The following is a 57,671-nucleotide window of genomic DNA, read 5'->3' as shown; positions in this document are numbered from 1 at the left end:
GTGACGGTCCCCAAAGAAATCGTTACAGGCTCTTTTAGCTCAACTGCTTTTTTTGTCACCTTTATTTCTGTGATTTTCATCTAAGGCACTCCTTTTATTATCTAATAGTTAAAATTGAACCGTTTTTTGAATTTACAGTTACAATTCTAATCTTTTTTTAACAAAAGTCAATACGAATATTAGAATATTCTGTAAATTCACTCATCATTTTTTTATTTCTTGTCTTTTTGAATGATATTAGAGATAATATTCTTGCGAAGAAATTGAAGTTTAGGAGTGGAAACGACTCATGGAATTTAGAAAGATAAAAGATTTGCGGAAATCAAAAAAGATTACTTTAACTGAACTGGGTGATAAAACCGGCTACTCTGCCAGCTTTCTTTCACAGATTGAACGAGGGGTGAATCGTCCTTCTTTGGAGGCACTGCGAAAAATAGCAGAGGCGCTGGATGTATCTGTTGCCTCCCTAATGGCAAACGAAGCACCAACAGTGAATCAATCGATGGAAAAAATGAAGTATGAATATAGAATTATTCGTAATTCCAGTGAAACTCTTTACTCTCCCTGGCAGTCAAACTCAACGTATTATGATACGCTGTTTAATCTGCCGGTACATACTGAAAATATGGTCATTTCAAAAATTTACATTGATGCCCACTCTTCTTCCAGCGGGCAGATGATTTCTCATAATCTGAGTGAAATTAACCATGTGATAAAAGGAAAGGCGACAATTTTTCTTGAAGGTGAACAGCATCAATTAAATGTGGGAGATACAATTTTTCTGGGTGCATTTACAAAGCATAACATCATGAATGAAACGGAAGATGAGCTGCTTCTCTTTACTTTGCAGTTTTAATGACGTCTCAAAAAGCTCTTGAAGATTCTCCATTTACAAAATGAGTAAAAAAAGGTATTATATACGATAGCTGATAATAAAGGAGTCGAAAAAACAATGAGCGAAGCAAAAGAATGGTCTGAAGCAGAAATTGAAGAGATCAAAGAAGAAATTTTAACAGCGCTTGAAACAGTGATTGACCCTGAATTAGGTATTGATATTGTAAATTTAGGTTTAATTTATGAGATAGATTTTAATCCAGAAGGCAATACAGTCGTAAAGATGACATTAACAACAATGGGCTGTCCGTTGGCTGATATCTTAACTGAACAGATTCATCAGGCGGTAGCTGACATTCCCGAAGTTAAGAACGTTGAAGTAAAACTTGTGTGGTATCCTGCCTGGACAACAGATAAGATGTCCCGTTATGCACGAATTGCATTGGGGATTAGATAGTTTCTGCTTTTCCAAGAGTTGCTGAGTTTTTCTGCAACTCTTTTTTTGACTTCACAGCAATCAGATATAAAAATAAAGCAGCTTAGTTGATATTCCAACAAGCTATTCCCCAGCTTTTACTTACATGAAATGTCTGTAAACATCAATAGTAAAGTACTTTGAATTTACCTATTTCCCACTAAAACCCCTGTTATATCAGTAGTTATAGAAGCTATTTTCTAAACAAATAAAATACATTTCGAATTACTGTTAATTCAATAATTTTCTAAAATTTGGGGTAAATTCAAATAAAGTACTTCTTAAGCAACTCCTTGCCTACTTATTTATAAGTCAACTGGGTATTTGAAAATATATTAATTTAAAAACCAATAAACGAGGTTGTGACATTAGTATGTCCAGAACCCTTAAAACCAAGCAAGCGGTGTTCCAAGACCCCTCCATGCTTCGAGAATCGGAACAATATTCTTCAATTCTTACACGAAGAGCTTTATTCCTGCGCTTACTCGTCGTATGAAGTGTTTTGTCACGACCTCGTTTATTCCCAGCAACTTTTGCTGCACAATAATCATTACGTTTTTTACTCTTTGACAAGAGCTGATCACGCAAAAACATTTCCAGCTTATTCCAATTGATTCCCATTAGCTTTGTATTGACCGGCCAATTCTTTAACTAGAGCAACATTGTCGATAAAAAACAATTGAGCTGTTATAATTTTTTTCAGAAATCCAAATTAATCAATAGAATATATTTCTTAATTTTTCATAGGAAACATTCGAACTGTAAAATAGGTATGATTCTCCCTATCAATTAAAACAGACTGAGGAATAATTGGTTGTCTGATTTAGATAACTAGGGACCAACTATTATGCCTAAACCAATAATGGTTGATAAGCCTGCTAACACTGCTAAAGATACCATATACTTTTCTCCCTCCTTCCATCAAGTAACTTAAATATAACATATTATGACTTTAAAATAAAGGGAGCAATTAAAAAAATGAACATAATTGGTAATGATATAATAAACATTAAGATAAATATTTTCTATTTTCAATATTATTGCATACTATAATAAAAGAAGGAAAGTAGGGTTAATATGAAGCTGAACATTGGTGATACGCTAAGATTTTTTAGAACATCTCTGAATCTTATGCAAAAAGAGATGATGCCATCATCCAAAAATCCTTCCACTTATTCCAGAATAGAAAGTGACAGCAGGACTATAAAGATTGATGAGCTTGTGGAAATTCTTGATAATGCAGACATAAACATCTATGAATTTATCTCATATAGTAACTTAGATAAACTTCAGAAAGACTTCAGAGCTGATTATTATGCAGCCTCTGCAGATATAGAAAATCCAGTAAAAAAAAATAAAATATTGGATTATTACAATAAGTTGTCTGCAAGAAAAATGAAAAATGTGCTGGAATTATCAAATTACATATCAATCAAAGTGTACTTTCATCAGTTCTGGCCTGAAATAGAAACAATAACTGAAGAGGACAAACAGCAAGTATTCGCACTACTTTCAAATAAAACCTATTTTCTGCAATATGACTATACATTATTGTCCAATATGATTTATCTGCTTCCGCCAGTTCAGAGAGAAGCACTGATAGAGAAAGCCTATCCTATTAAAGATCAAGATAAGCGCGATCCAATAACATTGAAGTATGCCTATACTGCTATTCCTAACTTGATAACAATATATCTGCATGAGAATAACCTTAAAGCAGCACTCAAATATATAAAGATTGCTGATAATCTCATTAAAAATCAGGATAATATGAAAGCCCAGTTAGAGGTTAACTATCTGAAAAATCTGATCCTTTTCCTTGAAACAGGTGATATAGACTATGCAAATAAGCTGAATAATTATATCAACACATTAAAAGAAATTGGTAATATTGGTCAGGCGGAAAGAACAATACAGGAAATCAAGGATTTCACCTATAAAAAAAGACATCCTGATACCCCGCCTACACATATAAAATAAAAGAGGTTGTGACAAACACTCATGAGTGTTTGTTTCGATCTCACCAATTTCCAAACGGCAGAGCTGCTAAGAATTGAAGGACTTCGTTTTGATCCTCGAAGAATGGAGGGGCCTTCTTCGAATGCTCGAATCATACAAAGACTGGAACACTGTTTATTCGGCTTTAGGGGGCTCAGATATACTTATGTCACAGTCCTCTTTCTTCCATATAACCAAAAAACAATTATTAGGCAGTTTCTCTTCCCTTGTATTCCATAATGCAACATTTTCTTAGTTTTTCTGATTTCAGTAATCTCTAATCAATTTCTCTCTGTCAAAGAAATCCATTTCCAAATAGCTTAAGAATAACAGCAACTGCTGTTCCCTGCCAGATATGCTACGTGTAAAGCAATGTCTGAATAATCGTAAAATCCTCAACTTTTATGGATTTTCATCAATATTTATCAATTGAGATAACTTTGCCTTTCCATCCGCATAGATAATACCCATTATTCTCTCCCCAGAACTATATTTTTGCTCTTAGGGAGCATGAGTAAATGTTTTAACTTCTTCCCTGATATTTTCAGCTTGCTCTAAATAGCCACTATCTTCTAAAACCGCAATAAAGCTGTGTATCTTCTGCAAATAGTTGATGTTCCCTGTTTCAAGATACGCAAGTAAATTCTTAAGGTATTTTACTTCTAAATGGAACTGAAAATTGAAAATTGTTTTTTCTTGTTTGTCACAAGTCTCCAGATACCTCTTTGCATCTTCAAATTCTTTATTATATAAACAGCTGGTGACTACGTTTGTTAATGCATTACATGAAAAATTCAGCGTGATATAATCTCTTTTCTCATAATATTTAACAGGAAAAGCCCTTTCTACAATCAGCCGTTTTTGTTTCCCAGAAAATTTGAACATGAGATTGGACAGCAAAACATAGTCATATTGAAGAAGTATCTTTCGTTCCATTAAATAACGGAACATTTTGTCAACCTCTTCTTGGTCAACCGCATCAATCTCTTCCCAATGTTCTGAAAATGATAGTTTTATCAAAATTAGATTAGAAGTTTCACGTATATTTCGATAGCCTAAATTGGACAGCTTATTATAATAACTAATAAGACTCTCCTTCTTTTGTTTATGACTCAAATTCTGCGCAGCTTCTGAAAGCAGTTTTCGAAATAGCCGCTGCTCTTTATCCAAATGGCTAAAGGTTACGAATTCATGTGCATTTATTGATCCAACATCCAAAATATCCAATAATTCATCTAATTTTAAAGGTCTGGTATCAGTTTCAATTCTGGAATAAACGGAACCATCAGTATATTCTGAAAGCATTTCCTTTTGTTTTAAACCTAAGTGCGTTCTAAAAAAACGCAGTGTTTCTCCAATATTTATTGACATTTTTCAACTCCTCAAAAAATAGAATTATACAACATTCAGAAACACTTGGGATTACCATTTTATTCCAATCTACTAAAATTTATACACCGATCGTTATCAGTCTTTTTTTCTATCAAATAACACACCCAATTATTCCCTTTTCTCATATCTGTCAGCCTGAAGCCTAAACCATTCAGATAATCTTCTAATCTCTCTTTTTTTGCTATGTCCTTCAAAAAATATTGAATTTTCGAATACTCACAGGCAATCAGAAGAAGCCCGGCAGGAGTAAGTATTCTATGTATTTCTAATAAAGCCTGATCCAGATTTTCCCAGTGAAAATGCGTTTGAAAAGCTGAAACCAAGTCAAATTCTCCACATTGAAATGAAGTCTGTTCAATTGTTTGAATACTAAAATGAATACCTTTTGTATTTAGTTGATCAGCTGCCGCTGCAGCTTCTTCTGAAAGATCAATCCCATAAATCAAACTAGCTGGAAATCTTTTTTTCAGTAACTGACTAGACGCACCGTTTCCGACACCAACGTCCAAAATCCTATCATATGAACTATTTGGAAGAATATTAATCGCCCAATCAGTCATTGGAATATATACACGATTCCAAATACGCATCATCATTCTTCCGACAAAGCCAGTCGGTTTTTTTGATTGGCGAAGAAGGAAACGAAACAAAAAAACTACTACACCTGAAATAAACAATACCCCAACAATCATCATAGTAAATACATCCTTTTCTTTGACTGATAGAAACAAGATGCCGCCTTTATAAAACAGCAGCTCTTTTTATCTGGCGCTAAATTATTGTTGCTTACTCTTTTTTCATTCAAAAATATAAAGGCTTCTCAGGTTTCTGTCAGCTCTGACTAGGGCCTGTCTGAAAAGTTAGTGGAATTCAAATTTTTCAGTAATTTTTGTTAAAATCAAGGAAGAAAACACAGGTTATGTAGGTCATAAGCGAGTATTTATGACGGTAAGTTCTATAAAAATCATCAAAATATTCACCTCTTGAGTTTTCAGATGCCTCCTAGTTAGTCATGCTTTTAAAAACTGCTTTAAGCAGAAGAATACCTGGTATAATTGCCTTCAATAGCTGAATCTTGTCAATACTTTTGTGTTGTTTGTTCATTACTATCTTTACCTATAGTTGATATAATTTCATTTTATAATATTTCTATTAATACAAATTATAGATACATGGCTTTAACACAAATTAAATAGAAAGCAGGGGTAAATAATTTTTTCACAAACATGCTAAATGATAATTCTATGTTTTTTATAAGATACGTAAAATAAACTTATTTCCAGTAAAAAAGCAATCTAATTTTTCACTGAATAGTTCAGAACAGAACTGCTTTCATAAGCAAATCCATTCTTTCAATACCGCCTTTAAAAAATTTTATTCATTCCCTTACTCCTAAAACTTTACTCTTCACTATCCAAAAAAAACTGACAGATGTCATTAACATTCCTCCGAGCAGAAGAAACATCATTCATCCATCAGCAGCGGATCAGTTAGTTCTTAAATTTTGCTGAAGTATTTACATAAATTAGCAGAAAGCCTATTGGAACCAAAATCAGCCAGCCAAACAGATCAGCTAATGCAGGCAGCAAGGTGGTTGCAAGGATAACAACACCAAAATAAAGTAACAATATACCTATCGCTTTCCCCAAAGCCTGTCCATTGATACGCTTCCTTTTTTCACTGCTCATCGTATTATAACCGGCAATAAGCATCAGCCATTTTCCTCTTATTAGCTGCATACCTATTACAATAAAAATAAGACTGATAGAAAACTGTAGTGCTAAGTCTGAATTCATCTTTTTCTCACCTTATTTATGATTTTGATCTTTGCAAAAAATAATCTTTGCCGCTGAATCTCCGTATTTTTATTATATCATCTGTTGCACTCAAAAGTATTTACAAAATAAAGAAAAACAACCACGAGGATAAAAATCATATTCTCTGCAAATGTTTTATCGACTCAAAGCTCTTCAAAATCCATTGATATCACTCTTACTTTAAACAAAAAAATTCTATCTTATTTTTTGATTACTGCTAAACTTCGCAATCCAGTGAAATCAAATCTTCATAGGTTTCTCTGCGAACCACTAGTGTATCTTTGCCATCTTCAACAAATATTACTGCCGGTCGTGGATTACGATTATAATTATTAGCCATTGAATACCCATATGCTCCGGTACTGCTCATTGCAAGCAAATCTCCGGCAACAAGGTCAGGCAGCTCAATCGACTTAATGAGGACATCTCCAGATTCGCAGTATTTCCCAACTAGTGCCACTTCGCTTTTGTTTCCCTCGCTCACCCGATTGGCAAGCGCAGCTGTGTACACTGCATCATACAACGCCGGTCGGATATTATCGCCCATTCCACCGTCAACTGAAACATAATGACGAATATCAGGAATCACTTTCTGTGAACCCACTTTATACAGCGTTGTCCCTGCTTCTGCAACAATATTACGACCAGGCTCAATCCAAATTTCCGGTAAAGGATATTCAAGAATCACGCAGTGTCCCTTAACAGCTTCTACAATTGCCTGAACAAACTGTTCCGGTTTTAATGGTGTATCACTTTCTACATATTTAACACCAAAACCTCCGCCCATATTAAGGATATCCGCAATATAGCCATAATTTTCCTTATATTTTTGCAAAATCGCCATCATTTTCTCAACTGCAATAATAAATCCTTCAGAGGAAAATATCTGGGAACCTATATGACAATGAATTCCTTTTACATACAAGCCTTCAATCTCAAGTGCTGTTGCCAAGGCTTTTTCAGCTTGTCCGCTGTTTACGTCAAATCCAAATTTAGAATCCACCTGTCCTGTAAGAATAAATTCATGTGTTTCTGCATTGACTCCAGGAGTGATTCGAAGCATCACTGCTTGCTTAACCCCTTTCGAAGCCGTCAGTTCTTTCAATAATTCCAGCTCATAAAAATTATCTATGATAATCATACCTATTTTGCTGTCCAAGGCAAATTCAAGTTCTTCTTTTGTTTTATTATTACCATGAAATTCAATATTATCAGGATTCATACCGCCTTTTAAAGCAGTATACAGTTCTCCGCCTGAAACAACATCACACCCTAGATTTTCTTCTTCCAGCAACTTGTACACAGCTAGACAGCTGAATGCTTTGCTTGCATATACGACTTTATTTTTGACGCCCATTTCATCCAATGTTTTTTTGAACCCTCTGGCTTTTTCCCGAATTTGTGCAACATCATAAATAAATAAAGGGGTGCCATATTTTTCAGCCAGCTCTGTTGTATCACACCCGCCAATCGCTAAATGATTCTTTTCATTATACTCTGCAGTACCAAATAATAACGACATTCTTTCACCTACTTCATTTTAGTTACTAAAAATGATAGCATAAAAATGGGGAAGTTCCTATCAGTTTCTCATTTAAAATAATCCAAGACTTAATTATCATATCAATACTTTCTGGTAATAGAGCGAAACACATAGCCTCTGCATCTGCCATAGATTATGGAGACAGCCAATCGTATATAGCCTGTGCCCAGTCGCTTAGGCATTTTTCTGCTGAAAAACAGATTGGGTGAATAGTAAAATAGCAAAAATAAGGATTTGTGAGACCAATTAAGTAACTGTTGAAGCTAAGATAAGAGTCTGAGCATAGCCAATTGAAGCTATTGAGTGAAATTTCAACAAATTCAATGGATTGTCGGAGCACTAGTAAGAAAGCGTATAAGTTCTATATATTATTATTTCAATATTATGCTAATTAATATCTACACCAAATCTCAAGTAACGATCTCCCTAAGATCGATACATTATTTAAAGTTCGCTTTTTATTGATAGCTTCCTCTAAACTTATAGGTCCTTGTTGAATACTAAATATACCTAAAGTCAACTCTTCTAAAGCACCAATTTCAGGTGTACGACTGCCGCAGATAGCAATCACAGGAAGTCCAATTTTTTTAGCAGCTTGTGCAACTCCCAGCGGAACTTTCCCTCCTCCAGTTTGACCATCAATTTTACCTTCACCAGTAATAACCAAATCAGCATCCAAAATAGTCTTTTCAAAACCAATTAATTGGCTGATCGTTGCAAAGCCTGGAACAAGCTCAGCTCCTAAAAGTGCCAACGCACCTCCCAATCCGCCTGCTGCACCCGCACCCGATAAAATGCTCAAATCGATACTCGATTTTTGCTTAAATAAAACTGAAAGGTCATGAGCTTTTTTATCAAACTCATCTAGAGTATTCATATCGCCGCCTTTTTGAGGTCCAAAAACTCTTGAAAAGCCTCGCTCACCACAATAAGGATTGTCTACATCAACTAACGTAGAAATTTTAATATTTTTTACTTTTGAGAGCGCAGGAGTTAAATTAACCTCTTTCGCCGTAATCAAAGGATTGCTTCCCCATTCGAAGTTCATCTCAGCACCTAGGCCTGCCAATAAGCCTAAACCCCCATCAGAAGTACCACTTCCACCCAAAGTCACATAAATATGTTTAATTCCTTTATCAATCAAAATAGACAGCAGCTTTCCTAGCCCATACGTAGAGCTTTGTCGAAGAGTTTCATTATTTTGTGAGACAAGATGAATTCCAATAACTTCTGCAGATTCTACCACTGCCGTAGGAACACCGTCTATATCTACAACCAAGAAATTGATTTTTCTAAGTTTACCTAAAGGGTCCTGAACTTTCGCTTGATGGTAGATTCCTCCGAGAGAACTATGTATAGCCTCCATAGTCCCCTCTCCGCCATCTGCGATAGGAAAATTGACCTTTTCAATAGTAGTATTCGTGATATTTTTAAAAAATGCAGTATTTAGTTCTTTTGAACTTGCACTCCCTTTAAAAGAATCAATTGCAGCAACAATTTTCATTTACTTCTCTTCCTTTAACCAAGCACAGCCATATGGTGGCAATAAAAAGCCTCCGTTTACCTCAGTACCTGTAATCAGATTTTTCCCCTTAACACCTTCGACCATGACTTCATGGTTACTTAAATTTGTTAAACAAGTGATGTCAGAAGTTTTACCAATTCGTTTTAGACAAAAAACCTGTTTACTTATATCCAAAACTTCTTGAGGATTATACGGATTAAATGCTTCTTCATCAGCTCTGATTCTAATGAGCTTTGTAATCCCCTCATAAATAGCTTTGCGATAAGCATCTTCTTTCAATTCTGCGAATAAAACATTTTTTTGTAACTTTTCACGATTAATTCGTCGATTAATACCCGATTTTTCCAATCCTTCCAGATCATTCTTTGAACCAAATATTGAATGGGAATAAATAGCAGGTACACCCACAACGGAAAGTAAAATATGATGTGCGGCAATCATTTTTTGAGGTGTCATTTCAGGTTCCGTTTCATCAGACAAAGCAGAACTATAATTAATATTCATCTCGTAAACAGACTGGGTACCATCAGCATTGCTTTTATAAGATACTTTTCCCTTGTTTTGCAACACTCGATTCACTAATTTTTGTCTTTCTTCATCGCTCAGAATTCCTTCAGTTGGACGCAGCCCTATACCATCATGCGAAGCAAGAAAATTAAAATATGTCGCAGTTTCGGATACTTTATCAATAGTTTTAGCCCATTCTGATAATTTGATAGAATTTCTATTTATAAAGCTATGAAGAACTAGTGGCGGTAAAGGGAATTGATACACTTGATTCGCTTCATTCTCAGTGTCTCCAAAATAACTAATATTATCCTTATGGGGTACATTCGTTTCCGTAATGATTTGAGTATTTGGTGTTAATTTTGATAGTAAGTAATTCCATAATTGGACAATCGTATGTGTCTGTGGTAAATGCATACAAACCGTTCCACTTTCTTTCCACAAAAAACCTATTGCATCCAGGCGAATTGAAGCTGCACCCTTTTGAGCATAATTCAGCAGAACTTTGGTCAGACGCACCAACATGATTGGGTCTTTTACATTAACATCGACTTGATCTTCACTAAAAGTTGTCCATGCAGAAACCAGCTCACCTTGAGTATTCTTATATTCATGAAACAGAGGTGATGTTCTAGGACGCACCACTTTTGTGGTATCGAAATCTGATTGGCAGGCTACAAAAGCTTCATCAAAACCTGGCTTGCGGTTAAGATAATTTTTAAACCACAGACTATCCTTTGACATGTGATTCGCTACAAAATCAAACATCAATCGCTTATTTTTTGCTAATTCCTCTATATCCGTCCAATCGCCTAAATCAGGATTAATTTGATCATAATCCACTACTGAAAACCCATCATCGGAAGTAAAAGGAAACATAGGCAGCAGGTGTACATCTGTAATAGTATCAGACAACGTTCTATCAATGACCTCTTTCAAGACCTGTAATGGTTTTTGATTTTCCGATAAAAATGAGTCTCCATATGTGATTAAATATACACTACGTTCAGATAGCGGCTCTCGTTCAACAAAGCTGCTAGTCGAAAATCCTTCTAACATTTTCCGGAATTCTTCTTCGGCAATTGCCAGTTTATTACCAGAATAAAGCTTTGATAAATAGCTTTGAATTTTATTCATATCAATCATCCTTATTTCTCTCCTTAATTAACGGATCTACAATAACTGAGGCAAAATCTTTTGCTCTTAATTCTTTGAATGTCCTATTCACTACTTTTTCTGCCAACGTTACCAACTGAACATTTTCTAAAGATTCATCGATTTTTACTAACTTCTCTTGTGGATTAAATACACGCAGAATGACCTTTTGAGAATCTTCAGCTCTTTTGAACGCTGATACAAAAACATCTTTTTGGACTGTCAGTAAGTTTTTCGTTGCAGGTAAGTTGCAAAAACCACTTGGTTGCGGCAATTCAAAGCGATCTATTCGTTCTTCAAAACTATTTAAATCTTGTATTTGGTAACTCAATTGACTATCCGTAAAAAGTTCAAATGCACGGTAAACATCCAACACATCTAGTTTAGCTTCTTTCCAACGATACCCATATGCAAAATTAAGTTCTCCCAACATTTGTGCTTCTGGAGTCTCCACTATTTTATTATTAATACCAGAAGCTCTACCTGGTCTCCAAGATAGATCATCTCTTCCTAAAAGCCCTACTGAACGGTACAATGTTAATGCAAAAAATGATTTGGTTGCTTCGTACTCTTTCAATCCTTTAGTCAGCAGCATAACATTTCCATCTTTTTCATTTACAGCAGCCAACCGTTCCAGAGGAAATATAGGCTGTGGAGCTTCAGCAAAGCCTTCTTCTCTCCATGTTTTCAAATGTGGATTGACAATGGACCGCTTTTGTAATGAAAACCCTTGATCTCCATAACTAAAACCATCTGCATTTTCACCTTCAAATAAAACTCGTACTCTATGATCTTTAACCTCATTTAAAATATGATGTTTAATCAGAATCGTATCAGAATTCCGCTGTAAATCAATCGTTGTCTCAATTACAAGGTCGTCCGTCAGCTCCTGAAAATATTCAAGTGAAGCAGCAACTTTTATCGAAGTAGTTAACGTCATTCGTGACAACTCCGTAGAGGTTTCAATCCCCAATAAACAAAAAGAATCATTATACATTGGCAAAGCATTCATCACAGGTGAATAATCATAAGAATCGCCTCCATCAATTGTGTTCTCAAACTTGATCCAATTTGATTTTATTTGCCCATCACTTTTTCGCTGTAATTGAATTTTGCCATCTATCAAATGAATCTTATAAAATTTATTTTCAATTTCTTCTGTTTCAGAAACACTTAGAAGGTCTACTGCCAAACTTTCAGTTACAAAAAATTGCTGATAACCAAAACCGCTGAATTCAACTTCAATCGCCAGCTCACTACGATAATATCCCGGCAACTCAATTTCTTGCTCTCCCTCAGCAGTCACTTTGATTTGTTTTCCACCGGAAAGGTATGTTTGATTTATAATAGTTTGGGGTAATTGATCACCTGTAATCTTTTTTAAAACAACATTTTGAAAACGTGTAAAGACCACAACATTAATGGTTTTTGTTACCTCTTTGGGCAGTAAATTGAATACGACCAGTCCGTTTTCCTCTGGATTTATTGCTCTCGCTATCTGTTTTTTCAAAATAGTAATATAATCATCCGCAATACGTTCGGCCTTTAGTAATCGATTAATAATATTTCTATTAGTCTCATCAGAGTTACAGCCTCCGATAGAATCATGTGCATGTGCATCAAACAGTAGCTTTAGCGCAGTATTAATCCAAGCTTGAGGATATCTCCCGCCTAGTGTTTGGTGGAGAACTCCCAGAGGCTCCAACTGTTGATAGATCTTTTCTTCTACACGACTATTCAATAGTTTGATATCCACTCGCTGAGAACGAATCGTGCTGTGAATTCTTGATTTCTGGCTTGCAATAAGTTCCCCTTCTACTTTATTATTACTAGCATTCTTAACAGCTGACATAAAACTTTCATAATCCGATAAGATAAATTCATATGGCAAGTCCATTTTATTCAAATCAGCTACTACTTCTGGAAAATGAGTTCGCACTAAAACTTGATCACCGCCAGCTGGTAATAAAAGGGGATTTTCTGGATTCGTTTTTTCAGACAATCTATCTAGAATCGGCAATAAGGTTTCTTGCACATAGCTTTCATCAGTTGATAAAAACTTTCCTGGCCCATATCCATAAAAGAGATTATTCGTCAAAATACTGTCACCATTTGGTGCAACCCAATCAAAAGTAAGATCTTCTGCTAATTGATCATTATATACTCCTCGTTGTAAGATACTCGATTTTAGTTCAAAACCGTTAAAAATTGCTGGCAGATAGGCGTTCTGCCCAAAAATATCCGGCAGATAACCTACTGACATAGATTTTCCATAACTTTCAGCTCCACGTTGTCCTAACAGAAGATTTCTGATTATCGATTCGGTCTGAATCAATAAAGTATCACACTGTGTATACCACGGTCCTATGTGAATGCGATTATTGCTGATTAATTCTTTCAATTTATCATTCTTCTCAGGAACATATTTATTAAATTCTTCTGCTAATGAATATTGTCCATCAAAGCTATAAGTTGGGAATTCTGGATTATTTTCTAGGTATTCCATTAAAAAATCAAGATTCTCACACAGTAAAGTATTCGAATCTTCAATAGAAAAATACCATTCTCTATCCCAATGGCTATGAGGGACAACATAAACTTTCTTTTTCATAACAACTCACCTTATCTGATTTATAAAACAGGCATGGGAGTGGGACAGAAATAAAGTTCCAAACTCTCTTCGTATCTATCCCCGAATAAACAACGGGACAAAAGGAGCCCCTTCGGAATTAAGCCGAACGATCGGAGCTCCAGATCCTTCACCAAGTAGGTAACAGGACTTCATCTACTCTGTTGAAGCAAACCTGGTGAAGCCAGCCAACTCTAGTAGGTTTTATACATAGAAGTTGATGTGATCGAAGTACAGCGGAATGTATCAATTCTCAGCTATTCATTTTATGAATAGTGTTCCTTGACAATTTTCGGATATTCTTTCTTAATTCTCGGAGCTGATCACTTTTGTCCCGACCTCCATACCTACAATTTAAAAAATTATTTTTTTGCTTCTTTTCTTTTAATCAAGTAATTGCGGACAAAGATATTTGCAAAAGCAATAAACAATGTTCCAACAACTAAACCAACCAAGTATGCTGGTAGATTTTCAACCAACGGCCACCCCCAAATTGCTGGCAACGGCAGCCATTGAACTGCTCCCATCGCAACAGCTGTACAAGAGCCTAAAATTGCACCAATGATATTGATAGGGATAGTAATTAGTGGATTTCGTAACATAAATGGAATAGCTCCTTCAGAGATTGCCAAGAATCCTAATAAGAATGATGTTCCCCCAACAACACGAAGATCATCTGGATAAACACGACGTCCAACTACATACTTATCGATCATGGTTGATAAGCCAAGTCCTAATGGTGGAATCACAATTGCCAAAACACGTGGTGTTAGCGGGAAAATCTTATCTGCAGATAAACCAATTGCTATAGCGCCAGCTGCTTTATTAACTGGTCCCCCCAGGTCGAAGGCAGTTGCTGCTGCAATAACTGCTGATAGCCCAAGCTTCCCGGAACCGCTCATACTAGTAATAGCATCAGCTATCATTTTATTAAGCCCGCCAAATACCGGATCAACAATAAATAAATTCAGTATAAAAATGGCTAATACAGAAATTCCCGGAACCAAGAACATTGGCTTCATAGCATTTAAGTTCTTACTTAACTTGATTTTTTCATTTAAGAAACGGGAAATATATCCAGCTGCAATACCTAAAACCAGCGCTCCTAAGAACCCGCTGGGAATACCACCCTCAATACCCCAAAAAGTATAGTGAAGACCCGCTGCAAATAAACCTCCAGCAAATCCTGATACTAAACCAACACGATCAGAAATCGAGTACGCAGCAAACATTGCAAAAACCGGATAGATAAATTTGAATAACATATTACCAAAGCTATCTAAATAATGTAGAAACTGAACAACGCCCCCAACTGAATTGTACTCAGCATCTCCAATGACTCCAGGGTCCATACCAAGCACTAAAATCCATACTAGTTTAGCAATGCCTAACATTAATCCGGCAGCGACCAATAAAGGAATCATATAAGAAATACCTGTCATGACAGATGCCATCAATTCAGATTTCAACCCTTTTTTAGCTGATCCTGTCTGGGAATTATCATCTGATTCATTCACCACACCCTGAGGCTGTGCCAAAACTTTTTCAATGATAGCTTTTCCATTCTTCAATGGTTCCGCCACTTTAACTTCAACAAAGGGCTTTCCATTAAATCGTCCCTTATCTTTTACTTTTGTATCTACAGCAAAAATTACACCATCCGCCTTTGCAACATCAGCTGCGGTGATTTTATCTTCTAAACCATTCGCTCCTTGTTTCTCAACTTTAATTTTTACCCCCAATTCCTTGGCAGCCTTTTCTAATGCCTCGGCTGCCATATAGGTATGGGCAATACCAGTTGCACAAGCAGTCACTCCAACGATATATTTATCAGATGATTTAATTTGCCTATTCTCATCCTTTACTTGTTCCTCCACAATACCGGATTCTAAAACTTTAAATAATTCATCTCTAGTATGCACAGCTTTTACTTTATCCAAAAATTTTTGATCCATTAAACGAATGCTTAATTCTGATAATAATTTTAAATGAGTGCTGCCAGCTTCTGCTTCCGGAATGGCTAATAAGAATACAGCTTCAACTTGATTAGATTGACTGATTGACGGCCAGTCTTCCTTTTTCAAAGGCTCTTTTAGAGTTATTACAGCAAATCCAGCTTTTTTTACTGCTGAACTTTTACTATGAGGAATTGCTAACCCATTTTCAAGACCAGTATTTGAATGATTCTCACGTTCCAACACAGCCTGTAAAAATGCTTTTTGATCATTTAAATATCCGGCATGATACAACATCTTGCTCATGTATTCCAAGATGGAACCTCTGGAAGTCAAATCGACTTTTGTTTGGATCAAGTCTAACTCTGTCATTTTAATGATATCCATTTTTATTTCTCCTTTTCAAAAAAATTAATTTGTTTACAGCTACAATATAACAAATTCTTGTAACCCGTTTCAGTCAATTCTTGGATATTTATCCAGCAACTGATATAATAAGTAAAACTAACATAAAGGCGATGACTATGGGTATTCTTATTGAAAATTATGGAAACATCATTAATGAAATGAGTGAATCAGAAAAAAATGTGTTTTATGATTTGGACAATTCTCCAGAATTGGTCAATACACTGAATCTAACAGACTTGGCAAACGTACTAGCAACCTCAAACTCTACAATTATTCGGTTGGCACAACGACTTGGATTCAAAGGTTATTCTCAATTCAAATATGAATTGGCAAGATTAATAAAAGAAACAACCTATATTAATGAAAAAGATCTCTTATCACAATATCAGAGCTTCTTCCAAGATTCTCTAAGTGCCCTAACCTTGAACTCCTTGGAATTTTTTGCTGAGCAAATTCATATTGCTGCAAATTTATTTATTGTTGGTGTCGGGCTAACCAAACCCATAGCAGAATATACAAGTAAACGTCTCTATCAAATTAATAAAGCCTCAATGTATATCTATGAATCCCACATGCTGGATCTATTACCCCAGTTGATTAAATCAAATGATTTAGCAATCTTTATTAGTATGAGCGGAGAAACAAATAGTTTGCTAACCTCTGCTCAAAAGGTTAAACAAACTAACGGAAAAATTCTTTCTATTACCAATTCCAGAGCTAATTCTTTAAATAATATTACTATGCATAGTATTACCACTGGAATTCCGACAAATGTTTATCACAATTATGATATAACTTCACGTGCTTTTTTGATGGTAAATATTGATTTGATTTTAGAAATATATTTAAAACGTTACGTTAGATAAGCTGATTCTTGCAGTTTGATTCCGGAGCTGCGGATGCTTTTCTGAACCATTTACGTAATGCACCAACAGACAGATACTCCAATTCTCAAAGAGCGGCTGCAGAGGAGCAATCATATTTCAAAAATAGCTGAATAGCTTTCATATATTCTTTGTAAACATGCGGATATTCTTTCTAAGTTCATTTTTAGTCCAGAATTATATCCTCACTTCTACCTTTCATTACAGGATAGCTTCGTGCTCACCATATGTCTGAAGTCGTACAAGGGCTTTCTCCTGCGATTTTCTAAAGGTTCTATAATATTTTGTGTTGATGGAAAATTTGCCAACACTATTTTTGAGTGTTCAAACACAAAAAAGGAACAACAAACTGATAAACTGAAATCGTCTAAAACTACAAATCAATCGTCGACTAAAACGATAGTGGAAATTGCTTTTAAAGGATTCAGCCGAACTAGATAGTCAGCGCCATCCTTATCATCCGTTAGTTAAACGTCCATTGACTCAAACAGATAGCATCGATAAACTGCTTAGTTATGATCCCCTGTTGCGCTTAGCTTACGATACGATTCAATTCTTAAAATATACCTTCGCTCATCGAGAGACCAAGCGCTTTTTTGAAGAATTGGATACCTTAGATGCCAGATTACCTTTCTTGTTCAAAAAGAAACTGACCTTCTTTAAGAAATACAAACAAGGAATCACGAATGATTTTCTGTCATCCTTTTTCAAACGGACTTACAGAAGATCTAGACAACAAAATCAAGACGCTTACCTTTGTTCCACCAACACATTTATACGAAAGCTTATCAATAAGTTTCATTATTCAGACCGAACGAATAGTATGAGTTCATGAATGTTTGACATAGAACCTTTTTTACTCAGAAATAGAAAAGTCTAGCGAGCTTTTTCCTCACTAGACTCTGATTTCTTTTTCAGTTTTTTGGCTCACCAACACTATTTTATGCGAAAGTTTATCAATAAGTTTCATTATTCAGGCTGAACGAATAGTATGAGTTCATAAACGTTTGACATAGAACCTAAATAATAAGCTATTATCCTTTTTGGTTCTGTTTCAAACTTCTAAAGCGAATAAATTTTTCTTATGTTGATCCTAATTTTAAACTGGTATTCTCAAAAAGCGATTGATTTCTATGCAGGCTGAAAAATCAAAGAGATTTCCCTCTTTTCGTAACCAAATATCTAGTGTCAATTCATCTGTATCGGTTGCTCAATAGCTGAAGTTATAATGAAGATAATAGTTAATTCCATTTTTTTAATAAACGTCTGATTTTAAAAAAATTGGATATGAATACGTATAAGCAACATATAATAATCATGCTTATTACTAAAGACAACGGAATATGAAAAGATTGAATAACTGTTTGTAAATCAGATATGTCAAAAAAATCAGCTATGAATTGTTTTGCTACTTTAAAAGAGATACCAGCTGATACAGGCAGTAAAATGAGTAAATAGTAAATTGGCTGGATAGTATATTCAATAATTATTCGCTTCTGAGTATCTCCCAATAATTTCATAATTTTTAGATCATTTTCATTTTCTAGTACTGATAAAAAAAATAATCTACTGACATACATTAATAATATAGTGTACATAGATAGACCACTTATAGCAGTTAACCCCATGTAAATTTTTAAGGGGTATATCACAATATTGTTTTTATTAACAATCATTTGCATTATCCATTGTAAAAAAAATAGAGAAAGAAATATTGTTGAAAATGAAAAAACACTCAATATTATAATGATTATTAGCGTCCAAAATTGTCCTCTAATCCTAATTGAATTTTTAAAAGAGTTATTCAATGTATAAATTATACTATACATACTTTTGTATCCTTTCATAAAAAGCTTGATTAGAGAGTCAGATTAGCTACTCGATCTCATTAGATACATCAAATGAATTGTAATTTATAGATAGATAATTATAGTACTGACCTTTTTTTCTCTTTAAGCTATCAGGACTTCCTTGTTCTATTATATTTCCTTGTTCTAAAACAAAAATTTTATCACATGATTCAGTCAACTCAACTCTATGTGTAATAAATATAATAGTTTTATCTTTGATAGACATTAAATTCTTTACTATTTTTTTTAAGAGTACTATCTATATTACTGGTAGCTTCGTCAAAAATAATAATATCGTTATCTGCTAAGAGTGCCCTTGCCAGTCCTAGACGTTGTTTTTGTCCGCCAGATAAGTTCGTACCACTTTCTTCTATGGTAGCATCCAATCCAAGATAAAGGAAGAAATTTTATGTCTAATTACAAAAAATACGACGAAGACTTCAGAAAAAAGCTTAGTTAATTTGTATCATGGAGGAAAAACACAAACTTCCTTGTGCAAAGAATATGGTATTTCACAAACCGCCATCTCACGATAAATCAAACTCTATTCTGAAATTAAAATGGAGTCTGGTGAACTTCTTACAGCCAAGCAAGTACGTAAAATCCAAAAATAAAAAGCAGCTTTAGAAGAGGAAAATCTAATCTTAAAAAAAAGCGATTGCCATATTCACGCCACATTCCACCAACGATTAAAGGCTATTCTCTACTTCAATTGCTGTGCCTTGCCTGAAACAAGCCAAATAACCTTTCTATCTTATACATTCAGTATAAGAATAGGAAAGGCTATTTGGCGTTGCGTCTGATTATTTTCGCTTACTTTGGTACTGTTTATAACGATCTCAAGAATTTATTGTTTCCTGCGCTTCTTCCTGTGCAATTGTCAAAATTGCTGCCGGAATCCTGTAGGGTGAGCAGGATACATAAGTAATCGGTAGCTTTCTCAAAAAACGAATAGATTTGGGATCTCCGCCTACCTCTCCACAAACTCCGATTTTAGCACTATCTGAAATAGAGCATACATTCGATACCGCAATTTTTATCAGCTCTCCTACCCCATTTTCATCCAAATGCTGAAACGGATCATCTTTTAAAAGTCCTTTATCTGCATATTCACCTAAAAACTTCGCTGAATCATCTCTGGAGAAGCCATAAGTCAGCTGCGTCAGATCGTTGGTTCCGAAACTGAAAAAGTCCGAAGTTTGAGCAAGCTTATCTGCAACTAAACAGGCTCTAGGTGTTTCAATCATTGTACCGATCTTATATTGAAGGCTCTGTCCGGTCTGTTTGAAAATATCCTCTATAGTTTCTTCCAATAGTTTCCTCAGCATTTCCAGTTCTTCAGCTGTACTGATTAAAGGGATCATAATCTCTGGAATAGTAGTAAATGCTTCATTCTGATTACATTCCAAAGCTGTTTCAATGATAGCAGCAACCTGCATTTGATAAATCTCCGGCGTAGTCACCGCCAGACGACAGCCTCTATGCCCCAGCATCGGATTCTGTTCTTCCAGACTATCCATTTTTCTTCGGATTTGTGCCGGCATCCGACCCGTTGCTTTTGCAAGCTCTTCTATTTCTTTTCCTGTTTTTGGTAAAAATTCATGCAGCGGAGGGTCCAGCAAGCGAATAGTACAAGAACGGCCTTCCATTAAGCGGAAAATTTCTTTGAAATCTTTTTTCTGATACTCTTTCAGCTTTTCCAAAGGCTCCTGCAGACCTTTCCTGTCTTCTGCCAGAATCATCTTTCTCATTTCGCTGATTCGTTCTTCTCCAAAAAACATATGCTCTGTTCTTGCCAGACCTATACCGTCTGCACCCAGCTTTAATGCAGCTTGAATGTCTTCCGGTGTTTCCGCATTCGCAAAGACAAGAAGATGACTGTTCTCTTTTGCCCATTCAAGAATTTTATCCAGCAGAAGCTGTTCATCCCCTTGTTTCTTTGGGATATTCCCCTGGTATAAGGTTCCTGTTGTCCCATCAACAGAAAGAACATCCCCAGCTTTCATAGTCAGCCCGTTACAGCTGATCTGTTCCAAAAACTCATCTACTTGAAGCGCTTCACAGCCTGCTACGCAGCAAACACCCATACCCCGTGCCACGACTGCGGCATGAGAGGTCATTCCTCCCCTTGAAGTAACGATACCTTCACTGACCACCATTCCTTCAATGTCCTCCGGAGAGGTTTCCTGACGAACAAGGATTACTTTTTCTCCTCTTTCACTCGCTGCTTTCGCTGTTTCAGCAGTAAAATAGATATTTCCGCTGGCAGCACCGGGACTTGCCGGCAGCCCTTTGGCAATTGGGATTGCTTTTTCAAGTGCTGCTGGTTCAAAGACTGGATGAAGAAGCTGTGTAATCATGGAAGGTGTAATTCGTTCAAGCCCTTCTTTTTTTGAAAGAACCCCTTCTTCAACTAAATCAATACATACTCGAAAAGCGGCCTTTGCAGTCCGTTTCCCATTTCTGGTTTGTAAAATATACAACTTCTGGTTTTCAATAGTAAATTCAATATCCTGCATGTCTTTATAATGCTTCTCCAGATTTGAACCTATTTGCTTAAATTCTTCATACACGGAAGGCATTGATTCTTTTAATGCGGCTATCGGCTGCGGTGTTCTGATCCCAGCCACCACATCTTCACCCTGTGCATTAAGCAGGAATTCACCAAAGATCCCCTTCTCGCCAGTTGCTGGATTCCTCGTAAATGCAACACCTGTACCGCTTTCAAAACCCGCATTTCCAAAAACCATTTCCTGAATATTGACTGCTGTTCCCAAATGGTCAGGAAGATCATGCAAACGCCGATATGTCTTGGCTCTCTTGTTATTCCAAGAGCGAAAAACAGCTTCTACAGATTGAAACAGCTGCTCCTTTGGCTCCTGTGGAAACGGTTTATGAACAGTTTCCTGATAAATGCCTTTGTATGCAGAAACTAAATACCGCCAGTCTTCTTCCTTCATTTCTGTATCTTCTTTGTAGCCTTTTTTATTTTTGTAAAAACTCAGCTGATCCTCAAAACGATTCTTGTTGATTCCCCAGACAACATCTCCAAACATTTGCAGCAAACGTCGATAACAGTCATAAGCGAAGCGGCCGTTTCCTGTTTTTTCAGCCAATCCATCCACTGTCTCGTCATTTAATCCCAAATTCAATATTGTATCCATCATACCGGGCATGGAAAATTTTGATCCGCTTCGAACAGAAACAAGCAGCGGCTGATCAACATCTCCAAGTTTTTTTCCTGTCTTCTTTTCTAAAGAAAGAATGTGCTGTTCTATCTCCATTTTCAGTTCATTCAGCAAATGCTGCTCATTCTTTAGGTAATCAATACAAGCTTCAGTCGTTATCGTAAAGCCATTTGGTACAGGTAAACCCAAGCTTGTCATTTCAGCCAGATTTGCCCCTTTTCCACCCAGCAGTCCAGCCTGATCTTTTGACCCTTCTGAAAAATCGTAAACAAAAACCATTGAATATCCTCCTCTATTCCAAATAGTGTGCCACATTCGATATAAATCGAATTATATAGTGTGTCACATTCCCTGTCAACAGTTTTTATGACGAGTGAAGATTTGACTTGATTTTATTTATGCCCCTATATATAATATATAGTATGTCACATTTAAGAGGGTAGGTTATCAACTATGCAATTAACTTCCAGACAGCTGGAAATGATTAAAATCGTAAAGAATAATGAGCCGATCAGCGGAGAAGCAATCGCAAAAACATTAGGCTTAAGCAGAGCTACTCTGCGCAGCGATTTAGCTATTTTAACAATGACTGGTCTACTCGATGCAAGACCAAAAGTAGGTTATTTTTACACAGGACAGACAGTAGAACCGCTTCTATACGAAAAACTCTATAGAAAAAAAGTAAAGGATATCATGATTCCTCCTCTACTGATTCCCCAATCAACAACCATTTACGATGCAGTAACCAATCTTTTTATGTATGATGTCGGTTCGCTCTATGTAAAAGATGATCAGGAAAAATTAATCGGTCTGCTGTCTCGAAAAGATTTACTGCGTGCAGCGATCAGCAACCCTCATACTGAAAAAACACCTGTTGCGGTAATAATGACCCGAATGCCGAATATCACTACAATAACCGGAGAACACACTATTTTGGAAGCCGGCGACCTTCTGCTTCAGCACAGTGTGGACACACTGCCGGTAGTTGATAAAGCAGAACCGGGAAAAGTAGTCGGCAAATTAACAAAAACCAAACTAATGGAATATTTTATCCTGGCAGGTAAAGATATTGAAAATGAAAATTATTAGGAGTGTTTAACTATTATGGAAAAAAACAGTGTAAAAATCTATTTAATCTCTGATTCTGTAGGGGAAACTGCTCAAAAAATTATTTCAGCTGTTTCAGCGCAATATCCAGATATCGATATGAGAGATATTCAACGTTTCCCTTTTATTACTGAAGAGGATTTGCTGCAGCCGATTTTAAAAGATGCATTACATGATAAAGCAATTGTTGTTACGACCTTGGTAAATAAGAAACTTGTGGCTCTCGTAAATAATTTTGCCAGAAGGACAGGACTTCAGTTTATTGATTACATGAGCCCGCTCAGTGAAATCATTGAAGGAACATTTGGCATCGCACCTTTACAGGAACCTGGGGCACTGCACAAATTAAATGAACAATATTTCAACCGCGTAGCTGCAATTGAATTTGCAGTCCGCTATGATGACGGAAAAGATTCTAAAGGCTTTCTGGAAGCCGATTATGTCTTGCTTGGCGTTTCCAGAACCTCGAAAACACCATTAAGCATGTATATGGCAAATCGAAATCACAAAGTAGCAAATCTGCCTCTTATTCCGGAAGTAGCCTTGCCAAAAGAACTGGACCAGATTGATCCGAAGAAAATAATCGGTTTGACAACTTCTATGGAAAGCCTGAGAGATATCAGAAAATCACGTCTGGACTCTCTCGGACTTAAAGGAGACTCCGCCTATACAAACTTTGATCGTATCAAGGAAGAATTAAACTATGCGAATCAAGTCTTTGAAAAATACAACACAATCATCATTAATGTTGATAAAAAATCAATTGAAGAAACCTGTTCATTAATTGAAAATATGACAGAAACCCAGATATAAGAAGATAAAACAGACACAGAAAGAGGGCCTGAGGTTGTGACAGAAGTGTTCTGCCTCAAGAACCAGGTAGGTAACATGCATCATCTACTCTGACGAGTCAATCGTAGTGATTTATGTCAATAAGTCGGACTATACGAAAATAGCTACTCATATTTTCAGTATAGTTCGCCTTATTTCCAGAACTGCTGTCTCTACGAGTCTAACGATTCTCGAGACAAAACATTACGCTGTATCCGTTTTTCTGAGTCTACGGTTCTCACTTCGTTCCGATCCTCGAAGCATGGAGGGGCTTTGGAACACCGTTTATTCGGCTTTAGCGGAGTCAGACATACTTATGTCACAGTCACAACCTCTTATTTTCCCAATAAACAGAAAATTTTTACAAACAAATCTCTAAATATTTCCAGGAAAGAAGGCGTATCCAGTTGACCAGACTGACACGAAATGAATTAATAGCAGAAATTATTAATCTGGAAGCTATTTTAAATCTTCCAAAAGGGACAGAACATTTTGTCAGCGATCTTCATGGAGAATTTGAAGCATTTGATCACATTCTGCGAAATGGTTCAGGCAGTATCAAAGAGAAGGTAAGGATTATTTTCGGAAAAAAACTGACAGATAAAGAAATCAATTCCCTCTGCTTTCTGATTTACTACCCTCAGGAGAAACTTGCTTTGCTAAAAGAGGAACAAATTCTGACATTCGATTTCTGGCAACAGAAAATTGAACAGCTGTTAACCATCGTACGCTTTTGCTCCTGCAAATATACCCGCTCGAAAGTCCGCAAAGCTCTTCCGGAAAATTATGCCTATATTTTAGAAGAGCTCATCTATCCCTACGACGAAGAGGCTGACAAGGAAGACTATTTTAAACAGATTATTGAGAAAATTATTGATCTTCAGGAAGCTGAATTTTTTGTCGCTGCTCTTTGTGAGCTGATCCAGCGATTGGTTGTGGACCATCTTCATGTAATAGGTGATATTTACGACCGGGGACCCTACCCTGACAAAATAATGGAAAAGCTGATCAATTATCATTCTGTGGATATCCAGTTCGGTAATCATGATATTATTTGGCTAGGTGCTTTTTGTGGTTCAAAAGCCTGTCTTGCCAACGTTCTGAGAATCTCTGCAAGATACGGCAATTTAGATCTGGTTGAAGATTCGTATGGAATAAATCTTGAGTCACTACGCAATTTCAGTAGAAAACATTATACAGATAATTTGCATTTCCAGCCAAAGAACAATCCTTACAGACAGCTTAGCACTGAAGAAAAAATCGACAGTATGCTAATTCAGCAGGCTATGACCATTATTCAACAGAAACTTGAGGGACAAATTATTATACGCCGACCTGACTTTAAAATGGAGGGGCGCCTTTTGCTGGACAAGCTTGAGGGAAATATCCTCAAATTGAACCAAAAAAACTACTCTACGGTCAACTCTTGTTTTCAAACAGTCAACATGGACTTTCCTTATCAGTTGAGCAATGAAGAGGATCAGCTTATGGAAGATCTCTCCCAACAGTTTAAAGAATCAAAACTATTGGAAAAACACATGTCATTTCTCGTTGAAAAAGGCTCTCTGTATTTAAATTATAATCATAATTTGCTGATTCACGGATGTATTCCGCTAAATGAAGATGGAACGTTTCAACCAATTCAGTTTAAAAAGTACACCTATTCAGGAAAAAAGCTGTTAGACTACTTTAACCAATGTATCCTGTCTGCATACCATAATCGACACAGTCAAATTGAAGAACTAACAGATATTATCTGGTATCTCTGGTGCGGCGAAGGCTCCTCTCTTTTTGGAAAAAAAGCAATGAAGACATTTGAACGATACTTTCTAAAAGAGAAAGAAACACATGCGGAGTTAAAAAATCCTTATTATAAATTGCGTGAAGATGAGCAGATTTGCATGAAATTAATGAAGGAATTCGATGCTGACCCTGCTTTGGGTAGCATCATTAATGGACATACCCCAGTAAAAGTGGTGAATGGTGAAGCACCGATAAAAGCCAATGGAAAAATGCTGGTCATTGACGGCGGATTTTCTAAATCCTACCAAAAGATTACAGGAATTGGCGGCTATACACTTATTTCAAACTCCTATGGCATGCATCTGGCAGCACACAAGCCTTTTACAAAGAAAGAAGCAGCGATTCGCAACAGCGATGATATTGTTTCCAGCAGACAAATCATTGATCGAAAAAACAATCGCATTAAAGTTAGAGATACAACGATTGGTCAGTCGCTGAAAGAAGATGCTTTAAATCTGCAAAAAGTGTTGACAAAAAAACAAAGGAAGCTGGAATAATTAAATTCCTGCTCCCTTTTTGATGTTCCAATGTTCCGCCTGTTCAACTGACAGCTTCGTTGGCTTCCTTATTTTTACGCTTCTTGGTAAACTTCTGATTTTTCAGTTCAAACACTGTATCACATGCATTTGCTACATCCTGTTCATGCGTTACAATAATGATACATTTATGCTCTTCATGAGCAACCTTTTGAAAAAGTTTAACAATGTCCTCAGATGTTTTTTCATCCAGATTCCCTGTCGGTTCATCCGCTACAATCAGCTCATGATCACAGCATAATGCACGAACAATTGCTACCCTTTGTTGCTGTCCACCGGATAATTGAGTCACATTTTTCTTTGCCAGTGCTTCATCAATACCGACTGCAGCCAAATGTTCAAGGGCACGGCCCCTTCTGTCATCCTTTTTCAATCCTGAAATAGCCATAGCAGTAAGAACATTTTCCAATGCTGACATATAAGGAAGTAAATTATAGGCCTGAAAAATAATCGATACATCATTTCGGCGGTAATTTCTCAAACCAATATTTTTTAAAGATTCTCCATTGTATTGAATCGTTCCGGTTTTTGGTACATCCAATCCTGAAATCAGTGACAGAAAAGTTGTTTTCCCTGATCCGCTGGCACCTAAAATAGCGTACATCTTCCCCTTGTGAAATTCCAGATCCACATCTTTATATAAATATTCTTCTTCCTGTTTGTACCAGTATCCTACATTTTTAGTTTCTAACATTTATTTACCCCTCCTATGTTGTCAAAATTTTACGCGGCTGCAGCCGAATAATTCCAATTGAAGATAACAGAATTGACCCAAAACTGATCATCAGACCCATTCCAGCCAGCATTGCAATTTGTTCTGCAGTAACCTTAATATCCATATCTTCAATTTGTGCAGCTGCTTCCTGTGAGCTTGCTCCAAGACTTCCAAAGTTGCCAGGACCACCGCCCATATTACCTTGTTGACCTCCTGGACCTCCACCTGCCATTTGAGCATTATCATTACCATTCGCGGCTGTCTGACTTGATTCTGTCTGCTGCTGAATCAGCTGTTCACCAACAACATTTCCGACAACATTTCCACTAACAGAGGCAACTGCTAATGCAATCAACATACAAACAAATATTTCAGTAAAAAATTGCATAATGACTTTTGCCCTTGCTTCACCCATTGAAAGCAGAACACCAATCTCATATCTTCTTTCACGAATTGTCATCATAACAATCAGTGTCAGAATAATTACACCTGCAACAGCAACCAAAATCACAATATTTCTTGCAAAGCTTGCCACATTATTTAATGGCTGCAGCATAGACTGATACATTTGATCATTCGTTTGCAGACTAAAAGTGTCAGTATCAATCAGTGCTTCTGCTTCTTCGACAAATGCCTCCATTTTTTCAGGATCAGTCAGGCTATAACTTGCTGAATCAATTGTCCCTTCTGAATCATCCCCCTTAAGTGTATTGGCAAATGTATACGAGCTGTACAAAGTATTGGATGGGTTCAGAAAATTGAACATCATCCCCATGCTGCTCCCGCTTTCTGACGTTTCAAAAATTCCCTTTACAGTAACTTCATAGGTAGTGTCTTCGTCATCAGGACTTGTAATAGTAAATGTGTCGCCTACACTTAATTCATTGGCATCCGCTAATGTCTGCTCAATAACAACATTATTTGTATCCTCATCAGCAGAACTTATTGCCTCTCCCTCAACAATAGTGGAAGTACCCTCAGAAAATCCTGAATACATGGATAGATCCATCACACCAGTTACCTGAAAATCGCTTTGCATCATTGCAGCACCGTCACCGGTCTGTTCGCCTCCACCCATCATTCCGCCGCCTCCGAAGCCGTTCGTGCCGCCTTCAGCTGTTTCTGTTGACGCAGAATCTGTTGTTTCGTCTTCGCTGGAAATTGGTATGATATCATCCGTCGCTCCTGCAGAGGATGAAGAAATAAATGAGTAGCTTTTAACGTTATCCAATGCAGCAATCTTTTCTGCATCCTCCAGATTTACCGGTGTTACGCTAAAACTTCCCGGATCAAATCTTTCGCTGCTTCCGTCAGAGCTTTCAGCTCTCCGTATACTGCTCTCTCGGTTGGTACTCAAGGTTACGGTTGCTCCTACACTTTTCTTTGCGTTTTCAGTTGCTGTCAAGGCTGCGCTTCGAATAGTCAGCCCTGCCAAAACAAATATTAAAATCGCTGAGAACACAGCGCTCAGCAGTAATGTCCGTCCTTTCTTTGCTTTCATACTTAACAATGCCCGTCTAATAAAATCCATAAAAATCCTCCTAGCTAGATAATCCTTTCGGAACTATCATTACTTTATTCCTGCCAACTTAAATAGAACTTAAAATTCCATAACAAAATTTCACCTTGCAAAAAAAAGGTAAAGATGTTTAAATGGAACTGTCTCAATTTATTTATAGAAAGGACAGTACATTGGTTAAAAAGAAAATGAGCCTATATGGAGTGGTTTTCCTTGTCTGTTTGTTTCTAATATTCACCTACTTCTTCTCAACGAATACAGTTGATTATGCAAAAGAAGAGAAAATAACACAGACTTCTGAACCTGATATAGTGATAGAGCCTCCTGCTCAGCCCATTGCAGGAAAACAGGAAAGTAATCCTGAAACAGCCATTGAAATAGTTGATGCTGAAGAGCTGGACTTTTTTTATGATCAAATACAAACGATTATCAATAAAGCTTCTGTTGATTTTTCCGGAGATTTCGCTGTGACATATATAGACCTGTCAACTGGAAAACAATTGTCAGTTAATGGCGACAAAGAATTCTACACTGCAAGTACCATTAAAGTCCCTCTGGCTATGATGGTTGCAGATAGAGTTAATGAAGGTGTCCTTCACTGGAATGATAAAATTGTTTATAATAAAGAAAGAGATTATGAAGAAGGAACTGGAAAGATAATCAACAATATTCAACCCTCCTATTCTTTAAACACTCTTCAGGAATACAATATTACTTACTCAGATAATATTGCGAAAAATATGCTGTACAGCTTATTTGGCGGAGAAAAACAGGCTAAACGTCAGCTTTACAGATACTTTTTTTCTCGTGAAACAGATGTAGAAGATGTCCAGTTTACATCGGAAGAAGCCGCTTCCATCCTTCAGATACTTTATCAGGAAAAAGCTGAAAATGCTGAATACCAAAAAATTTATGATTATATGAAAAAGACTGTTTTTCACGAACGCTTAGAAACCTCATTAACGGAAGGAAAAGTCGCACATAAAATCGGTTCTTACGATAACTATATTCATGATATTGGTATTTTGGAAACTTCACATCCATTTATTCTTTCTGTTTTTACAAAAGAAGAAGTTTCCGGAACCGGTGCAGAAGCTATTTCAAGACTGACAGATCAACTATGGAAGCTTCAGTCTGAACACTACCCTTCTTCTGCCGCTTCGCCTCAACAGCTGATACAACAAGCAGGTGCATAAAAAGTAGAGACCTCTGAACATTCAATAATACATGTTCAGAGTTTTTTTGTGCGCTAATCATTATTTTTATAAAATCTAAAAAAATACTAAAAAGTTTTTTATCCGTTACCCTTCCCCTTCTGCTGTTCTTTTTATCCTATCCTAACAATTGATAATGATTATCATTACGAATTAGAAACAACACAAATAAAAACACATTAAAACAAAGGTTCAACCTAATTGATAACCACTATCGTTCTCAATTAGATGAATTCATTATCAATTGCAATTGAATTTATGCTACTCTGTATATGAGGAGGGATCATGATGAAATTATCAAAAGAAAAACAAGCAGCATTATCCACTGTTTTTTGTTTTCTATTTATGATCACAGGTCTGCTGTTAGAAAAATCAGGAAGTTCTATCTATCCAATCAGTTTTGTTTTAGCAATAATCAGTGGTGGGGCAAAGCAGACGAAAGAAGGGATTTTAGACACCTGGAAAAATAAACATCTGAATGTGGATTTATTAATGGCACTGGCAGCTGTTGGAGCCTGCATTATCGGCAACTGGTTTGAAGGAGCCATGCTCACTTTTATCTTCTGTCTAAGCGGAGCACTGGAAGAATACGCAACAAACAAAAGTAAAAAAGAAATTTCCAATCTGATTAATATGCAGCCGGAAACTGCCTTGAAACTCATGGAAGATGGAAAGACGATTGAAATACCTGTTTCTGAGCTGAAACTTAAAGACCATGTATTAGTCCCAAAAGGCTCCAGCATTCCAATTGACGGCATCCTTTTAGCAAGGGACAGTTCAATTGATGAAGCAGCAATCAGCGGAGAATCAATTCCTGTTGAAAAACAAGCCGGTGCTGAAGTGTTTGGAGGAACGATTAATTTGGGTGAAGTGTTTACCATGGAAGTCAGCAAAAAAAGTGACGATACTCTCTTAGCAAAAATTGTTCGACTCGTTGATGAAGCGCAAAATACGCCATCTCAAACGGCAAGCTTTATTGACAAAATAGAAAATATCTATGTAAAAATTGTACTGATTATTGTTCCCTTAATGATCTTTATTCCTTACCTTTTTCTAGATTGGAGTTGGAATGAGAGTTTCTATCGGGGAATGGTTCTGTTGGTCGTTGCTTCCCCATGTGCGCTCGTAGCCTCGGCAACACCTGCAACCCTTGCAGCAATTTCAACTGGAGCTAAAGACGGCGTTTTGTTTAAAGGAGGTATTTATCTCGAAAACATTGCTGATCTGAAAGCAATCGCATTTGATAAAACTGGTACACTGACAAAAGGTGTCCCAGCGGTCACAGATGCACTGTTTTTGACAGAAAATCGTGATGGTTTGGATATATTACTGGCGATGGAACAGCAATCTACCCATCCGCTTGCACAGGCGATTGTGTCTTTTTATAAAGATCATAACGAAAAAATTATTGAAGACTTGGTTGTTCATAACATCGTAGGATTTGGGATGGAAACTGTTGTTGAGGGCATCACTTGGCGTGTTGGAAAGCAATCCTTTTCTGATGAAGAACCGTTAAAACCCGAATTAATTCAACAAGTTGAAAAACTTCACAGCGAAGGAAAAACAGTTATTTACTTGTTTAAAGAAAAAGAAATTGCAGCTTATTTCGGGTTGCTGGATCTGCCTAAACCGGAAGCAAAGAATGTCTTAGAGTACTTTAAGAATGAAGGAATCCATACAACAATGATTACCGGTGACCATTTAAGAACAGCGCAGGCAGTGGCAGCAGACCTTCCTATTGATGAAATCCATGCAGATTGTTTGCCTGAAGATAAAACAGCCTTAATCAAGCAGCAAAAAGAAAAATATAAGGTGAATGCGATGGTTGGAGACGGGATTAATGATGCCCCTGCTCTTGCAAACGCAACAATAGGCGTGGCAATGGGAGAAGGAACAGATGTGGCGATGGATGTGGCAGATATGGTTTTGATGAAGAATGATCTTGAAAAACTTCAGATGAGCCACCTTTTGTCCAAGAAATTAAAGCGAATTGTTACACAAAATATTATTTTTTCAGCAGCAGTTATCCTTCTTTTAATCCTATCCAACTTATTCCAGGTAATAAGTTTACCTCTTGGAGTTATCGGCCATGAAGGAAGTACCATTCTGGTGATTTTGAACGGTTTAAGATTGCTGAAAACAATTCCGCTTCCCACATCTAAAGATTCAAGTTCTCATGAACAAATAACTGGAAAGCTGATTGAAAATCGTTAATCGAATTGCTGGAACAGCAACAAAAAGAGTTTCTCCCAGCACCCTGACCAAGCTATAAATTATAATAAAGGATCGTTTATAAATGATATTCAATGATAGAAAATGTTAACCTGTATACTTCAATGACAAGAACAAAACAGCTTTAAACCTGTATTAAAAGCTTGCTTCCACGCTTCTTCAAATGCTCGTCACCTATCCAGTAGTCATATATGTAATATTACTGGATAGGCTCCATATTTCTTGGATTAGAAGCATAACTTAGTTTTAATTCATTCAATATGCTATCATTATCAGGAAAAACCCTTTTTATTATCTATGAAGTTCAGATTTACAGTTCTTTTTCCAAAATATCTGCAATTCTCTGAGATGCATGCCCATCTCCATAAGGATTACTCGCCTGACTCATTTTCTCATACTCCGCAGGGTCTTCCAACAGCCTTTTAAAATTCGCATAAATGGTTTCTTCGTCTGTTCCGACGAGCTTCAACGTTCCTGCCGCAATGCCTTCCGGTCTTTCCGTTGTGTCTCTAAGAACAAGAACCGGCTTCCCCAAAGACGGAGCTTCCTCCTGAATTCCACCGCTGTCAGTTAGGATCAGGTAGCTCCTGGCAAGAAAATTATGAAAATCAACGACTTCCAAAGGTTCGATTAAGCGAATACGTTCCTCTCTGCCCAAGTATCTATTTGCCGTTTCTCTTACCTTGGGATTAAGATGGATAGGATAAATGGCTTTAACATTATGATGTTCATCAATAATTCTGCGAATTGCCTTAAACATGCGTTCCAGTGGTCCGCCCAAATTTTCTCTTCGATGGGCTGTAATCAGAATCAGACGATCCTCCCCTATCCAGTCCAACTCCTCATGTTTGTATGAAGGTGTCACAGTCGTTTCTAGAGCATCTATTCCAGTATTACCAGTAACATAGATGTGCTCCGCTTTCTTCCCTTCGTTTAACAAATGTTCCTTTGCTGTTTCAGTCGGAGCAAAATGAAATTTACTGATTAACCCGGTTGCCTGACGATTAAACTCTTCTGGAAACGGTGAGAAAATATTGTAAGTACGTAGTCCTGCTTCTACATGACCAACTGGAATTTGGAGATAGAAACAAGCCAGCCCTGTAACAAAAGTGGTGGTTGTATCTCCATGAACAAGCACTACATCCGGACGTTCTTTTTCCAAAACCTCTTTAATACTAAGAAGTATGTTTGATGTAACATCGAATAACGTCTGATTTTCTTTCATTACAGCCAAATCATAATCGGGCTTCACGTTAAAAACATGTAAAACCTGATCCAGCATTTCCCTATGCTGACCAGTCACACAGACCTTTATGTCCAATTTTTTTCGACTTTTTAATTCATTTACTAATGGACACATCTTAATTGCTTCTGGTCTCGTACCAAAAACTAATAATACTTTTTTCATAAATATACGCCTCTCCTGATAAAGCAGCTCATTTTTTATACTTATACTATTCTTAAACATTATATTGCTGTTTCATATCCATCGTTAATTATAGCAGTTTTTCATCAACTATTTAAGCTTACACATCCTTTTGAAGTTCTTTCATTCTGTCAGCAGGCAATATAGTAGGAGAACAGTCTGCCTCTTCTTCATTTGTGGTAATTGAAATGACTCATTCAATCGTTACTCCTGTGAGAATTTCTGGAATATACAGCCAGCTATCTGTTATATAATTAAACTTTTTACTTCTACACTTTTAAAGATGAGAAACGAACTGAACCTAATAGTAAAATGAAAAAATTTACTGTTAAGGAAAAAAACTTGTCATCTTTTATTGCAATGAATGATTTGATTCGGTATAATGATTACTGTTGAATTACATTTTGGGCTCGCCTGAATTGTAAGACCTTATTTTATCGGAGGTGAAAGAAATGCCAAATATTGAATCTGCAATCAAACGTGTACGTACTAACGCAAACGCGAATGCTAAAAATTCATCTCAAACAAACGCTATGCGTACAGCTATTAAGAAATTTGAAGAAGCTGTCGCTGCCGGAGCTGACAACGTGGATGCATTATATAAAGATGCTGTAAAAGCTATTGATATGGCTGAAACTAAAGGTTTGATCCATAAAAACAAAGCGAACCGCGACAAGTCTCGCCTAAGCAAAAAAGTAGCTAAATAATTGATTTTTAGAAGCTGATTTAAGTCAGCTTCTTTTTTGTAGTGCGCCAAGCATAGCAACTACCTAGGTGGTGAAAGTCCACTGCGAGGGTACACATCGACCAATCGCTAGAGAAACGCAAGGTGGCATTCGTGAGGATGTGGCTGAAGGAAGCGTGTATCAAATTCTTGGCTCTACGAACAGAAACCTGATACCAAGGCTCGGTAAGTGGATAAGGTTCCTATACAAACCAAAGTCCAAAAGATGTGCGTAAACTTATCGGGTAAATCAGGCGAGTAAAAGAAGAAAGTTAGTTGTCTTACCCTGGGAGGTCTCACGAACGATTGAGGAGTCCCCTAGTAAGAAAATCGGTCGAAAAAGGTTTATCGTGAGAAATCAGCCGAGGTCATAGTAGTGGATTATCCAAAGTTGTTCATAGAGCGTTATCCACTAAACGACTAAAGCAAAGAGGAATCCCCTTTGCCTTAGATTATTATCTAAACGTACACACTGCAATATAAAGTTGAACCGCCGTATGCCGAACGGCTTGTACGGTGGTGTGAGAGGGGGCGGAAAGTCAGTTAGCTTTTCCCTCTACTCGATTCCAATGATATAACTATTAGAAGGCTTAGAAAAATTCAGATAAAAAGCTGCTTTAACAGTTCCCATAAGCAGGCAGATTAGATTGATTCAATCATTTTCTTTTGGCCTATAAATACAATATATCTTCAAAACAAAATCAGTGATTTTCTGGATATTTACAGACTCAGAAGAACACTGATTTTATTATTTGGAACACTTTTTTCTTATTTGTTTTCTATAAAACCTTATCTGAAATCTTTAGAATAAACAACTCAAATTGTAATTCTTTATCCATTCTTCCAGTTTTGACTGAAAAATCATTTTCCACCAGTTCATCATAAATTTTTTCCAATCTCTGTAATTTGAAGCTGCGGCTTTGCTGCAGACCCAATTTAATTCGATAAGGATGAACCTTCAATGCTTCGGCTATATTTGACTGCTGATAGCCCAGCTGAGACAATATCTTTGTCTGGAGCAGCAGACGTATCTGACTTAATAGGATGGCAGTCAGCTTGATCGTTTCTTCTCCCTGCAGCAAAAGATCCTGATAAGTCTGAATTGCTTTTTCACTATTGCCTGCCAAAATCTCTGCTGTAAGATCAAACACATTATGCTCTAAGGATTTTGGTACCAGTTCTTCCACTATCTCCAAAGTAATCCTTTTATCTTCAGAAGAAAAAAGAAACAATTTTTGCAGCTCTCCCATAATCTTCGTCAATTGGAAATCAGATAAATAAAGAAGCTTATCAAATGCTTTAGGTTGAATCTCATAGCCTTCATTTTTAATAGTTTGCTGAGTGTACTCTTTTAATGCCCGCTCATCCATTGGAGAAACATCAACCACCACCGCCTGTTTCTTTAGGAGTTTGGTTATCTTCTTTCTTTCGTCCAGCTTTTCAACATGTGCCTGAAAAACAACCACTGTAGAAGATGAGGGCTGCTCAAGATATGCAGTTAACTCTTTCATATCATGTTCGACAGGCGCAGCTTTCTTTTCACTGGTTAAAAAATAAGGATTCTCTATAAAAACCAGCCGATGATCCCCAAAAAAAGGTAACGTGTCTGCTTCAGCCAATGCTGCAGATAAAGAGATTTCTTCCATGTCGTAAGAAGTTATATTAAATTCCTCTTCTCCTGATTGAAATAAGTGATTCTGTAATTCTAACTTGAACAGTTCACTCAAATAGGTTTCTGTTCCTAAAACCAAATATAACGGAGCAATCTTACTCTCACGAACATCTTTCAATACTGTCTGCAAACTCATCTGATCCCTCTTTTCTCTTATTTATCCTAACATTCTCAAGTGTCAAAAGCTAGTCTGATCCTGTCACTGTTTTTAATTGCAGATCAGGTGAAAAAAATGACCACTCACAGTAAATCATTCCCTGTTTGTCGGTTCGATATATCTTCATTTTTTCTTCGTTCAGCTTTTCAAGTGTTTCTTCATGCGGGTGGTTAAAATGATTGTTTTGTCCACAGGAAATAACTGCTTCCTGCGCAGAGACAGCCTTTAAAAATTCTCGAGTTGTTGATGTTTTACTACCATGATGTCCGACTTTTAAAATATCTGCTGACAAAGCAGGAAATGCCTCAACCAACTTTTTCTCCCCTGTCTCCTCTAAATCTCCTGTAAACAAAAAACGCTTCTGCATTATATTGGTATAAAGAACAAGTGAATCATCATTGCTTCCTGCGCCAGCTTCCATAGGAGCTAATACTTTGACATCTAACTCCCCAGGTAAATCAGCTTTTGATTTAATGCTATAGAAAGAAGTTCCCTTCCTCTCCATTTCTTGAATTATTTGAAAAAAAGCAGTATCCTGTTCTGCTCCTTCAGAAAAATAAACAGATTCAATTTTTATTTTTTCACTAACAGCCAGCAAGTCGCCCATATGATCTGTATCACTGTGTGTTATAAAAACTTTATCAAGCTTTTTGACCCCTCTGCTCTTAAGAAATGGAATCACCGTATATTCTGCTGGACTTTTCTGCATTGTACGAGTTCTCCACGGCTCGGTCTGAAATGTGATCCTTCCGCCTGTATCAATCAAAATTGACTCACCACCAAAAGGAGCCTGAATGAATATACTGTCTCCTTGTCCAACATCTATAAAAGCTACAATCCCTGACTGCAGCACATATTTCTGAAATAAAAGAAACACCAATATTCCTGTATACACTAAAGCCTTTATTTTCTTATCAGGAAGATAAAACAGAATAAGCAAAACCAGGATAATTTCTGCCGCAAAAAGAATGAACGGTATCTTTCCAATGGCTGCAGAAAAGAACTGCTCCTCACTCATACTGGCAAATACTTTGTTCATTTGAATGAGGCATATTTCCAGCAACTGGCTGAGTATTGTCTTTTTTAAAATAAAAGACAATACAAATCCACTTGTCAAAGCCGGTAAAAGCAGATTTTCAAAAAAAGGAAGTAAAATAAATGTTAAAAGAATCCCAAGCGGCTGCCACTCATAAGTAGTCATTCCCAAGATCGGAATAGTAAAGATAGAAAGTAGTGCAGAGAAAAGAAATTTCCGAAAAATTGGAGAGCTTACCGTTTTTAGCGCTTCACTTAAATAAATAATGGAAAAAGACAGAAAATAACTGTACTGCCCTGCTAAAGTAAAAAGCAGAAAAGGCTGAATGAGTACCGCAAAAAATAAGGTCAAGCTCCAGATATCCAATGTGGAGAGGTGAAGCCGAAAGCGATTGCTGCCTTCTGAAAGATTTCTTTGAAGCAGCGCCCGAACCACACTGACAGAAAAACCTGTAAGTCCTGCGAAAAGAAAAGAAAGCAGCAACTGCCACCAGAAAAATGTCTCTATAGAAACACCCAGTCTGAGCAGCGTGTATCGCAGCAGGTTGGCAAAAAAAGCAACGTGCATACCGGATAAACTGAAAAGATGTAAGATACCCAAGCTTGTAAAAATTTCGTTCAGCTCATCATCTCCTGCTCTTTCTCCAAACAGAAATATCTTACAGTAAACGGCTGTAGTTGGATAGAGTACTTCATTACAATATAGCAACGCTTTTTTCCGAATTACGGACAGTTGCTCAAACAAAGAGAAGAATGGAGCCTTTACATCTTTTTGACTATGAATTTTTTCAATTCTCAGAATCTGATTTATATGATTCTGTCTAAGATATTCTGCATAATCAAAACCGTTTAGATTTGTTTTGCCTGACGGAAGTTCAAAACTTCCTGATACACATACCTCTGCTATTTCTGTCTGATGAAGCCAAAATTGCTGCTCCTGTTCTGAGGACAGCTGGTAAGTTCCCTTTACAATCAGCTGTCTGTCCTCAGTCAAGTCCCCTTCCACCTGTAAAAGATCACCATCTACTTTAATTTTATCAGGATGAATACGCAGAATTTTTTCTGTAACTGGACCTACAAGCTTCTGTTCAGCCTCTTCTTTAATCAAAACATTAATCGAAATGAGAATAGTAAAAAAACTGCACAGAAAACCCGCATAAATAATCTTACGTTTTCCTGTGCTTACTAATCGGATGATACTGTATATCCATAAGATCAGGGTAATACTATTAAATTGTAGAATCACACAATTTCCGGCAACCGCAAAAAGAATTGGATAAAACCAATAATTAGTCAGTTCCTGAAGCAGGCTCTTCAAATGAGCTGAGTTCCTCTTCTCCTAATTGAAGTTCAGCAAAGTATTTTTTGGATAAGGTTACTTTTTCCGCTACGGCCCCTGCTTTTGAAATCAGTTCAACTGCGTAAGGGTCATTTCTATAATCTTTCAGGTAATGAATTTTCTTGATTCCAGCCTGTAGGATCATTTTGGTACATTGCAGGCATGGAAAATGTGTGACATAAATTTCCGCCTGATCTGTTGGAATACCGAATTTTGCGCATTGTAAAATGGCATTCATCTCCGCATGTATTGTTCTTACACAATGACCATCTACGACATAACAGCCGTCGTCAATACAATGAACATCACTGCTGACAGAACCATTGTAGCCTCCTGCGATGATTCGTTTATCCCGCACAATAGTTGCCCCGACTTCCAGACGAGTACACGTGCTTCTTAAGGCCAGCAGCACACTCTGTGCCATAAAATACTGATCCCAAGGTATACGTTCCACTGTCAATATTGCTCCCCTCCATCTCATAAATCTTCTTTTGCTGAAACTTAAGCTATACAAATAGTACGTGAATTAGAAATTGCCGTCAATAGGATTTACAAAATAATTCGTATTAAGAGACAAAAATAGAGTCTCTTAACTTCTCAAATGTTTTCTCTCCGATTCCAGAAATATCAGACAATTCCTCAATAGAGCTGAATCTGCCATTCTCTTCTCTGTACTTAATGATCTCCTGTGCTTTTTTCTCCCCAATACCCGATAGAGTCATTAAAGCTTGTTCATCTGCAGTGTTTAAATCAATCTTACCACTTTGTGAATTATTGGTTTTATTGACTTCGTCTACAGCACTTATAATTTCCTCTCCTTCCTCAGGAACATAGATGACCATTTGATCTTCCAGCCGTTGAGATAAATTGATCTGCTTTTCATCAGCTGATTCAGTCAGCCCTCCAGCCATTTCCAAAACGTCCCATACTCTCATTTCTGAACTAACTTCATAAATCCCTGGAACTGCAACTGCTCCCTTTACGTCCACATACACCTGCTCCTCTTCAAATGAGCTTTCCTGTACAGCTGCTTCAGAAGTTGAAGTAGCTGCGTACCACTCTTCCTGCGGTTGCTCACTGAGGATAGGTTTTAGGAAGATTAAGCGATAGACACAGAAAATGATACAGCAGAAAATCACAGCGCCCCCACCCAGCCAATAACGATAAGTAACGATTTTTTCCTTCATAATCCTCCCTCCTAAAAAATAATACGCATTTTTTAGCTTTTGTTGATAAAAAAATAGTTTGTCGATCGTATAATAGGATGAAAGGAGGGCCAGATATGGATGCAAAAATTGTAGAATTAATGAAGATGAAGGACTTCAGGGGGTTGGAATTGCTGATTAACTCTTATGGAGAAAAAATTATCAAGACAATTAATGCGGTATTAAATCGTACTGAAGAGCACAATTACCATAAAGAAGCAGAAAATGAAGTTTTCTACAAAATTTGGAGATCAATAGATCAGTTTGATGTATCGAAAAGCAGTCTGAAAACCTGGTCTCTGACAATCACCCGTAATAGCTGTATTGATAAAAAAAGAACTATTATCCGTAAGCAAAAACTTGTACCTCTTGAACAAGCAGCAGAATCTAAAATATATGATCAATACTTTGAAAAAGAAGAGTTTCTGGATTTGATTTGCAGTCTGAGCAGCGAAGATCAGCTGATTTTTCTTAAATATTATTACTATCAGGAAACTCCGCAAATGATTGCAGAGGAACTGCAATTGTCGATCACACAAATTTACAATCACCTATCCAGAGGTCGAAAAAAACTCAAAAAAAATTTACAGGAAGGAGTAATAAATCATGGCGAATACTTTTAGAAAAAGTGTCCGGAAACTGAATCAGGAACAGATGAATCAAGACGCATCTGCACTCTTTTCCAGCGAGCAGAAAAATGCACTTTTCAAACAGACTAAGATGTATATTTTCCTGCAGGAGCTGCTTGAGTCAGTCAAAGGTGAACTTGAGGCAGAGGAAGAAATCCAATCCTACTTTCCTCTGACAACTGATGGCCCCAATCTCAGCTTTATGAATGTTGGTTATTTGGGCATTTATCATCCAAAAACAGAAAAAGGTCGTAAATATATCAAAGATTTTCATGATTTGAGAGGAAACAGATTATTAATCTTTACTGATCAGAGGATTATCTTTTTGACAATCATTGAATATATTGATCAGGGGTTATTTTACAGCTACCCATATGAAGCGATCAGCGTGATTACCGTGAAAAAAATGAAGAGCAGTTATTGGGAGCGGGAAGGTGGTTTTCGATTTACCAGGAAAAAATTAATTAGTTATTACTTCGACTTTGAATGTGAAAACAGTATTTTTTCGGAGTTGATCGATGAAGCAGATGCCCAGCTTTTCTTAGAACAAATATCAGAAATTGATAAGATGAAAAATATTTCAATTAGAGAATCCGTCTACAGAAAAAGAAAATTTGATTTCCTGATTAATAATTTTCAAATGGGTTTGCGAATTGGTATTTTCTTATCCTACTCAATGATTGTTCTCTTTATACTTTTCTTTTTGCTGGGAGTTGTGTTTCATATTGGTCCGTGGGCCGACTTGATACCAAAATACTAACGCTAAAAATACACCTGTATGCCATACCTCAAACGGCTCACAGGTGTATTTTTTTATGAAAGGTTCGTCTAATTGTACTTGTAAATCGGGAAAAATCTACATCCACTATGTGAACACGATGTTCAGTCAATAACTATTATTACTATTTTTCTTCCAGCTCATTTAGGTAATCCAAGGCATCCTGAACGGTTTTTACAGGAACAATTTTCATATCTGTTCCAATTTTTTCGGCTGCAGCAAGTGCTTCTTCGTAGTTGGTTTTGGTCTCTGGGTACTCTTCTTTTAATTCGTCAGATATTTCATCATCTGGAGCGAAAAAGATTTCTGCCCCGTTTTCACTGGCAGTTACCACTTTCTTATCGATTCCTCCAATTCTTCCAACTGTTCCTTCAGAATTAATCGTACCTGTGCCGGCAATTTCATGACCTTTCCGAATTTCTTTTCCTGTAAGCAATTCGTATGTCTGCAACGTAAACATCAGCCCGGCTGAGGGCCCTCCGATGCTGCCTGCATCAATTCTCACATCCACATCTGTCTCAATCTCTGTATGGTCCGTCAGTCCAATACCAATCCCCGGATTTTTTGTGGAAAGCTCCATTAATCTGCCAGATGCTTCCTTTTCTTCCCCATCATGTAAAAACGTTACTGTTACTTTTTGACCCACTTCCTGGCTTTTTACATACTCTATCAGCTCTTCGCTGTTCTCAAATATTTTTCCGTCAACTCCTGTTACTGTGTCACCAACTTCAATTTTATTCTTAAAATCTGATTCTTCATCGATCGTCAAAACGTAGACACCTTTATACTCCATCCGATAATCAATTCCTGCGAGCCTCAACGCCTGTTCAATTGCAGCATTTTGAGAAGAATCCATGTAGTATTGTTGAATTTGTTCGTATTCCTTACTTGTGCTGCTGCCCATCAGCTCCTCTTTGCTTAGCAGCTCATTGAAATCCGTAAAATGGGCTGCTATAGCTGATACAGCAGTTGCTCTTCTCACACTCACAGTTGTCAGATAAAAGCCTCCGGCTCCTTCATCTTTCTTTCCATCCACTGTTACAAAGTCCTTCAGATTTTCTGTCGAGCCAGGCCCTTCAATATAATAAGGAATTCTCACAACAAACAATAGAATGAATACAAGAATCAAAAAAAAGGGAATAAAAGAAAATTTTTTCTTATTATTTATCATCAATCATCGCTCTCTTCTCCAACATATCATTTACTGCATTTGGCAAAAATTCTGAAACATCTCCACCAAATACTGCTATTTCTTTCAACACACTTGAACTGACATGCGCATATTTTTCATCTGCCAGCAAGAAGACAGTATCTATCTTCGGCTCTAAATGCCGATTCATCAAAGCAATGTTTTTTTCATATTCATAGTCCTGAATATTCCGGATTCCTCTGATTAAAAATCCAGCACCTAGTGCACATGCAGTTTCTACTGTAAGTTTCTTTTCCTGATGAATAACACGAATATTACTCAAATGTTCAGTTGCTTTCACAATCATTTCTTCTTTTTCTATCGCATTGAACCAGGAATTCTTTCCGGTATTTGTAAAAATACCAATAATTACCTCATCAAAAATCTGTGCTGCGCGCTCAACAGTATTTAGGTGCCCCTTAGTAAAAGGGTCAAAGCTTCCTGGAAAAAGAGCTGTTTTAGTCATCAGCAGAGTCCTTTCTATAAATCGATATTTTAGATATCCCATAAACAGATTCCTTTGCTTTATATAAAGAATCGATTGTTTCAGGCAACTCAACCTCTTTATCTGTTTCACAAACCACAACACAATGATCATTTAACAGATGGGTTAAAAGCATTTTTTTGAGCTGTTCTTCAATTTTTTGTTGCGCATACGGCGGATCAAGAAGAATCACATCAAAATGCCAGCCTTCACCTGATAAATAGTCCAATGCTTTGTCCGCATCCATTTTTTTTACAGTGAACTTTTCATCTTCTTTTGTCACAGCAATATTTTCCTGAATCACTTTAAATGCCGAAAAATTTTTCTCGATACATACTGCTTTTGCTGCACCTCTGGAAACAGCTTCAATTGCAAGGCTTCCACTGCCGGAATATAAATCCAGCACATATTCTCCATCAAAATAAGGACCAATCATATTAAAAATGGATTCTTTTACTTTATCTGTTGTAGGTCGTGTGCTATCACCAGTTAATGCTTTTAAACGACGACCTCTATATTCACCTGCAACTACTCGCATCTTCTCGCTCCTGTTCTTTTTATAGCTAACTGAATTCACTCGTTTTGCCGCAGTCATCAAACAAAACAGTAACAGTCATCAGCTTTATTCTAGCTTTTCTTCATGGAAAAAAGATGAAAAATGTTTGAAGTTCCTACACATTTTTCATCTCTTCAAATTTATACATTTTCAGCTAAGCGAATCTGAGTATTGATTTCTTCAACTTCAAAACCTTCTTCTTCAACATATTGATAAGCCGCCTTTGTCCCGATTTTTTCTGCAAAATTCATTTCAACATCCGGTCGATAAGAACGTTCCACCTTGCGAACAAAATGCAGTCCGTTAATTTTTGCTTCTGCTGACTCAATTTCTTCTTCATTCATATAAAGAACAATATATTTCATCCTTCTGGAAACATACTGTATAAGTCCATATCTCTTCAGTGTTTTCAACTGCTTCAAAGAATAAACCCAAATAATGATTGATCTGCGCTTTTGCAGAGTCAATTCTTTTTCCTCATTTACATTAACTTGCATGACAGCTTCCTCCGCATCCATGCTGAGTTCCTTTGGTAAAGAACGGGTTCCCAGCATCCACTTTAATATCATCAGAAATTGTTTTTGCGATTGCAGAACTGATCGTATCTAAAATATCCTGAATATCTGTTTCTGAAATTCTGAATTCAGAAACCTCTTCACACATATCCAGCTGTCTTTTCGCCTGACGAAGTGCTCTTTGCTTCGTTTTAAAATCAGGGGCATGCGAGCCATAGCTTTCTATACGCTCAAACGCTGTTTTTGAAGACAAAAATTCAGACAGCCTCTCCTGCACCGTTTCTGACTGATTCATTTTTCTTTTATTTTCTTTATATTGTTTAAGTTTGCTGCTGCTCAAAACAGTTTGAACCAGCAGCTCTGTTTGATCCTCTATGTTAAAAAGTGATTCATTCACTATCATCTTATCTGCTATCCTCTGTTTCTTCTGTATTATTTTGTGTATTCTCTAATAAGACTAACACATCTTCTTTAGAAAAAGCAACGCCAATGTTCTGAGCATTCTCCTGTGAAAAGCGTGCATAATAGGCACCATCTGAAAACCAAAAAAGAGCAGCAAAGGAAGGATCATAGACAGGGGTCATATAAATCCCATCCGGCTTTCGCAAAGGCAGATTACTTTTATCCGCCATTTTTTCAAATTCTGTATTTGAAAATATAAAAGCAGAAGCAATTTCGCCAAGGCTTTCATTTTTGACTTGTGATAGAGATTCCAACCGTTCGACAGAAAGGAATTCTGAAGCATTCTCTTCGTAAAACTGATATAACTCAACTGCATTCTTCATTGTCTCAGAATTTATTGCGTAGGGTTCCAGACCATCATTAATTCTTAATAAATTGATCATTCGAATGATTGTTTTCTGCTTCTCCGCTGCTATCTCAGCTTCAGTTTCTTCAATAGTAATTGGCAGCGCCTGTCCCGTTGTCAGCTGATAAGGCATTACTGTCAACAGATACTCTTTTGAAACATATGTAATCCCAGAAATACTCTCTTTTCCATGCGTAAAAAATAAAACAGCAAAGCTTTGATTGTCAAAGGCTATCAGCGGTCGATAGTTCATATCTTCTTCCGTAAGCTCTATCGAATACTCTTCTGCTTCATAATCAATGGAGAAATTTGAAAATATGGTGGTTAATTCTGAAATATCAGACAAGGTCATCTCAAAATTAAACGGGGCAGTTCTGTCTGTAGTATTAAACACCTTAACAGACTGAATAATATCATTATTTACGCTAACTTCCATATATTCTGAATCTTCCTCACCAAATATTAACAAATCATAACCTAAGCCTGTGGAATATCTGGTAAGCGGCTCGCCGAATTCCTGCGTAAACGTGCTGATTTTTTTTCCTATGTATAAGGCATACCCCGAAGCTTCAAGCTCTTCGTGGGGCAATGCCGTATGAGAGACAACCTGTCCCCCGTTATTACTTATATCGATTTCGGCTTTTTCAGGAGGAAAAAATACAGGTTCAAGATAGCCAATAATCAATACCGTTGAAAGTACTGCAAGAAAAGCCAAAACTCTTTTCATTTTTTCCTCCCTCAATGCCTTTATTTTTCCTCTAATTCCAATAATAGATCGCCTGAGCTGATTGCTTCGCCCTCTGACACATAAATATGATCTACCATTCCATCAAAATGAGCTTCCAGACTAGTTTCCATTTTCATTGCTTCTGTGATAATTAAAGGGTCGCCTTTTTTAACTTTGTCACCTTTCTTAACAAGGAGCTGCAGAACTGATCCGGACATAGTAGCCCCTATCTGCCCCTTATTTGTCGGCTCAGCTTTTCGCTTCGTTTGAACACTGGATTTGATTGAGTGATCCTTGATCTCTATTTCACGTCGCTGACCATTCAGATTAAAGAATAATGTTCGATTTCCTTCCACATCCGGTTCACCGATTTCGTCTAAGCGAACAATTAACGTCTTTCCTCTTTCAATCTGGACTTCAACCGTTTCACCCAATCGAATTCCCTGGAAGAATGTCGGTGTATCAAGTAGAGTAACATCGCCATAATTTTGATAAGAGGTCCGATAATCAAGAAAGACCTGAGGATACATCAAGTAGCTTAATACTTCTTCCATTTTCGGCTCATATCCGATTTTCTCAGCAAGCTCTTTACTTATCGCTGCAAAATCTACAGGCTCAGCCAAATCTCCCGGACGATCAGTAAAGGCCGGACGTCCCTTAAGAATAATACGTTGCAGCTCTTTAGGAAATCCGCCAGTCGGCTGCCCAAGATCTCCCTGGAAAAATGTTACTACAGACTCAGGGAAGCTCAATTGATTGCCGCACTCAAAAACTGCTTCTTCTGTTAAATCATTCTGCACCATGAACAATGCCATATCCCCAACAACTTTCGAAGACGGGGTTACTTTCACAATATCACCAAACATTAAATTAACTGTCTGGTACATTTTTTTTATATCATCCCATTTGTCACCTAAACCGACTGCTTTTGCCTGCTGTTGCAAATTGGAATACTGACCGCCAGGCATTTCATGCATATAAACTTCTGTCTGAGGCGCATTCAAGCCATTTTCAAACGGAATATAGTACATACGAACATCTTCCCAGTAGTGATTGATTTTCTGAGCATTGTCAACATTGATATCTGGAGTACGTTCTCCATTTACCAGCGCATAATACAAACTAGTCATACTAGGCTGGCTTGTTGCTCCGCTCATTGCACTCGCCGCAACATCTACAATATCTACTCCGGCTTTTGTTGCTGCAGAATATGTGATAATACCATTTCCGCTTGTATCATGAGTATGGAGATGAATAGGCACGTCAACAGTATCCTTCAGCTCGCTGATTAAGCGATAGGCAGCCTGTGGTTTGAGCAGACCTGCCATATCCTTAATGGCTATGATGTGGCTGCCCAGCTGTTCAAGCTCTTTAGCCATATCCTTATAATATTGAATAGTATATTTATTTCTGGATGGATCATTGATATCTCCAGTATAACAAATTGCCGCTTCTGCAATTTTCCCTGAATCCCGAACAGCCTGGATACTCTTTTCCATTTGAGGAATCCAGTTTAAGCTGTCAAAAATACGGAAAACATCTACTCCCTGCTTGGCTGACTCTTTAATAAATTCTCTGATGACATTATCTGGATAATTTTGATAACCGACTGCATTTGACCCTCTAAACAGCATTTGGAACAATGTGTTCGGCATCAGCTTTCTCAGTTTTCTTAATCGCTGCCATGGATCTTCATTTAAGAATCGGTAAGCTACATCAAATGTAGCCCCGCCCCACATTTCAGTTGAAAAAAGTTCAGGCAAACCTTCTGAAGTTGCCTGGGCAATTTCCTTGAAATCTTGTGTGCGAACTCGTGTAGCTAAAAGGCTTTGATGCGCATCTCTGAATGTTGTATCCGTCAGTAAAACATTTTCCTGTTGTTTTACCCATTCAACAACTCCTTCTGCTCCCTTCTCATCAAGCACATTCTTTGCAGTAATGAAATCTTTCTTAAGAACCAGATTTTCAGGCAATCTAGGTTGACCAAAATAACGCTTTTCTAATTTTTCAATCCCTGGAAAACCATTTACAGTTACTTCACCGATAAATTTCATTGTTTTGTTTCCACGGTCGCGTACACGAGGAAATTCAAATAATTCAGGTGTATTGTCAATAAAAGTTGTATGTGCCTCACCTGATCGGAATAATGGGTGACTTACTACATTTTGCAGAAACGGAATATTCGTCTTTACACCACGAACACGAAATTCTTTCAGACAACGCTGCATTTTCTGCACAGACTTTTCAAAGGTAATACCATGCGTACAGACTTTAACTAATAGTGAGTCAAAATAAGGAGTTACCGCATAACCTGAATAGGCATTTCCAACATCCAAACGAACTCCAAAACCACCTGGAGAACGATACGTATCAATTTTTCCAGTATCCGGCATGAAATTGTTCAGCGGATCTTCTGTCGTAATTCTGCACTGAATAGCAGCACCATTCAAGCGCAACTCTTCTTGTTTAGGAATGCCAATTTCTTTATGAAGCTCCAGCCCCTGAGCAATAAGAAGCTGCGAAACTACGATATCGATATCTGTAACCATTTCCGTAATCGTATGCTCAACCTGTACACGCGGATTTACTTCAATAAAATAAAAGCGGTCGCCTTCAACCAAAAACTCAACAGTTCCGGCATTCACATAACCGACATGACTCATCAGCTGAACAGCGGCATTACAAATTTCTTCCCGCAATGCTTCATCCATTGAAACACATGGAGCAACTTCTACAACTTTTTGATGACGTCTTTGCACAGAGCAGTCACGTTCAAACAAATGAATAACATTCCCATGACAATCTCCTAATATCTGAACCTCAATATGCTTTGGATTTGAAATATATCGTTCTACATATACTTCATCCGAACCAAAGGCTGCTTTGGCCTCGCTTTTTGCACGCTCATAACCTTCACGTGCATCTTTTTCATTATAAGCTACCCGCATCCCACGACCGCCGCCGCCCAATGCAGCTTTGATCATGACAGGAAATCCATGTGTATTTCCAAACTCAAGTACTTCGTCAATTGTATCAACTGGACCGTCCGATCCTGGAATTGACGCAATACCAGCAGCTACAGCCGCTTCTTTAGCTTTAATTTTGTCACCAAAGATATCTAAATGATGGATATTGGGTCCGATAAATGTAATTCCTTCTTCTTCACAGCGCTTCGCAAATTCAAGGTTTTCAGAAAGAAAACCATATCCCGGGTGAATTGCATCAGCTCCTGCATTTTTAGCAATCTTTAAAATTCCTTCGATATCCAGATATGCTTCAATCGGTTTTTTCCCGCGTCCTACCAAGTACGCTTCATCCGCTTTAAACCGATGGACTGAATATTCATCTTCTTCCGCATAGACAGCAACTGTCTGGATATTTAATTCAGTACATGCCCGAAAAATACGAACAGCGATTTCACCGCGGTTTGCTACTAAAACTTTCTTCATTTTCCCACTCCTACCTTCATTTATAGTTGCTCTCAAATCGTTATATATCAGATTCAGCCACCTGGTAATCATCGATCAGTTTCTGCCGCTTTTCATCCGCACTGATGTTCAGTACAAATCCAACAGCTGCCGAGACGACCAAAAGGCTGTTTCCTCCATGACTTAAAAATGGGAAAGTTATCCCGGTTAAAGGAATGATTCCTGTAATTCCGCCTAAGTTGACAAACACTTGAATCATCAGCATTGCGCCAATTCCGATACAGAAGAGTGAATTAAACGGTTTTTTCGAACGAACCCCGACCAAAATAATCCGACTAATCAAAAAGAACAAAACTAAAAGAATCAAAATTGAAACAATCAGTCCCAGCTCCTCAATCGTAATCGAAAAAATAAAATCCGAGTGTGCTTCAGGCAAAAAACCTTTTTTCTGAATGCTATTTCCCAGACCTCGACCAAACCAGCCGCCATTACTCATTGCATAATAGGAATTAATCAACTGATGTCCAGTTTCTCTTTCGTCAATAAAAGGATTCAAAAAAACTTCAAAACGTTTGTATACATATTGAAACTGGGCTGGAATAAAACTTCCTTTTGTCAGTAAAAGAGCTTCAATAAAAGCAATACTTCCCAAAATCCCTGCTCCGGCGATTACATATGTATACATGTAATTGATTCCGCTCGCCAACAAAATAGTAATGGCTACCAGAGTCAACACTGCTGCATTTCCTAAATCGGGTTGAATAATAACCAAAAAAATAAGAGCAGCAACTAAAAGCATGGGTCTGAAAACTGCTTTTTTAAATTCTTTATCAATATATTTTTGGCGTCTGGCCAATATATATGCCAGATACCAGATAATCATAATTTTTAAATACTCCGCAGGCTGCATGGAAAATCCGGCAATAACAAGCCAACCCTTGGCACCATTGATTGTCTGCCCCAAATCTGTGAAGCGGACCGCCAGAAGTAATGCTGAAATCACTGCAATAGCAAACATGATAAACCCTTTATTCTGATAAACAGTTGTCTTCATCTTGTAAATAAAAAACATCGCCACCAGACTCAAAATCCAAAACTGAACCTGATTTATCACCATTGCAGTTAAAGGTTTTCCCTCTGTAAGCTGTTTTGCCGAAGTTGTACTGTAAACCATGATCAAGCCCACACAGCTCAAAATTAAGTAAGGAATCAAAATACTATAATCCAGCAGATGTCTTTTCTTTACTTTCTTTGGCAAAGTTTAAACCTCCTTGCCACTCTCATTTTTATCTTGTGTCACTTCATACACTTCAGTATATAATCGATTCAGTTCTTTTTCCAAATCACTAAGCATCTGGTGACCTTCTTGAGAACTAATAATACCCAGTCGAACAGCATAGGTCATTTGTCTTGAAAAGCCGTACATTTGCGTGTCAACAACCTCTTCAAATGCCTTACATTGAGAAATACAAAGGCTGTTATTTTGATTGCGAATCAGCATCATAATTCTGTCAGCATCCTCTTTCAGCAGTTCCATCGCAAATTCTTTTGTGATAGGTTTCATCTGCAGTCAACCTCCTAATCTTAATTATGTAATTATAGCATATTTCCTTGCATTATTAATAGAAATTTTCTGAAAAACAACAGTCTATACTCTTTTTTAACTTTCCGGCAGCAGACTTGTCTGTATTGACCTCTAGCTGAAACTTCACCAGCTGCGAAAAAATTTTAATGAAAAATCATTTGTTTTTTCGGCTGATTTCCATCAGAATATTTCAAAAAAATACCAAATACATTTATACATAGTATCAAAAAAGATAAAAATCTGCTATTTATAACCTGTTGTTTCTCAAAAAAACACAAGCTTTCAAGACTAGTCTAATTTTTTGTCGATTCTGTATTGTCTGACGGCGGATAGCTGTTAATTACTTGAAGAAACTGCTCCCCATATTTCTCCAATTTATTTTGCCCAACACCTTTGACCTGTAAAAATTCAATCGAATTTTTAGGCTGCTTTTCACAGAGCTCTTTCAATGTACTATCTGAAAAAATGAGGTATGGGGGTACATTCCCTGCCTGAGCAAACTCCATCCGCAAAGACCTCAGTAATTCAAACAACTGATCATCCACTGCTTCAAGACGCCGAATCCGCTGATCTTCTTTTCTAAAGACCTTTTGTTTACCAAGCAGTACTTGAACACCTGACTGAGAGACGGATAACAGAGGGAACTGACCATCAGAAGGAGAAAGATACCGTTCAGCAGTCAAATAATCAATCAGCTGTCCTACTTCCTTTTGAGTACGATCTTTCATCAGCCCATAGGTTGACAGCCTGTCAAAGCCCCACTGATCAATCTTCTGATCCTTTGATCCCGTCAGCACTTTAGTTACCAGTCCTTTTCCAAAGCGTTCCCCCATTCTTTTTACACAGGAAAGAACCTTTTGTGCCTCGAGACTCACATCTACCAGTTCTCTATTATCCAGACAATTACTGCATCTCCCGCAATCTGTTCCTTTTTCACCAAAATATCTTAAAATAAATTTTTGCAGACAAATTTGGGCATTGCCGTATTGTGACATTTCTCTCAATTTCATGTACTCTTTTTGCTTATATTCAATAGGAGAATCTGATTGGTCGATAAAATATTGTTGTATTTGGAGGTCCTGCGGGGCATAAAATAATATAGCATCACTTGGCAAGCCATCCCGGCCGGCCCTTCCTGCTTCCTGATAGTATGATTCTATATTACCGGGAATTTGGGCGTGAATAACGAAACGCACATTGCTTTTGTTAATCCCCATACCAAAAGCATTTGTCGCCACCATTACCCGTAGTTCATCAAAAAGAAAACGTTCCTGACTTTTATTACGAAGTCCTTCATTCATTCCGCCATGATACATACCGACAGCAATATTTTTACTTTTCAGCAAATGATAAATACGTTCCACTTCTTTTCGGGTACTCGCATAAACAATCCCCGACTGATCTCCATTCAACTTCAAATATTCTAAAAGAAAGACATCCCGGTTCTGATCTTTAATCACCTGAAAAGCTAAATTTTCTCTGGCAAAACCAGTTTTAATCTGATTCTTCTCAGGGATATGCAGCTGTTGGATTATATCGTCAGCAACTTGCGGCGTTGCTGTCGCCGTTAACGCAATGATTACAGGTACCTGCTGGAACTGTTGAACGACTTCAGCCATCCGCAAATAACTCGGACGAAAATCATGTCCCCATTGCGAAATACAATGCGCTTCATCAACAGCTAAAAGATCAATCTCTACATGTGTAAGCAGCTGTTGAAACTCAAATGATTCCAATCGCTCAGGAGCTACATACAAGAGCTTGATTTCTTTATCTACAACTAACTGAATCCGCTGATTCATTTCCTGTGTTGTTAAAGTGCTGTTAATAAACGCAGCAGGAATTCCCATCAGGTTCAGAGCATCCACCTGATCCTTCATCAGTGAAATTAAAGGAGAAACAACAAGAGTTACATTTTCCATTAATAATGCCGGAAGCTGATAGCAAATTGATTTCCCGCCGCCAGTAGGCATAATTCCCAAAACGTTTTCCCCATTCAATACATGATCAATAATTTCTTTTTGACCTTCCCTAAATTGATCATACCCAAATACTTCTTTCAATACTTTCTGAACTTTCTGACTGTCAGTCATATATAATTCTCCCGTCCATTCTCGCTGTTAGCTATTTTAACATGAGAAGAAGTATCGATTCAAGACGCCATTCAGCATCTGAATCAACAACAATAAAAATTCATTGCCGGACAATCTGCATAACAACAAATTTCTAAGCCAACAATGAATTTTCTGATAATTTTTCTTATTTTTGCTTTTGTATTCTCAAAAAGTAAACTACCGATCTGGAAACACTTGTACGTTTACCAAAAAGAAGGAATGAGTGTTTGACACAACCTCATAATAAACCAGGAGCTGATGTACCTGTTTCATAGAGGACAAAGAATAAAGTACTATTTTTTTCGAGTTAACCTCTAGTCAACTGACAGCTCTTCCGGTTCTTCTTCAAAAAACAATAGCAAATCCTGCAATTTCAAAGCAGCCTTCTCTTCTCTGTTTAAGTCTTTAACAATCCTTCCTTTTTGCATAACAATCAGCCGATTGCCATAATGCAACGCATCTTCCATTCGATGAGTAATCATCAGACAGGTAAGATTTCCATCGGTAATACGCTGATCGGTCAGCTTCATTAACTGTTTGGAAGTTTTTGGATCAAGTGCAGCAGTATGCTCATCCAAGAGCAGAAGTCGAGGCTTTGTCAGAGTGGCCATCAATAAGCTGAGTGCTTGACGCTGTCCGCCTGACAGATTTCCAGTCGGCGTATCCAAATGTTCTTCCAGTCCGTTTCCAACCTCACTGCAGATTTCAAAAAAGAGGTCCCGGCGTTCATTCAAGCGTCGGTTTTTTAATGTCCTCTTTTGACCTCTATACAATGCTAACAATAAATTTTCAGCAACAGTCATCCTTGGTGCAGTACCAAGCTTCGGATCTTGAAAGACTCGTGAAAAATAATTTGCCCGTTTTTCCTCAGAAAAAGAGGTGATTTCCTCACTTCCGCTTTTTATTTTCCCACCAGACAAGGTCAATGTTCCTGTGATGCTGTTAAACAATGTGCTTTTCCCAGCTCCGTTACCGCCCAAAACAGTAATAAAATCTCCCTCATTAATAGTTAATGAAACATCGTTTAAAATTACTTTCTTTTCATTTATTCCATTATCAATTACTTTAGTTGCATGGCTGATTTCCAGAATTGCACTCATTTTTCTTCCCCCTTTTCTGGCAAAATACGGAGATTCAACGCTTTTCTTAATTGCGGAATCATCAGACATATCGCAAGAATTCCTGCTGAGAAAATCTTAAGATAGGTTGTATCAAATCCTAGTTTGATAACAGCCAGAATCAGCAGCTGATAAATAATACTGCCAATGACAATTGCCACAAGCCGCTCCGCAAATGTCAGTTCACCGAACAGTACTTCCCCAATGATAATAGAAGCCAAGCCAATCACAATGACTCCAATCCCTTTATTGACATCTGCATACCCATCATTTTGTGCAATCAAAGCTCCTGACAGTGCAATAATGCCATTGGAAAGTGTCAGCCCGAGAATTTTCATGTTATCTGTTTTAATCCCAATTGAGCGGGCCATATCTTCATTATCTCCCGTAGCAATGTACGCCTGTCCTAGAACCGTATTAAAGAAAAATAACAGAAGTCCGATAATCAGAACCAGAACGATTGCTCCAAGAAAAACACTGTCAAAATAATTCGGCAGTTCCATGGAAGAAAAAATATCCTGAATTTTGGGTTGATTCAACAATGAAAGATTGGGTGTTTGCATCACATATAAAATCACTGAATTCAAGCCTGACATCACCAATATACCAGATAGAATGACTGGTATTTTCCCTTTAGTAAACAAGAGTCCAGTTACAAAGCCTGCACACATACCAGCTAAAATCCCCAGAAGTGTTGCAAATATCGGTGAAATTCCTTGCGTAATCGCAGTGACACAAACTGCCCCGCCCAATGGGAATGAGCCCTCCGTTGTCATATCCGGAAAATTCAATATCCTGTATGTCATAAATATTCCCAGTCCTAAAATTGCCCATAGCATTCCTTGTCCAATTGCTGAAACAATCATGTGATCCACTCCTGTTCTTCATTTTATAATACGAAAAAATCTATTTTAACCGCTCGTTTTAAATTATTCAGCTTTATTCTTCTCCTACCAGCTTCGCCTCTTTTAAGACTGCTTCCGGTATCGTCACACCAAGTTTTTTCGCCTGAACTTCATTAATGATAATGTCTCCTGTGTTAAATGTATAGATAGGCGTTGTTGCTGGATCTGACTTGCCTGAAATGATATCTGCCGCCATTTTTCCCGTTTGGACCCCAAGATCAAACTGATTAATTCCCACAGTGGCCAGTCCACCTTCAGAAACCATAGTGTCCACCGAAGGAATAATGGGCGTGTTCATTTTATTTGCCTCGTTCACAACAGTCTGCATTGCATTTGCAATGGTATTGTCTGTTGGAATATAGATAAAGTCTATCTCACTCGACATAACCTGAACTGTCTGGGCAATCTCATTACTGGACGGAACAACATACTCCTTAACCGTCAATCCAAGTCCCTGTGCTGCTTCCTTCGCTTCAGCGGCCTGATACTTTGAGTTTTCCTCTGCGGAAGAGTAAAGTATACCCACACTCTTCGCTTTAGGCAATAATGAAACTGCTAAGTCAAGTTGACTATCGACCGGCGATTTATCACTGACACCGGTGATATTTCCGCCCGGCTTTTCATTTGTTTCCACCAGTCCAGCACTTACAGGATCTGTAATCGCACCAAGTACAATTGGAATTTCGCTGGTACTGTTAGCCAATGCTTGCGCTGCTGGTGTCGCTATACCAATTAAGACCTCTGAATTTTTTTGAATTAACTGCTGACTCATTGTCGTCAGCTTACTCTGATCTGCCTGACCATTTTGAAAAATAATTTTTATGTTCTCTCCATCTACAAATCCGCTTTCTTTTAATCCCTCTTGAATCCCGTTGTAGATTTCATCTAAAGCCGGATGACTGACATACTGCAACACACCTACTACAGGAATTTCCTCAGCTTTTTCTTCACGTTTTTCTGTAAAAAAAGCAATGATTAAAAATAAAAAAACAACGCCAAGTGTTCCCATTAATTTTTTCGATTTCATACACTTTCCTCCTAAATGAATAACTTATACTTCAATGACCTCTTTAATTCTGAAGCAGTTCTAAAATCATCATCTTCATTTTTTAAACAAAAAACAGCAACCGTCTTTTTAAGAATGGTTGCTGCTCAACGCAAAAACCACATAGATGATTATCTATGTGGTTTGAATTTCAAAATAATTTGAATAAGCCAGCATAGATACAAATTTTAGAATCCATCTTCTAAAGTTGTATCTATGAAAAATCATACATACAACTTATCTACGCCAGTTTTGCCATGATTGAGCTTTGGTAATAGATAGTTGTGTCATGTTTGATTCCTCCCAAATTTTTGTTAAAGTTATTTTACCGTCAATTACTTGATTCTGTCAATAACCTTTTATCAAAAATTTCAGTTTTTGATGGTGGAATTTCACTGTTTTTCAGAAACAGTCAGTCTTTTTTGATAGCTCCAGCTGTTTTTATGCTCCTTAAAGGGATAGAATTTCAGGCTGGTGAACATTTTCTGAGAAGCTTTATTCCAGTTGAATATCTCGCTGACAATCATTGATTCTCTGCCCATTTTTCTTGATTTATAAATAAAGTATTTCGTAACTGTCCGCCCAATATGACGACTTCTAAAATCCTGATCAATCACAATTGCGTAATCATCTTTTGCAAGCCAGACATCCCCAATTGTCTGATATTCATCATCTTTCAAATATTCTATATAGTATAATTGCCCATTTTCATTTTGCCACTTATACATTTCTTCAATTTGTTTTTTATTATAAACAGCTGCAGTCCCGACTATATTCTTCATACTCTCCGGATCACTATACCAACGAAGAGATTCTCCCCGAGTCTTATCAAAGCGAACCAGCCTAATTCGTTTCCCTAAATATACCCGTCTATTCTTAAACTGCCTGAAAGAGGGCTCCTGATTATCCGGAACCCTCTTTCTTTTTAATAAGACTGCTGCTTTTTCTTTCAAATCAGTAACGATCACGTGAACCACTTCTTACATATACAGGAACAGCACTCCTGCGTGTATTTAACAAGAAGAAAACACCTAAAGTGAATAAAATCATAAATCTCATCTTAATCCCTTCTTTCTGTCAGTCTACTGTACCGTCTGTAGTTTTTCCTGATGCAGCTGTTCTGCAGTTGGTTCCGGTTCAGTTGGTTCAGGAGCAGCAGATTCTGTTGTTGGAGCATCTGTGGGAGTATCTATCGGCGCGTCCGATTCAACTATTGCTAATGGCAACTCATTAAGCTTTAATATTAACTCTGTTTTGACATCCATTGTACTCTCAACAATAAATCGATTTCGCTCCTTGCCGCCTTCAAAAAAGATAACTGTGACGTCCTCTTTTTTTATATTATACTGCTTTTCGATTTCACTTGCATCATATATGATTGGATAAACAGTAAGACTGCGGCTGAACATCTTCATTTCTTCCTCATCTTCAAACAGTGAAATTACCCGATCATACGTTTTTCCACTTGGTACTGAAAATACAACTGTAATTGCACGGCTATCCTTAATCTCTTTTTCAATTGTTTTTGTATCAGCAAACTTCACTTTTTTACTGCTGAAGTCCACATCAACTAATGATTCGACCTGTGATAAACGAATATTTGCCTGGACTCTTGGAATGACCAAGAATAGTGCTGCAATAATAATGATCACAGCAACCCCCAGTTGAATCAGCAATTTGGGGTTCTTATTTCCCTTTTTAGGTTTATTGGTTGGGGTAGAATTGTTTTGCAAATGACTCTCTCCTCTTTTAAATTGATTATAGTCCATTCGTTGTTTCTTGGTTAATGGATTTTTTTCTGATGGTCCGGCTGCCAATGCGTTTCGGCTTCTCATAAACGCATTTGTATCGAGGATCGCAGTCCGGCGAGAACCGTAGATACAATGATTGTTACGGGGTGAAATCACAAAGAACTATTGGCTCTCCTTTTAATTTTTGTTAGCAAATAATCTTTAGCTCTGTTTGGTAGATTATTTGCTTTCTTTCGGACAGTCCGGCTGCCAATGCGTTTCGGCTTCTCATAAACGCATTTGTATCGAGGATCGCAGTCCGGCGAGAACCGTAGATACAATGATTGTTACGGGGTGAAATCACAAAGAACTATTGGCTCTCCTT

General features: G+C 37.3%; 45 protein-coding genes (1 of these 45 cut by a window edge). 12 read left to right on the top strand and 33 right to left on the bottom strand.

Features of this window, described 5'->3' with window-relative positions:
• Positions 1–80: the start of a dipeptide epimerase gene (locus IW492_RS09995; RefSeq protein ID WP_202067476.1), read on the bottom strand. 988 nt of this gene lie to the left of the window's left edge; 80 of the gene's 1,068 nt are visible here — the first part of the coding sequence; its start codon is at positions 78–80; its stop codon lies beyond the left edge, outside the window.
• Between the two features lie 209 nt (positions 81–289).
• Between IW492_RS09995 and IW492_RS09990 the strand changes: the two genes are divergently transcribed.
• The 3 genes from IW492_RS09990 to IW492_RS09980 all read left to right on the top strand — a co-directional run bounded on the left by IW492_RS09990 (position 290) and on the right by IW492_RS09980 (position 3,289).
• The gene (locus IW492_RS09990) at positions 290–856 is read left to right on the top strand and encodes an XRE family transcriptional regulator (RefSeq protein ID WP_202067475.1); all 567 of its coding nucleotides are present in this window, start codon (positions 290–292) and stop codon (positions 854–856) included.
• Positions 857–952: 96 nt separating this feature from the next.
• Positions 953–1,291: a metal-sulfur cluster assembly factor gene (locus tag IW492_RS09985; protein WP_202067474.1), complete on the top strand. Its 339-nt coding sequence runs from the start codon at positions 953–955 to the stop codon at positions 1,289–1,291.
• 1,095 nt (positions 1,292–2,386) lie between these two features.
• Positions 2,387–3,289 (top strand): helix-turn-helix domain-containing protein, encoded by a 903-nt coding sequence (locus IW492_RS09980; RefSeq protein WP_202067473.1) that lies wholly within the window; start codon positions 2,387–2,389, stop codon positions 3,287–3,289.
• A gap of 519 nt (positions 3,290–3,808) precedes the next feature.
• Here IW492_RS09980 and IW492_RS09975 read toward each other — a convergent pair.
• From IW492_RS09975 to IW492_RS09940, 8 genes are all read right to left on the bottom strand, one after another.
• Positions 3,809–4,678, bottom strand: coding sequence for a helix-turn-helix domain-containing protein (locus IW492_RS09975; RefSeq protein WP_202067472.1), 870 nt, complete (start codon positions 4,676–4,678; stop codon positions 3,809–3,811).
• 59 nt (positions 4,679–4,737) lie between these two features.
• Positions 4,738–5,394, bottom strand: a complete 657-nt coding sequence (locus IW492_RS09970) for a class I SAM-dependent methyltransferase (protein WP_236671868.1) — start codon at positions 5,392–5,394, stop codon at positions 4,738–4,740.
• Between the two features lie 795 nt (positions 5,395–6,189).
• A complete protein-coding gene (locus tag IW492_RS09965; protein ID WP_202067471.1) occupies positions 6,190–6,495 on the bottom strand; it encodes a DUF3784 domain-containing protein in 306 nt (101 codons plus the stop codon).
• Between the two features lie 238 nt (positions 6,496–6,733).
• On the bottom strand, positions 6,734–8,038 hold the full coding sequence (gene lysA / locus IW492_RS09960; protein ID WP_202067470.1) for a diaminopimelate decarboxylase: 1,305 nt from the start codon (positions 8,036–8,038) through the stop codon (positions 6,734–6,736).
• 412 nt (positions 8,039–8,450) lie between these two features.
• On the bottom strand, positions 8,451–9,563 hold the full coding sequence (locus tag IW492_RS09955; protein ID WP_202067469.1) for a glycerate kinase family protein: 1,113 nt from the start codon (positions 9,561–9,563) through the stop codon (positions 8,451–8,453).
• Complete coding sequence (locus tag IW492_RS09950) at positions 9,564–11,237, bottom strand: sugar phosphorylase (RefSeq protein WP_229444722.1); 1,674 nt, start codon at positions 11,235–11,237, stop codon at positions 9,564–9,566.
• Positions 11,230–13,857 (bottom strand): glycoside hydrolase family 38 C-terminal domain-containing protein, encoded by a 2,628-nt coding sequence (locus IW492_RS09945; RefSeq protein WP_202067468.1) that lies wholly within the window; start codon positions 13,855–13,857, stop codon positions 11,230–11,232. The genes IW492_RS09950 and IW492_RS09945 overlap by 8 nt, the downstream gene beginning before the upstream one ends.
• Before the next feature lie 380 nt (positions 13,858–14,237).
• Positions 14,238–16,217, bottom strand: coding sequence for a fructose PTS transporter subunit IIA (locus IW492_RS09940; protein WP_202067467.1), 1,980 nt, complete (start codon positions 16,215–16,217; stop codon positions 14,238–14,240).
• A gap of 137 nt (positions 16,218–16,354) precedes the next feature.
• Here IW492_RS09940 and IW492_RS09935 point away from each other — a divergent pair, with 137 nt between their 5' ends.
• Entirely contained in the window at positions 16,355–17,104 is a 750-nt protein-coding gene (locus IW492_RS09935) for a MurR/RpiR family transcriptional regulator (protein ID WP_202067466.1), read from the top strand.
• A gap of 2,077 nt (positions 17,105–19,181) precedes the next feature.
• Here IW492_RS09935 and IW492_RS18655 read toward each other — a convergent pair.
• A complete protein-coding gene (locus IW492_RS18655) occupies positions 19,182–19,358 on the bottom strand; it encodes an ATP-binding cassette domain-containing protein (RefSeq protein ID WP_202067465.1) in 177 nt (58 codons plus the stop codon).
• Positions 19,359–19,811: 453 nt separating this feature from the next.
• Entirely contained in the window at positions 19,812–22,439 is a 2,628-nt protein-coding gene (gene ppdK / locus IW492_RS09925; protein ID WP_202067464.1) for a pyruvate, phosphate dikinase, read from the bottom strand.
• 174 nt (positions 22,440–22,613) lie between these two features.
• Between ppdK and IW492_RS09920 the strand changes: the two genes are divergently transcribed.
• From IW492_RS09920 to IW492_RS09910, 3 genes are all read left to right on the top strand, one after another.
• The gene (locus IW492_RS09920) at positions 22,614–23,249 is read left to right on the top strand and encodes a helix-turn-helix transcriptional regulator (protein WP_202067463.1); all 636 of its coding nucleotides are present in this window, start codon (positions 22,614–22,616) and stop codon (positions 23,247–23,249) included.
• 15 nt (positions 23,250–23,264) lie between these two features.
• Positions 23,265–24,080 (top strand): pyruvate, water dikinase regulatory protein, encoded by an 816-nt coding sequence (locus IW492_RS09915; protein WP_202067462.1) that lies wholly within the window; start codon positions 23,265–23,267, stop codon positions 24,078–24,080.
• A 425-nt stretch (positions 24,081–24,505) separates the two neighbouring features.
• Positions 24,506–26,398 (top strand): fructose-1,6-bisphosphatase, encoded by a 1,893-nt coding sequence (locus IW492_RS09910; RefSeq protein ID WP_202067461.1) that lies wholly within the window; start codon positions 24,506–24,508, stop codon positions 26,396–26,398.
• A gap of 43 nt (positions 26,399–26,441) precedes the next feature.
• On the opposite strand, the gene IW492_RS09905 is transcribed toward IW492_RS09910, so the two are convergent.
• Both IW492_RS09905 and IW492_RS09900 read right to left on the bottom strand, forming a co-directional pair.
• Positions 26,442–27,131 carry an ABC transporter ATP-binding protein gene (locus IW492_RS09905; RefSeq protein ID WP_202067460.1) on the bottom strand — a complete coding sequence of 230 codons (690 nt, stop codon included), beginning with the start codon at positions 27,129–27,131 and terminating at the stop codon, positions 26,442–26,444.
• Positions 27,132–27,144: 13 nt separating this feature from the next.
• Positions 27,145–28,683 carry an ABC transporter permease gene (locus IW492_RS09900; protein ID WP_202067459.1) on the bottom strand — a complete coding sequence of 513 codons (1,539 nt, stop codon included), beginning with the start codon at positions 28,681–28,683 and terminating at the stop codon, positions 27,145–27,147.
• 161 nt (positions 28,684–28,844) lie between these two features.
• Here IW492_RS09900 and IW492_RS09895 point away from each other — a divergent pair, with 161 nt between their 5' ends.
• Both IW492_RS09895 and IW492_RS09890 read left to right on the top strand, forming a co-directional pair.
• Positions 28,845–29,867, top strand: a complete 1,023-nt coding sequence (locus tag IW492_RS09895; protein WP_202067500.1) for a serine hydrolase — start codon at positions 28,845–28,847, stop codon at positions 29,865–29,867.
• A 306-nt stretch (positions 29,868–30,173) separates the two neighbouring features.
• On the top strand, positions 30,174–32,099 hold the full coding sequence (locus IW492_RS09890; protein WP_202067458.1) for a heavy metal translocating P-type ATPase: 1,926 nt from the start codon (positions 30,174–30,176) through the stop codon (positions 32,097–32,099).
• A gap of 328 nt (positions 32,100–32,427) precedes the next feature.
• On the opposite strand, the gene wecB is transcribed toward IW492_RS09890, so the two are convergent.
• A complete protein-coding gene (gene wecB / locus IW492_RS09885) occupies positions 32,428–33,525 on the bottom strand; it encodes a non-hydrolyzing UDP-N-acetylglucosamine 2-epimerase (protein ID WP_202067457.1) in 1,098 nt (365 codons plus the stop codon).
• Between the two features lie 470 nt (positions 33,526–33,995).
• Between wecB and rpsT the strand changes: the two genes are divergently transcribed.
• The gene (gene rpsT / locus IW492_RS09880; RefSeq protein WP_202067456.1) at positions 33,996–34,250 is read left to right on the top strand and encodes a 30S ribosomal protein S20; all 255 of its coding nucleotides are present in this window, start codon (positions 33,996–33,998) and stop codon (positions 34,248–34,250) included.
• Positions 34,251–35,046: 796 nt separating this feature from the next.
• Here rpsT and holA read toward each other — a convergent pair.
• The 4 genes from holA to IW492_RS09860 all read right to left on the bottom strand — a co-directional run bounded on the left by holA (position 35,047) and on the right by IW492_RS09860 (position 39,657).
• Positions 35,047–36,075, bottom strand: a complete 1,029-nt coding sequence (gene holA / locus IW492_RS09875; RefSeq protein ID WP_202067455.1) for a DNA polymerase III subunit delta — start codon at positions 36,073–36,075, stop codon at positions 35,047–35,049.
• A 49-nt stretch (positions 36,076–36,124) separates the two neighbouring features.
• Positions 36,125–38,449 (bottom strand): DNA internalization-related competence protein ComEC/Rec2, encoded by a 2,325-nt coding sequence (locus IW492_RS09870; RefSeq protein ID WP_202067454.1) that lies wholly within the window; start codon positions 38,447–38,449, stop codon positions 36,125–36,127.
• Positions 38,421–38,924, bottom strand: a complete 504-nt coding sequence (locus IW492_RS09865; RefSeq protein ID WP_202067499.1) for a ComE operon protein 2 — start codon at positions 38,922–38,924, stop codon at positions 38,421–38,423. The genes IW492_RS09870 and IW492_RS09865 overlap by 29 nt, the downstream gene beginning before the upstream one ends.
• A gap of 112 nt (positions 38,925–39,036) precedes the next feature.
• Positions 39,037–39,657 carry a helix-hairpin-helix domain-containing protein gene (locus IW492_RS09860; protein ID WP_202067453.1) on the bottom strand — a complete coding sequence of 207 codons (621 nt, stop codon included), beginning with the start codon at positions 39,655–39,657 and terminating at the stop codon, positions 39,037–39,039.
• A gap of 95 nt (positions 39,658–39,752) precedes the next feature.
• On the opposite strand from IW492_RS09860, the gene IW492_RS09855 reads away from it, so the two are divergent.
• Both IW492_RS09855 and IW492_RS09850 read left to right on the top strand, forming a co-directional pair.
• Positions 39,753–40,298: a sigma-70 family RNA polymerase sigma factor gene (locus tag IW492_RS09855; RefSeq protein ID WP_202067452.1), complete on the top strand. Its 546-nt coding sequence runs from the start codon at positions 39,753–39,755 to the stop codon at positions 40,296–40,298.
• Positions 40,282–41,064: a hypothetical protein gene (locus tag IW492_RS09850; protein WP_202067451.1), complete on the top strand. Its 783-nt coding sequence runs from the start codon at positions 40,282–40,284 to the stop codon at positions 41,062–41,064. Before IW492_RS09855 ends, IW492_RS09850 begins: the two co-directional genes overlap by 17 nt.
• Before the next feature lie 142 nt (positions 41,065–41,206).
• Here IW492_RS09850 and IW492_RS09845 read toward each other — a convergent pair whose 3' ends face one another.
• From IW492_RS09845 to IW492_RS09775, 15 genes are all read right to left on the bottom strand, one after another.
• Entirely contained in the window at positions 41,207–42,253 is a 1,047-nt protein-coding gene (locus IW492_RS09845; protein WP_202067450.1) for a SepM family pheromone-processing serine protease, read from the bottom strand.
• Complete coding sequence (gene coaD / locus IW492_RS09840) at positions 42,243–42,737, bottom strand: pantetheine-phosphate adenylyltransferase (RefSeq protein WP_202067449.1); 495 nt, start codon at positions 42,735–42,737, stop codon at positions 42,243–42,245. The genes IW492_RS09845 and coaD overlap by 11 nt, the downstream gene beginning before the upstream one ends.
• On the bottom strand, positions 42,730–43,350 hold the full coding sequence (gene rsmD, locus IW492_RS09835; protein WP_267491466.1) for a 16S rRNA (guanine(966)-N(2))-methyltransferase RsmD: 621 nt from the start codon (positions 43,348–43,350) through the stop codon (positions 42,730–42,732). Before rsmD ends, coaD begins: the two co-directional genes overlap by 8 nt.
• Positions 43,351–43,451: 101 nt before the next feature.
• Positions 43,452–43,808 (bottom strand): YlbG family protein, encoded by a 357-nt coding sequence (locus tag IW492_RS09830; protein WP_202067447.1) that lies wholly within the window; start codon positions 43,806–43,808, stop codon positions 43,452–43,454.
• Entirely contained in the window at positions 43,798–44,229 is a 432-nt protein-coding gene (locus tag IW492_RS09825; RefSeq protein ID WP_202067446.1) for a YlbF family regulator, read from the bottom strand. Before IW492_RS09825 ends, IW492_RS09830 begins: the two co-directional genes overlap by 11 nt.
• 1 nt (position 44,230) lies before the next feature.
• Positions 44,231–45,361, bottom strand: coding sequence for a CAP-associated domain-containing protein (locus IW492_RS09820; RefSeq protein WP_202067445.1), 1,131 nt, complete (start codon positions 45,359–45,361; stop codon positions 44,231–44,233).
• A 20-nt stretch (positions 45,362–45,381) separates the two neighbouring features.
• Positions 45,382–48,810, bottom strand: coding sequence for a pyruvate carboxylase (locus IW492_RS09815; RefSeq protein ID WP_202067444.1), 3,429 nt, complete (start codon positions 48,808–48,810; stop codon positions 45,382–45,384).
• Positions 48,811–48,850: 40 nt separating this feature from the next.
• Positions 48,851–50,047 (bottom strand): FtsW/RodA/SpoVE family cell cycle protein, encoded by a 1,197-nt coding sequence (locus tag IW492_RS09810; protein ID WP_202067443.1) that lies wholly within the window; start codon positions 50,045–50,047, stop codon positions 48,851–48,853.
• Between the two features lie 3 nt (positions 50,048–50,050).
• Positions 50,051–50,353 (bottom strand): YlaN family protein, encoded by a 303-nt coding sequence (locus tag IW492_RS09805; RefSeq protein WP_202067442.1) that lies wholly within the window; start codon positions 50,351–50,353, stop codon positions 50,051–50,053.
• Positions 50,354–50,667: 314 nt separating this feature from the next.
• Positions 50,668–52,467 (bottom strand): DNA helicase RecQ, encoded by a 1,800-nt coding sequence (recQ, locus tag IW492_RS09800; protein WP_202067441.1) that lies wholly within the window; start codon positions 52,465–52,467, stop codon positions 50,668–50,670.
• Positions 52,468–52,802: 335 nt separating this feature from the next.
• Positions 52,803–53,588, bottom strand: a complete 786-nt coding sequence (locus tag IW492_RS09795) for an ABC transporter ATP-binding protein (RefSeq protein ID WP_202067440.1) — start codon at positions 53,586–53,588, stop codon at positions 52,803–52,805.
• Positions 53,585–54,472 (bottom strand): ABC transporter permease, encoded by an 888-nt coding sequence (locus IW492_RS09790; protein WP_202067439.1) that lies wholly within the window; start codon positions 54,470–54,472, stop codon positions 53,585–53,587. Before IW492_RS09790 ends, IW492_RS09795 begins: the two co-directional genes overlap by 4 nt.
• 73 nt (positions 54,473–54,545) lie before the next feature.
• Positions 54,546–55,538: a tryptophan ABC transporter substrate-binding protein gene (gene trpX / locus IW492_RS09785; RefSeq protein WP_202067438.1), complete on the bottom strand. Its 993-nt coding sequence runs from the start codon at positions 55,536–55,538 to the stop codon at positions 54,546–54,548.
• Positions 55,539–55,948: 410 nt separating this feature from the next.
• A complete protein-coding gene (locus tag IW492_RS09780) occupies positions 55,949–56,524 on the bottom strand; it encodes a GNAT family N-acetyltransferase (protein WP_229444349.1) in 576 nt (191 codons plus the stop codon).
• Positions 56,525–56,638: 114 nt separating this feature from the next.
• Positions 56,639–57,463 carry a hypothetical protein gene (locus IW492_RS09775; protein WP_202067437.1) on the bottom strand — a complete coding sequence of 275 codons (825 nt, stop codon included), beginning with the start codon at positions 57,461–57,463 and terminating at the stop codon, positions 56,639–56,641.
• Positions 57,464–57,671 lie beyond the last annotated feature (208 nt).

The sequence above is a fragment of the Enterococcus sp. BWB1-3 genome (genome assembly GCF_016745275.1).
GTDB lineage: Bacteria > Bacillota > Bacilli > Lactobacillales > Enterococcaceae > Enterococcus_L.
Note: the sequence above shows the minus strand (reverse complement) of the source record. Positions and strands in the feature narration are given on the sequence as shown.

What these genes read in the sequence shown, in the direction of transcription:
- IW492_RS09820 (WP_202067445.1), bottom strand. Translation starts at nt 45,361, where the DNA reads ATGAAAAGAGTTTTGGCTTTTCTTGCAGTACTTTCAACGGTATTGATT.
- IW492_RS09790 (WP_202067439.1), bottom strand. Translation starts at nt 54,472, where the DNA reads ATGATTGTTTCAGCAATTGGACAAGGAATGCTATGGGCAATTTTAGGA.
- IW492_RS09975 (WP_202067472.1), bottom strand. Translation starts at nt 4,678, where the DNA reads ATGTCAATAAATATTGGAGAAACACTGCGTTTTTTTAGAACGCACTTA.
- IW492_RS09915 (WP_202067462.1), top strand. Translation starts at nt 23,265, where the DNA reads ATGGAAAAAAACAGTGTAAAAATCTATTTAATCTCTGATTCTGTAGGG.
- coaD (WP_202067449.1), bottom strand. Translation starts at nt 42,737, where the DNA reads ATGACTAAAACAGCTCTTTTTCCAGGAAGCTTTGACCCTTTTACTAAG.
- IW492_RS09845 (WP_202067450.1), bottom strand. Translation starts at nt 42,253, where the DNA reads ATGATAAATAATAAGAAAAAATTTTCTTTTATTCCCTTTTTTTTGATT.
- IW492_RS09970 (WP_236671868.1), bottom strand. Translation starts at nt 5,394, where the DNA reads ATGATGATTGTTGGGGTATTGTTTATTTCAGGTGTAGTAGTTTTTTTG.
- IW492_RS09825 (WP_202067446.1), bottom strand. Translation starts at nt 44,229, where the DNA reads ATGATAGTGAATGAATCACTTTTTAACATAGAGGATCAAACAGAGCTG.
- IW492_RS09860 (WP_202067453.1), bottom strand. Translation starts at nt 39,657, where the DNA reads ATGAAGGAAAAAATCGTTACTTATCGTTATTGGCTGGGTGGGGGCGCT.
- IW492_RS09965 (WP_202067471.1), bottom strand. Translation starts at nt 6,495, where the DNA reads ATGAATTCAGACTTAGCACTACAGTTTTCTATCAGTCTTATTTTTATT.
- IW492_RS09830 (WP_202067447.1), bottom strand. Translation starts at nt 43,808, where the DNA reads ATGCAAGTTAATGTAAATGAGGAAAAAGAATTGACTCTGCAAAAGCGC.
- recQ (WP_202067441.1), bottom strand. Translation starts at nt 52,467, where the DNA reads ATGACTGACAGTCAGAAAGTTCAGAAAGTATTGAAAGAAGTATTTGGG.
- IW492_RS09805 (WP_202067442.1), bottom strand. Translation starts at nt 50,353, where the DNA reads ATGAAACCTATCACAAAAGAATTTGCGATGGAACTGCTGAAAGAGGAT.
- IW492_RS09955 (WP_202067469.1), bottom strand. Translation starts at nt 9,563, where the DNA reads ATGAAAATTGTTGCTGCAATTGATTCTTTTAAAGGGAGTGCAAGTTCA.
- IW492_RS09990 (WP_202067475.1), top strand. Translation starts at nt 290, where the DNA reads ATGGAATTTAGAAAGATAAAAGATTTGCGGAAATCAAAAAAGATTACT.
- IW492_RS09905 (WP_202067460.1), bottom strand. Translation starts at nt 27,131, where the DNA reads ATGTTAGAAACTAAAAATGTAGGATACTGGTACAAACAGGAAGAAGAA.
- IW492_RS09935 (WP_202067466.1), top strand. Translation starts at nt 16,355, where the DNA reads ATGGGTATTCTTATTGAAAATTATGGAAACATCATTAATGAAATGAGT.
- IW492_RS09920 (WP_202067463.1), top strand. Translation starts at nt 22,614, where the DNA reads ATGCAATTAACTTCCAGACAGCTGGAAATGATTAAAATCGTAAAGAAT.
- wecB (WP_202067457.1), bottom strand. Translation starts at nt 33,525, where the DNA reads ATGAAAAAAGTATTATTAGTTTTTGGTACGAGACCAGAAGCAATTAAG.
- rsmD (WP_267491466.1), bottom strand. Translation starts at nt 43,350, where the DNA reads ATGACTGCGGCAAAACGAGTGAATTCAGTTAGCTATAAAAAGAACAGG.
- IW492_RS09890 (WP_202067458.1), top strand. Translation starts at nt 30,174, where the DNA reads ATGAAATTATCAAAAGAAAAACAAGCAGCATTATCCACTGTTTTTTGT.
- IW492_RS09815 (WP_202067444.1), bottom strand. Translation starts at nt 48,810, where the DNA reads ATGAAGAAAGTTTTAGTAGCAAACCGCGGTGAAATCGCTGTTCGTATT.
- holA (WP_202067455.1), bottom strand. Translation starts at nt 36,075, where the DNA reads ATGAGTTTGCAGACAGTATTGAAAGATGTTCGTGAGAGTAAGATTGCT.
- IW492_RS09945 (WP_202067468.1), bottom strand. Translation starts at nt 13,857, where the DNA reads ATGAAAAAGAAAGTTTATGTTGTCCCTCATAGCCATTGGGATAGAGAA.
- IW492_RS09980 (WP_202067473.1), top strand. Translation starts at nt 2,387, where the DNA reads ATGAAGCTGAACATTGGTGATACGCTAAGATTTTTTAGAACATCTCTG.
- IW492_RS09985 (WP_202067474.1), top strand. Translation starts at nt 953, where the DNA reads ATGAGCGAAGCAAAAGAATGGTCTGAAGCAGAAATTGAAGAGATCAAA.
- IW492_RS09850 (WP_202067451.1), top strand. Translation starts at nt 40,282, where the DNA reads ATGGCGAATACTTTTAGAAAAAGTGTCCGGAAACTGAATCAGGAACAG.
- lysA (WP_202067470.1), bottom strand. Translation starts at nt 8,038, where the DNA reads ATGTCGTTATTATTTGGTACTGCAGAGTATAATGAAAAGAATCATTTA.
- IW492_RS09900 (WP_202067459.1), bottom strand. Translation starts at nt 28,683, where the DNA reads ATGGATTTTATTAGACGGGCATTGTTAAGTATGAAAGCAAAGAAAGGA.
- IW492_RS09950 (WP_229444722.1), bottom strand. Translation starts at nt 11,237, where the DNA reads ATGATTGATATGAATAAAATTCAAAGCTATTTATCAAAGCTTTATTCT.
- IW492_RS09940 (WP_202067467.1), bottom strand. Translation starts at nt 16,217, where the DNA reads ATGGATATCATTAAAATGACAGAGTTAGACTTGATCCAAACAAAAGTC.
- ppdK (WP_202067464.1), bottom strand. Translation starts at nt 22,439, where the DNA reads ATGGTTTTTGTTTACGATTTTTCAGAAGGGTCAAAAGATCAGGCTGGA.
- IW492_RS09855 (WP_202067452.1), top strand. Translation starts at nt 39,753, where the DNA reads ATGGATGCAAAAATTGTAGAATTAATGAAGATGAAGGACTTCAGGGGG.
- IW492_RS09795 (WP_202067440.1), bottom strand. Translation starts at nt 53,588, where the DNA reads ATGAGTGCAATTCTGGAAATCAGCCATGCAACTAAAGTAATTGATAAT.
- trpX (WP_202067438.1), bottom strand. Translation starts at nt 55,538, where the DNA reads ATGAAATCGAAAAAATTAATGGGAACACTTGGCGTTGTTTTTTTATTT.
- rpsT (WP_202067456.1), top strand. Translation starts at nt 33,996, where the DNA reads ATGCCAAATATTGAATCTGCAATCAAACGTGTACGTACTAACGCAAAC.